At 72.3% G+C, this 56,328-nt stretch carries 51 protein-coding genes and 1 riboswitch (1 of these 52 only partly in view); of the genes, 15 read left to right on the top strand and 36 right to left on the bottom strand.

The features are described 5' to 3' along the window. Window positions 1–736: the 5' portion of a baeRF3 domain-containing protein gene (locus AC4IJH_RS09375; protein WP_490851107.1), read on the bottom strand. Its footprint begins 374 nt before the window's first position; only the first 736 of its 1,110 coding nucleotides appear in the window; its start codon is at window positions 734–736; its stop codon lies off the left edge, out of view. 411 nt (window positions 737–1,147) lie between these two features. Here AC4IJH_RS09375 and AC4IJH_RS09370 point away from each other — a divergent pair, with 411 nt between their 5' ends. Both AC4IJH_RS09370 and AC4IJH_RS09365 read left to right on the top strand, forming a co-directional pair. Then, window positions 1,148–1,816: a potassium channel family protein gene (locus tag AC4IJH_RS09370; RefSeq protein WP_490851106.1), complete on the top strand. Its 669-nt coding sequence runs from the start codon at window positions 1,148–1,150 to the stop codon at window positions 1,814–1,816. Then, window positions 1,813–2,487, top strand: coding sequence for a potassium channel family protein (locus AC4IJH_RS09365; RefSeq protein ID WP_490851105.1), 675 nt, complete (start codon window positions 1,813–1,815; stop codon window positions 2,485–2,487). Before AC4IJH_RS09370 ends, AC4IJH_RS09365 begins: the two co-directional genes overlap by 4 nt. 69 nt (window positions 2,488–2,556) lie before the next feature. Here AC4IJH_RS09365 and AC4IJH_RS09360 read toward each other — a convergent pair whose 3' ends face one another. The 5 genes from AC4IJH_RS09360 to AC4IJH_RS09340 all read right to left on the bottom strand — a co-directional run bounded on the left by AC4IJH_RS09360 (window position 2,557) and on the right by AC4IJH_RS09340 (window position 8,277). Continuing rightward, window positions 2,557–3,387 (bottom strand): DUF3159 domain-containing protein, encoded by an 831-nt coding sequence (locus tag AC4IJH_RS09360; protein ID WP_490851104.1) that lies wholly within the window; start codon window positions 3,385–3,387, stop codon window positions 2,557–2,559. A gap of 3 nt (window positions 3,388–3,390) precedes the next feature. Next, a complete protein-coding gene (locus AC4IJH_RS09355) occupies window positions 3,391–3,789 on the bottom strand; it encodes an OB-fold nucleic acid binding domain-containing protein (RefSeq protein WP_490851103.1) in 399 nt (132 codons plus the stop codon). A 136-nt stretch (window positions 3,790–3,925) separates the two neighbouring features. Further along, window positions 3,926–4,609 (bottom strand): response regulator, encoded by a 684-nt coding sequence (locus tag AC4IJH_RS09350; RefSeq protein ID WP_490851102.1) that lies wholly within the window; start codon window positions 4,607–4,609, stop codon window positions 3,926–3,928. 67 nt (window positions 4,610–4,676) lie between these two features. Beyond that, window positions 4,677–7,244, bottom strand: a complete 2,568-nt coding sequence (locus AC4IJH_RS09345) for a DUF4118 domain-containing protein (RefSeq protein WP_490851101.1) — start codon at window positions 7,242–7,244, stop codon at window positions 4,677–4,679. Between the two features lie 220 nt (window positions 7,245–7,464). Continuing rightward, window positions 7,465–8,277, bottom strand: a complete 813-nt coding sequence (locus tag AC4IJH_RS09340; protein WP_490851100.1) for an SDR family NAD(P)-dependent oxidoreductase — start codon at window positions 8,275–8,277, stop codon at window positions 7,465–7,467. Window positions 8,278–8,674: 397 nt separating this feature from the next. Here AC4IJH_RS09340 and AC4IJH_RS09335 point away from each other — a divergent pair, with 397 nt between their 5' ends. Further along, window positions 8,675–9,208: a GNAT family N-acetyltransferase gene (locus AC4IJH_RS09335; RefSeq protein ID WP_490851099.1), complete on the top strand. Its 534-nt coding sequence runs from the start codon at window positions 8,675–8,677 to the stop codon at window positions 9,206–9,208. Between the two features lie 69 nt (window positions 9,209–9,277). Here AC4IJH_RS09335 and kdpC read toward each other — a convergent pair whose 3' ends face one another. From kdpC to AC4IJH_RS09300, 7 genes are all read right to left on the bottom strand, one after another. Then, window positions 9,278–9,949 carry a potassium-transporting ATPase subunit KdpC gene (gene kdpC, locus AC4IJH_RS09330; protein WP_490851098.1) on the bottom strand — a complete coding sequence of 224 codons (672 nt, stop codon included), beginning with the start codon at window positions 9,947–9,949 and terminating at the stop codon, window positions 9,278–9,280. Between the two features lie 6 nt (window positions 9,950–9,955). Beyond that, window positions 9,956–12,058 (bottom strand): potassium-transporting ATPase subunit KdpB, encoded by a 2,103-nt coding sequence (gene kdpB, locus AC4IJH_RS09325; protein ID WP_490851097.1) that lies wholly within the window; start codon window positions 12,056–12,058, stop codon window positions 9,956–9,958. 32 nt (window positions 12,059–12,090) lie between these two features. Beyond that, on the bottom strand, window positions 12,091–13,767 hold the full coding sequence (gene kdpA / locus AC4IJH_RS09320; protein WP_490851096.1) for a potassium-transporting ATPase subunit KdpA: 1,677 nt from the start codon (window positions 13,765–13,767) through the stop codon (window positions 12,091–12,093). A gap of 8 nt (window positions 13,768–13,775) precedes the next feature. Continuing rightward, entirely contained in the window at window positions 13,776–13,865 is a 90-nt protein-coding gene (gene kdpF / locus AC4IJH_RS09315; protein WP_221911170.1) for a K(+)-transporting ATPase subunit F, read from the bottom strand. Window positions 13,866–14,210: 345 nt separating this feature from the next. Further along, entirely contained in the window at window positions 14,211–14,978 is a 768-nt protein-coding gene (locus tag AC4IJH_RS09310; protein ID WP_490851095.1) for a DUF3710 domain-containing protein, read from the bottom strand. Window position 14,979: 1 nt separating this feature from the next. Then, window positions 14,980–15,501 (bottom strand): dUTP diphosphatase, encoded by a 522-nt coding sequence (gene dut / locus AC4IJH_RS09305; protein WP_490851094.1) that lies wholly within the window; start codon window positions 15,499–15,501, stop codon window positions 14,980–14,982. Further along, complete coding sequence (locus tag AC4IJH_RS09300) at window positions 15,498–16,091, bottom strand: PaaI family thioesterase (RefSeq protein ID WP_490851093.1); 594 nt, start codon at window positions 16,089–16,091, stop codon at window positions 15,498–15,500. The genes dut and AC4IJH_RS09300 overlap by 4 nt, the downstream gene beginning before the upstream one ends. Window positions 16,092–16,149: 58 nt before the next feature. On the opposite strand from AC4IJH_RS09300, the gene AC4IJH_RS09295 reads away from it, so the two are divergent. Further along, window positions 16,150–16,593, top strand: coding sequence for a DUF3093 domain-containing protein (locus tag AC4IJH_RS09295; protein ID WP_490851092.1), 444 nt, complete (start codon window positions 16,150–16,152; stop codon window positions 16,591–16,593). Window positions 16,594–16,689: 96 nt separating this feature from the next. Here AC4IJH_RS09295 and AC4IJH_RS09290 read toward each other — a convergent pair whose 3' ends face one another. From AC4IJH_RS09290 to AC4IJH_RS09275, 4 genes are all read right to left on the bottom strand, one after another. Next, window positions 16,690–17,544, bottom strand: coding sequence for a hypothetical protein (locus AC4IJH_RS09290; protein WP_490851091.1), 855 nt, complete (start codon window positions 17,542–17,544; stop codon window positions 16,690–16,692). 19 nt (window positions 17,545–17,563) lie between these two features. After that, window positions 17,564–17,866, bottom strand: a complete 303-nt coding sequence (locus AC4IJH_RS09285; RefSeq protein WP_003982531.1) for a DUF4193 domain-containing protein — start codon at window positions 17,864–17,866, stop codon at window positions 17,564–17,566. Between the two features lie 483 nt (window positions 17,867–18,349). Then, entirely contained in the window at window positions 18,350–19,612 is a 1,263-nt protein-coding gene (locus AC4IJH_RS09280) for a sensor histidine kinase (RefSeq protein ID WP_490851090.1), read from the bottom strand. A 6-nt stretch (window positions 19,613–19,618) separates the two neighbouring features. Next, window positions 19,619–20,272 carry a response regulator transcription factor gene (locus AC4IJH_RS09275; protein ID WP_490851089.1) on the bottom strand — a complete coding sequence of 218 codons (654 nt, stop codon included), beginning with the start codon at window positions 20,270–20,272 and terminating at the stop codon, window positions 19,619–19,621. 353 nt (window positions 20,273–20,625) lie between these two features. Here AC4IJH_RS09275 and AC4IJH_RS09270 point away from each other — a divergent pair, with 353 nt between their 5' ends. After that, a complete protein-coding gene (locus tag AC4IJH_RS09270; protein WP_490851088.1) occupies window positions 20,626–20,802 on the top strand; it encodes a hypothetical protein in 177 nt (58 codons plus the stop codon). 114 nt (window positions 20,803–20,916) lie between these two features. On the opposite strand, the gene AC4IJH_RS09265 is transcribed toward AC4IJH_RS09270, so the two are convergent. Next, window positions 20,917–21,735 (bottom strand): inositol monophosphatase family protein, encoded by an 819-nt coding sequence (locus AC4IJH_RS09265; RefSeq protein WP_490851087.1) that lies wholly within the window; start codon window positions 21,733–21,735, stop codon window positions 20,917–20,919. 57 nt (window positions 21,736–21,792) lie between these two features. Further along, window positions 21,793–22,941: a ferrochelatase gene (locus AC4IJH_RS09260; protein ID WP_490851086.1), complete on the bottom strand. Its 1,149-nt coding sequence runs from the start codon at window positions 22,939–22,941 to the stop codon at window positions 21,793–21,795. A gap of 148 nt (window positions 22,942–23,089) precedes the next feature. On the opposite strand from AC4IJH_RS09260, the gene AC4IJH_RS09255 reads away from it, so the two are divergent. After that, a complete protein-coding gene (locus AC4IJH_RS09255) occupies window positions 23,090–24,349 on the top strand; it encodes an MFS transporter (protein ID WP_490851085.1) in 1,260 nt (419 codons plus the stop codon). Then, window positions 24,294–25,628 carry a D-arabinono-1,4-lactone oxidase gene (locus AC4IJH_RS09250; RefSeq protein WP_490851084.1) on the top strand — a complete coding sequence of 445 codons (1,335 nt, stop codon included), beginning with the start codon at window positions 24,294–24,296 and terminating at the stop codon, window positions 25,626–25,628. Before AC4IJH_RS09255 ends, AC4IJH_RS09250 begins: the two co-directional genes overlap by 56 nt. 56 nt (window positions 25,629–25,684) lie before the next feature. Here the strand turns inward: AC4IJH_RS09250 and AC4IJH_RS09245 are convergent, their stop codons facing one another. Beyond that, the gene (locus AC4IJH_RS09245) at window positions 25,685–26,875 is read right to left on the bottom strand and encodes a hypothetical protein (protein WP_490851083.1); all 1,191 of its coding nucleotides are present in this window, start codon (window positions 26,873–26,875) and stop codon (window positions 25,685–25,687) included. A 497-nt stretch (window positions 26,876–27,372) separates the two neighbouring features. On the opposite strand from AC4IJH_RS09245, the gene sepH reads away from it, so the two are divergent. Beyond that, window positions 27,373–28,434 carry a septation protein SepH gene (gene sepH / locus AC4IJH_RS09240; protein ID WP_490851082.1) on the top strand — a complete coding sequence of 354 codons (1,062 nt, stop codon included), beginning with the start codon at window positions 27,373–27,375 and terminating at the stop codon, window positions 28,432–28,434. 59 nt (window positions 28,435–28,493) lie between these two features. Here sepH and AC4IJH_RS09235 read toward each other — a convergent pair whose 3' ends face one another. Beyond that, on the bottom strand, window positions 28,494–29,330 hold the full coding sequence (locus tag AC4IJH_RS09235; protein WP_490851081.1) for a sulfurtransferase: 837 nt from the start codon (window positions 29,328–29,330) through the stop codon (window positions 28,494–28,496). Window positions 29,331–29,590: 260 nt separating this feature from the next. On the opposite strand from AC4IJH_RS09235, the gene AC4IJH_RS09230 reads away from it, so the two are divergent. After that, a complete protein-coding gene (locus tag AC4IJH_RS09230; RefSeq protein ID WP_490851080.1) occupies window positions 29,591–30,364 on the top strand; it encodes a VOC family protein in 774 nt (257 codons plus the stop codon). 53 nt (window positions 30,365–30,417) lie between these two features. Here the strand turns inward: AC4IJH_RS09230 and AC4IJH_RS09225 are convergent, their stop codons facing one another. From AC4IJH_RS09225 to AC4IJH_RS09210, 4 genes are all read right to left on the bottom strand, one after another. Further along, complete coding sequence (locus AC4IJH_RS09225; RefSeq protein ID WP_490851079.1) at window positions 30,418–31,071, bottom strand: thymidine kinase; 654 nt, start codon at window positions 31,069–31,071, stop codon at window positions 30,418–30,420. Window positions 31,072–31,127: 56 nt separating this feature from the next. Beyond that, a complete protein-coding gene (locus tag AC4IJH_RS09220; RefSeq protein ID WP_490851078.1) occupies window positions 31,128–32,318 on the bottom strand; it encodes an alkaline phosphatase family protein in 1,191 nt (396 codons plus the stop codon). Then, window positions 32,318–32,920, bottom strand: coding sequence for a DUF5998 family protein (locus AC4IJH_RS09215; RefSeq protein ID WP_490851077.1), 603 nt, complete (start codon window positions 32,918–32,920; stop codon window positions 32,318–32,320). Before AC4IJH_RS09215 ends, AC4IJH_RS09220 begins: the two co-directional genes overlap by 1 nt. A gap of 99 nt (window positions 32,921–33,019) precedes the next feature. Continuing rightward, a complete protein-coding gene (locus tag AC4IJH_RS09210; protein ID WP_490851076.1) occupies window positions 33,020–35,818 on the bottom strand; it encodes a bifunctional acetate--CoA ligase family protein/GNAT family N-acetyltransferase in 2,799 nt (932 codons plus the stop codon). 237 nt (window positions 35,819–36,055) lie between these two features. Here AC4IJH_RS09210 and AC4IJH_RS09205 point away from each other — a divergent pair, with 237 nt between their 5' ends. Then, window positions 36,056–36,337 carry an HPr family phosphocarrier protein gene (locus AC4IJH_RS09205; protein ID WP_003981826.1) on the top strand — a complete coding sequence of 94 codons (282 nt, stop codon included), beginning with the start codon at window positions 36,056–36,058 and terminating at the stop codon, window positions 36,335–36,337. 255 nt (window positions 36,338–36,592) lie between these two features. On the opposite strand, the gene AC4IJH_RS09200 is transcribed toward AC4IJH_RS09205, so the two are convergent. The 4 genes from AC4IJH_RS09200 to AC4IJH_RS09185 form a co-directional block, all read right to left on the bottom strand. Further along, the gene (locus tag AC4IJH_RS09200) at window positions 36,593–37,315 is read right to left on the bottom strand and encodes a GntR family transcriptional regulator (RefSeq protein WP_490851172.1); all 723 of its coding nucleotides are present in this window, start codon (window positions 37,313–37,315) and stop codon (window positions 36,593–36,595) included. 304 nt (window positions 37,316–37,619) lie between these two features. Continuing rightward, window positions 37,620–38,411 carry a M23 family metallopeptidase gene (locus AC4IJH_RS09195; RefSeq protein WP_490851075.1) on the bottom strand — a complete coding sequence of 264 codons (792 nt, stop codon included), beginning with the start codon at window positions 38,409–38,411 and terminating at the stop codon, window positions 37,620–37,622. 13 nt (window positions 38,412–38,424) lie between these two features. Next, a riboswitch (cyclic di-AMP (ydaO/yuaA leader) is annotated at window positions 38,425–38,580 on the bottom strand. 195 nt (window positions 38,581–38,775) lie between these two features. Further along, window positions 38,776–40,143, bottom strand: coding sequence for a M16 family metallopeptidase (locus AC4IJH_RS09190; protein WP_490851171.1), 1,368 nt, complete (start codon window positions 40,141–40,143; stop codon window positions 38,776–38,778). A gap of 20 nt (window positions 40,144–40,163) precedes the next feature. Continuing rightward, window positions 40,164–41,510: a M16 family metallopeptidase gene (locus tag AC4IJH_RS09185; protein WP_490851170.1), complete on the bottom strand. Its 1,347-nt coding sequence runs from the start codon at window positions 41,508–41,510 to the stop codon at window positions 40,164–40,166. A 236-nt stretch (window positions 41,511–41,746) separates the two neighbouring features. On the opposite strand from AC4IJH_RS09185, the gene AC4IJH_RS09180 reads away from it, so the two are divergent. Then, window positions 41,747–44,194 carry a DNA gyrase/topoisomerase IV subunit A gene (locus AC4IJH_RS09180; RefSeq protein ID WP_490851074.1) on the top strand — a complete coding sequence of 816 codons (2,448 nt, stop codon included), beginning with the start codon at window positions 41,747–41,749 and terminating at the stop codon, window positions 44,192–44,194. Between the two features lie 3 nt (window positions 44,195–44,197). Here AC4IJH_RS09180 and AC4IJH_RS09175 read toward each other — a convergent pair whose 3' ends face one another. Both AC4IJH_RS09175 and AC4IJH_RS09170 read right to left on the bottom strand, forming a co-directional pair. Then, window positions 44,198–45,277 carry a CobW family GTP-binding protein gene (locus tag AC4IJH_RS09175; RefSeq protein ID WP_490851073.1) on the bottom strand — a complete coding sequence of 360 codons (1,080 nt, stop codon included), beginning with the start codon at window positions 45,275–45,277 and terminating at the stop codon, window positions 44,198–44,200. A gap of 28 nt (window positions 45,278–45,305) precedes the next feature. Continuing rightward, on the bottom strand, window positions 45,306–46,472 hold the full coding sequence (locus tag AC4IJH_RS09170; protein ID WP_490851072.1) for a citrate synthase/methylcitrate synthase: 1,167 nt from the start codon (window positions 46,470–46,472) through the stop codon (window positions 45,306–45,308). A gap of 98 nt (window positions 46,473–46,570) precedes the next feature. On the opposite strand from AC4IJH_RS09170, the gene AC4IJH_RS09165 reads away from it, so the two are divergent. From AC4IJH_RS09165 to AC4IJH_RS09150, 4 genes are all read left to right on the top strand, one after another. Continuing rightward, window positions 46,571–47,848: a citrate/2-methylcitrate synthase gene (locus AC4IJH_RS09165; protein ID WP_490851071.1), complete on the top strand. Its 1,278-nt coding sequence runs from the start codon at window positions 46,571–46,573 to the stop codon at window positions 47,846–47,848. A gap of 52 nt (window positions 47,849–47,900) precedes the next feature. After that, the gene (locus AC4IJH_RS09160) at window positions 47,901–48,815 is read left to right on the top strand and encodes a ferredoxin family protein (protein ID WP_490851070.1); all 915 of its coding nucleotides are present in this window, start codon (window positions 47,901–47,903) and stop codon (window positions 48,813–48,815) included. 79 nt (window positions 48,816–48,894) lie between these two features. Beyond that, the gene (locus tag AC4IJH_RS09155) at window positions 48,895–50,631 is read left to right on the top strand and encodes a sensor histidine kinase (RefSeq protein ID WP_490851069.1); all 1,737 of its coding nucleotides are present in this window, start codon (window positions 48,895–48,897) and stop codon (window positions 50,629–50,631) included. Then, complete coding sequence (locus AC4IJH_RS09150) at window positions 50,628–51,302, top strand: DUF7342 family protein (protein ID WP_490851068.1); 675 nt, start codon at window positions 50,628–50,630, stop codon at window positions 51,300–51,302. The genes AC4IJH_RS09155 and AC4IJH_RS09150 overlap by 4 nt, the downstream gene beginning before the upstream one ends. Before the next feature lie 35 nt (window positions 51,303–51,337). Here AC4IJH_RS09150 and AC4IJH_RS09145 read toward each other — a convergent pair whose 3' ends face one another. From AC4IJH_RS09145 to AC4IJH_RS09125, 5 genes are all read right to left on the bottom strand, one after another. Next, complete coding sequence (locus AC4IJH_RS09145) at window positions 51,338–52,948, bottom strand: solute symporter family protein (protein WP_490851067.1); 1,611 nt, start codon at window positions 52,946–52,948, stop codon at window positions 51,338–51,340. After that, entirely contained in the window at window positions 52,945–53,637 is a 693-nt protein-coding gene (locus AC4IJH_RS09140; RefSeq protein ID WP_490851066.1) for a DUF485 domain-containing protein, read from the bottom strand. Before AC4IJH_RS09140 ends, AC4IJH_RS09145 begins: the two co-directional genes overlap by 4 nt. Before the next feature lie 113 nt (window positions 53,638–53,750). Further along, the gene (locus AC4IJH_RS09135; protein ID WP_490851065.1) at window positions 53,751–54,425 is read right to left on the bottom strand and encodes a response regulator transcription factor; all 675 of its coding nucleotides are present in this window, start codon (window positions 54,423–54,425) and stop codon (window positions 53,751–53,753) included. Further along, complete coding sequence (locus AC4IJH_RS09130) at window positions 54,422–55,588, bottom strand: sensor histidine kinase (protein ID WP_490851064.1); 1,167 nt, start codon at window positions 55,586–55,588, stop codon at window positions 54,422–54,424. Before AC4IJH_RS09130 ends, AC4IJH_RS09135 begins: the two co-directional genes overlap by 4 nt. A gap of 31 nt (window positions 55,589–55,619) precedes the next feature. Continuing rightward, window positions 55,620–56,120 (bottom strand): DUF1453 domain-containing protein, encoded by a 501-nt coding sequence (locus AC4IJH_RS09125; RefSeq protein WP_490851063.1) that lies wholly within the window; start codon window positions 56,118–56,120, stop codon window positions 55,620–55,622. Window positions 56,121–56,328: the final 208 nt, after the last annotated feature.

Genomic DNA, 56,328 nt, shown 5'->3' with positions numbered 1-56,328 from the left:
CCTTGCCGCAGCCGCCGCGCGCGACATGGGTGGCCAGGTGCCGCGTGTTGCGCGAGAGCCCCTCGAAGGCGTGCAGCGTGCTCTCCAGGCCGACCAGGTGGACGGGGGCCGGGGCGCCCTTGAGCGCCGCGGAGAGTTTGTCGTCCAGGGAGCGCAGGTACTGGCGCAGCCGCTCCTCGCGGTACGGGCTGGGGTGGTTGCCGAAGTTGGCCCCCGGCTCGGCGTCCTGCGGGTCGGGGATCTCCGGTGCGGCGGGGAAGCCGTGGGCCTCGCTCTCGTGGAGGCTCTCGCCCGCGCCCTGCCACAGCCTCGACCGCTCCTCGGAGATGACCAGCGCCCAGTACGGCCGGTCCTGGAGCCAGGAGGCGACCAGGTTGCGGGTGAGGAAGGTCTCGGCGATCACCAGGCGCTCGGGAACGGCGGTGGGCAGCTGCCAGACCTGGTGCTCGCCGGGCGCGGCCAGCACCAGGGTGCCCTCGGTGGCGTGCGACAGATCCAAGTCGGCCACCGCGGCGTCCAGTTGGCGCTCCACGTCCGCCCGTACCTCACGCGTCACCCGCTCGTCCTGCGCGAGCCGCTTCTTGGCCTCGGCCAGCAGGTTGCGCAGCCGGATCGCGTCCTGAGCGTTGTCCGGCGCCCGACGGTGGGTGGGCAGCAGCAGGGAGATGGCGGGGTAGGGGCGCGGGCGCCGGAGCTCTTCCAGGGCCTTGGCGGTCAGGTCGAAGGTGTACGGCATGCGCGGGACTCCTTGCCGAAAGCCGGGTGTCGAGGAGCGCGCCCACTGCGGCAACCCGCGGCACAGCCCGCCGCGGGCGGCACCGCAACAGCACAGCGGCCCTCCTTCAGGCTGTCACCGGCCCGGCCTCACCGCACCACGAGCCGGGCCCGGCCCCCGGTTACGGGCCCGGCACCGGGCCGGTACGCCAGGTGCCGACGACGGGGTCCGGAGCGTTGCAGATACGGTGGACTCCGGCGCGGACAGGGGAAACGTCCCCGTCGCCGCTTAGGCTCGTGGGCGGGACGCACCCGCGGCACGGTGTCCGGTGCGCCGAAAATACCCGCAACGTGTTCCCGGTGAGCCGAGAGAGAGTCATGAGTAAGGCGTTTACACAGGCCAGCAGGTCTTCGAGGAGTGCGGGGTAGGGACGTGCACATCGTCATCATGGGCTGCGGGCGCGTGGGCTCCCAGCTCGCGCAGACCCTGGAGGCCCAGGGTCACACGATCGCGGTGGTCGATCAGGACCCCACCGCCTTCCGGCGCCTGGGCTCCTCCTTCAGCGGCCGCCGGGTCACCGGCGTCGGCTTCGACCAGGACACGCTGCGCGAGGCCGGGATCGAGGAGGCGGGCGCCTTCGCCGCCGTCTCCAGCGGCGACAACTCCAACATCATCGCGGCCCGGGTGGCCCGCGAGATGTTCGGCGTGGAGAACGTGGCGGCCCGTATCTACGACCCGCGCCGCGCCGAGGTCTACCAGCGCCTGGGCATCCCGACCGTCGCCACCGTGCGCTGGACCGCGGACCAGATGCTGCGCCGGCTGCTGCCGTCGGGCTCCGAGCCGCTGTGGCGCGACCCCAGCGGCGGCGTACAGCTCGCCGAGGTGGCCACCTCCCAGGCCTGGGTGGGGCACAAGGTCAGCAAGCTGCAGGACGAGACGGGCGTACGCGTCGCCTTCCTCACCCGGCTGGGCGAGGCGATGCTGCCGACCTCCCAGACCGTGCTGCAGGAAGGCGATCTGGTGCACGTGATGATGCGCACCGACGACGTCGAAAAGGTAGAGGCGGCATTCGCCGAAGGGCCCGAGGAGGCGCACGCATGAGGGTCGCAATTGCGGGCGCGGGCGCGGTGGGCCGTTCCATCGCGGGCGAACTGCTCGAAAACGGTCACGAGATCCTGCTCATCGACAAGGCGCCCACCGCCATCTCGGTGGAGCGGGTGCCGCAGGCCGAGTGGCTGCTGGCGGACGCCTGCGAGATCACCTCGCTGGACGAGGCCGCGTTGCAGCGCTGCAACGTCGTCATCGCGGCGACCGGCGACGACAAGGTCAACCTCGTCGTCTCGCTGCTGGCCAAGACCGAGTACGGGGTCCCGCGGGTGGTCGCCCGCGTCAACAACCCCAAGAACGAGTGGCTGTTCAACGAGGCCTGGGGCGTGGACGTCGCCGTCTCCACCCCGCGCCTGATGTCGGCCCTGGTCGAGGAGGCGGTGAGCGTCGGCGATCTCGTACGGCTGCTGCGCTTCAGCCACGGCGACGCCAACCTCGTCGAGCTGACGCTGCCCCCGGAGGCGGCGCTGGCCGGCACCCGGGTCGGCGATGTGCAGTGGCCCGAGGACACCTCGCTGGTGACGATCATCCGCGGCACCCGCGTGCTCACCCCCAGCAAGGACGACGCGCTGGAGGCGGGCGACGAGCTGCTGTTCGTGGCCGCCCAGTCGCGCGAGGAGCAGCTGGAGGACCTGCTGTCGGTACGCCGCGAGGACGCCGGCTAGCGGGCAGGCGACGCGAAGGGGCGGGGCCCGGAACCGTGTGGTTCCGGGCCCCGCCCTTTGTGTGCGCGCTCAGCGGCGGTGCCGCGGGCCGTCCTGCGGCGCGGCCTCGGCGGCGGCCTGCGCCGTGATGTCCTGGCCCAGGTCTGCGGCGGTCTCCTCAAGCACCTCGCGCTCGCGCTTGAGCTCCTGCTCGCGCTCCTCGCGGGCCTTCTCCTCCGCCTCCATCTCCGCGAAGACGTCGATGGGCGGCGGGGCCTTGGCCAGGAAGACCCAGGTGAGCCAGACCGCCAGCAGGAACGGCGGGATCTTCAGCGCGATCAGCACCCAGCCCAGCTGGGTGGTGTCGGCCCACCAGTACAGCGGGAAGAGGATCGCGCACTTGCCCAGCAGGATCAGGCCCCAGGCCCAGCTGGCCTTGGCGTAGGCCTTCTTGCGGCCGGGGTTGCGGGTGCGCCAGGAGAGGTTCTCCTTGAACACCGGGCCCAGGATCAGGCCGATCAGCGGGGCCCCGGCGAGCGTGGTGACGATGTAGGCCACGCCCAGGCCGAGGGTGTAGAGCATGCCCGGCAGATAGAAGTCCTTGGCGTTGCCGGTCATCATCGCGAAGATCACGCCGAAGGCCACGCCGAAGACGCCGCTGAAGGCGTGCTTGACGGTGTCCTTGCGCACCAGGCGGATCACGCCCAGCACCAGCGAGACGGCCAGCGCCGCGATCGCCGAGACGTGCAGGTCCTTGTTGATGGTGAAGATCGTGACGAACAGCAGGCCGGGGAGAACGGTCTCCACCATGCCGCGTACGCCGCCGAACGCCTCGAACAGGGCCGCTTCGGTGACGGCTCTGCCCGTCGCCTCGTCCGGCTCCTGGCTTTCGTTGGTGGTCGGTTTGTCGTGGGACGTCACCGGCTACTCCTGTCCGAGCGGTCGGAGTTCGTACTTGGGATTGAAGAGCACCCGGCGTCCGTGACTCATGGAGATCCGGCCCGAGGCGATGAGCTTACGGCCCGGCTCTATGCCGACGATGGAGCGGCGGCCCAGCCATACGACGTCCAGTGCGGCGGAGCCGTCGAACAGCTCCGCCTCCAGCGCGGGTACACCGGCGCGCGGCCGCAGCGTGACATGCCGCAGGGTGCCGGTGACCTTGACTATCTGACGGTCGTCGCAGTCGCAGATGCGCGTGCAGCCCGTCGCTTGCGTGTCCTGCTGCAGCTCGGCGGACTGAAGCTCCTCCTCGGAGGAGGACAGCCTGTCGAGCATCCGCCGGAAACGGCCGGCCGGCTTCTCGGATCGGGTCCCAGCACTCATGAACCCAGCGTACCGGTGGGACCACCCCCGGCCCCCAGGCCCTCACTGCCCGAACCGGGACCCCATCCCCGGCTCCGTGATGCCGCATCCCCCGGGGGCAACCCCCGGACCCCCGGCCGACAGTCCCCGGCGCCGCTCACTGCTCGAACCGGTACCCCATCCCCGGCTCGGTAATGAAGTGCCGCGGATGCGAGGGGTCGGCCTCCAGCTTGCGGCGGAGCTGGGCCATGTAGACCCGCAGGTAGTTGGTCTCGGTGCCGTACGAGGGGCCCCAGACCTCCTGGAGGAGCTGCTTCTGGCTGACCAGGCGGCCGGTGTTGCGGACCAGGACCTCCAGCAGGTGCCACTCGGTGGGCGTCAGGCGCACGTCCCGGCCGCCGCGGTTGACCTTCTTGGCCGCCAGGTCGACGGTGAAGCCGTCGGTCTCCACGACGACCGCGTCGTCCTGGGGCCCGGTCGGCTCGGCCCGGCGGACCGCGGCGCGCAGCCGGGCCAGCAGCTCGTCCATGCCGAAGGGCTTGGTGACGTAGTCGTCGGCGCCCGCGTCCAGCGCCTCGACCTTCTCGTCGGAGGTCTGGCGCGCGGAGAGCACCAGGATCGGCACCCTCGTCCAGCCGCGCAGGCCCTTGATCACCTCGACGCCGTCCATGTCGGGCAGGCCCAGGTCCAGGACGATCACGTCGGGGTGGCGGGCGGCGGCCAGCTTGAGGGCGGTGGCGCCGTCGGGGGCGGCGTCCACTTCGTACTTGCGCGCCTTCAGATTGATCACGAGGGCGCGTACGATCTGCGGCTCGTCATCGACCACGAGCACCCGGTTCATCGGGCCTGCCTTTCCTGCGTCGCACGGTCTGGGCCGTGCCCACGGAACTGAAGTGGTGCGGCGACGGTCATGTCGTCGCCTGGGCGGGGAGGTCCGGGCGGGCCGGCGGACGGCCGGCCGCGGCCCGGAGCGTGAGGACCATCGTCATGCCGCCGCCGGGGGTGTCCTCGGCGGCCAGCGTGCCGCCCATGGACTCCGCGAAACCGCGGGCGACCGCCAGGCCCAGGCCCACACCGGCGCCGCGCGGGGCGTCGCCGTAGCGCTGGAAGGGCTCGAAGATGCGGTCCTTGGCGCTGTCGGGGACGCCGGGGCCGCGGTCCACGATGCGCAGCTCGACGCGGTCGCCCAGGGCGCTCGCGGCGACCAGCACCTTCGCGCCCTCGGGGCTGTATTTGACGGCGTTCTCGACGAGGTTGGCCACCGAGCGCTCCAGCAGCCCGGGGTCGACGGCGACGATGGGCAGTTCCTCGGGGATGTCGAGGGTGACGCTGCCTTCGGGGACGCCGCCCAGCGCCATCGGCACGACCTCGTCCAGGTCGATCTCGCGGATCAGCGGGGTGACCGTGCCGGTCTGCAGGCGGGACATGTCCAGGAGGTTGCCCACCAGGTGGTCCAGGCGGTCCGCGCCGGCCTCGATGCCGGCCAGCAGCTCCGCCTCGTCGTCCTCGGACCAGGCCACGTCGTCCGAGCGCAGGGAGGTCACCGAGGCCTTGATGCCGGCCAGCGGGGTGCGCAGATCGTGGCTGACGGCCGCCAGCAGGGCGGTGCGGATGCGGTTGCCCTCGGCCAGCTCGCGGGCCCGCTCCGCCTCGCCCACCAGGCGCTGGCGGTCCAGTACGACGGCGGCCTGGGCGGCGAAGGCGGCCAGCACCCGGCGGTCCTCGGCGGGCAGCACCCGCCCGGACAGCGCCAGCGCCATGTGGTCGCCCACCGGCATGTCCACGTCGGCGTCCTCGGGGCGCTGGATGGGCTGGGTGTGCTCGGTGTCGCCGACCCGGCCCGCGCACGTCCACGGGTCGACGTCGCTGGTGCGTTCCAGCAGCGCGACCGAGTCCATCGCGAAGGTCTCCCGTACCCGCTCCAGCAGGGCGTCCAGGGTCGTCTCGCCGCGCAGCACGCTGCCCGCGAGGAAGGAGAGGATCTCGGACTCGGCGCGCAGCCGGGCGGCCTGGTGGGTGCGCCGGGCGGCCAGGTCCACCACCGAGGTCACCGACACCGCGACCGCGAAGAAGATCACGATGGCGACGAGGTTCTTCGGGTCGGCGATGGTGATGGAGTGGGTGGGCGGGGTGAAGAAGAAGTTCAGCAGCAGTGAGCCGACGGCGGCGGAGGCCAGCGACGGCAGCAGCCCGCCCAGCAGGGCGGCGACCACGGTCATGAAGAGGAAGAGCAGGACGTCGTTGGCCAGGCCCGGCCCGTTCTCCACGCTGGCCAGCAGCAGGGTGAGCAGTACGGGGCCCAGGACGCCCACCAGCCAGCCGGCGATGATCCGGGACCGGCCGAGCCGGGCGGCCCCGCGCGGCACCGGCAGCCCGCGTCCCTTGGCGACCTCGTCGTGGGTGACGATGTGCACGTCCAGGTCGGGGCCGGAGTCACGGGCGACGGTGGCGCCGACGCCGGGGCCGAAGATGTACTGCCAGGCCTTGCGGCGGCTGGAGCCCAGCACGATCTGGGTGGCGTTCACCCCGCGTGCGAACTCCAGCAGGGCGTTGGGTATGTCCTCGCCGATCACATGGTGGAAGGTGCCGCCCAGGTCCTCCACCAGGGTGCGCTGGACGGCGAGTTCCTTGGGCGAGACCGGGGTCAGGCCGTCGCTGCGCCCTATGTAGACGGCCAGCACCTCGCTGCCCGAGCCCTTGGCCGCCATCCGGGCCGCGCGGCGGATCAGTGTGCGCCCCTCGGGGCCGCCGGTGAGGCCGACCACGATGCGCTCGCGGCCGGCCCAGATCTTGGAGACGCTGTGCTCGGAGCGGTACTGCTGGAGGTATTCGTCCACCCGGTCGGCGACCCACAGCAGCGCCAGCTCGCGCAGCGCGGTCAGGTTGCCGGGCCGGAAGTAGTTGGACAGCGCCGCGTCGACCCGGTCGGGCTTGTAGATGTTGCCGTGCGCCATGCGGCGGCGCAGCGCCTGGGGCGACATGTCGACCAGCTCGATCTGGTCGGCGCGCCGGACCACCTCGTCGGGGACGGTCTCGCGCTGGCGCACTCCCGTTATCGACTCCACGACGTCGCCGAGCGACTCCAGGTGCTGGATGTTGACCGTGGAGATCACATCGATCCCGGCCTCCAGCAGCTCCTCGATGTCCTGCCAGCGCTTGGCGTTGCGGGAGCCGGGGACGTTGGTGTGGGCGAGCTCGTCGACCAGGGCGACGGCGGGGCGGCGCTCCAGGACGGCGTCCACGTCCATTTCGGTGAAGACCGAGCCGCGGTGCTCCAGCTCCTTGCGCTGGATCTGCTCCAGGCCGTGCAGCATGACCTCGGTGCGGGGCCGGTCGTGGTGCTCGACGAACGCCACCACGGCGTCCGTGCCGCGCTCCACGCGCCGGTGTGCCTCGGACAGCATCGAGTACGTCTTGCCGACGCCCGGTGCCGCGCCCAGATAGATGCGGAGTCTTCCGCGCGTTCCGCGTCCCATGGCCCCATTGTCTTACGTGTCGGCCGTCCCCATCGGGATGGACCTGGTGAACATGCTGCGACCCTACAGACCGCACATCCGGACAAAAGGCGCAGGTAGCGGCTTCAGGTCAGGTCTTGACGCGACTCTGATGGACGACTCTGGTATACGACGCGCACACCGCACCGGCACGGCGGGAGCCCGGACGCCCCGGACCCCCGCCGCACGGCCGCCGCTCCCTTCAGGCCTGGCCCACCAGGGCGTCGGCGAGCTTGGTCAGCCGCTTGACGGTGCGCTCCTCGGTCGCGGCCGGGGCGGGGTCCATCCGCCGGTCGCGGTCGTAGTAGGCGCCGTTGACGATCTCGACGGCCGGGTCGCACAGCCGTACGACATGGGCCGCGCCCTCGGCGGCCGATGCACCCTGGTTGCCGTACAGGGGCAGCAGGGCGGTGTCGCAGATGCCGGGGTGCACGCTGACGGCGGTGACCCGCGGGTCGGCGGCGAAGACGGTGAGCGCCAGCTGCGACTGGGCGTAGGCCGCCAGCCGGGAGTAGCGCTTGGCGCGCTGGGGGTCGTTCCACTGGATGGAGGCGGTGCGGTGCAGCGAGGAGGAGACGTTCACGACGCGGCCGCCGGGGCCGCTGGTCAGCGGGCCCTCCAGCAGGTGGGTGAGCAGGTAGTGGGCGAGGAAGTTGACCTGAAAGGACAGCTCGTTGCCGTCGCCGGTGACGGTGTGCCGCTCGGGGGCCGCCACCGCGGCGTTGTTGACCAGCACGTCCAGCTGCGGGTGCGCCGCGGCGACGCGGGCGGCCAGCTGCTCGACCTCCTCCAGGCGGGCGAAGTCGGCGGCCAGCGGGTGCAGCCGGCCGCGCTCGGCCCCGGCCGCCGCCAGCCGCCCGACGGCATCCTCGGCCTCCGCTTGCGTACGGCCGTGCACGAGCACGGTGGCGCCGCGCCCGGCGAGGTGCCGGGCGGTTTCCCAGCCGATGCCGCAGGTGGCTCCGGTGACGAGGACGGTCGTTGCGGAAAAGGCGGCAAGGTCGGACTCAGACATGATCCATCCGGTTCACGGGCACGCCACGGCAGCCCCACGGCGGGGGCGGGCGTGCGAAGGGCGGGAGATTGACGGGCCTGCGCACGGGGCTCGGGCCCCGCAGGCGCGCATGCGGACGCGGGCGTCGCGCGAAGAGGTACGCGACGCCCGCGGCGGTGGCCGGGTCGAACGCGACTACCGGACCGCGCAGACAGCGACGGGCACCCACCGCGAGCCGCGATGAGGCGGCCGGTCCTGGTGGCGCAGATCGCTGTTCACGCCTCCTATGCAACCGACCCCGCCCCGCCCCCGCAACATCAACTCCCCTTCCCTGACACCGCCTTGACACCACCACCCCACTCCCCCGCACCGCGAAATCCCCTCGCCCCACCCGCCCCGGCCTGCGAGGATGACGGCCATGACCGAGGTACGCACCGCCCACACCTGCGACCTGGACGCGGCCACCCTCAAGGCGGCGCGGGCCCTCCTGGACGTCGTCTTCGAGGGCGAGATGACCGACGAGGACTGGGAGCACTCCCTGGGCGGCCTCCACACCCTGGCCTGGCACGAGGGCCGGCTGATCGGCCACGCCTCGGTGGTCCGGCGTCGCATGCTCCACGCCGGCCGCGCCCTGCGCTGCGGCTACATCGAAGGCGTCGGCGTCCACCCCGACCACCGGCGCACGGGCGTGGGCACGGCCCTGATGACCCCTCTGGAGAAGGCCGTACGCGCCGCCTACGACCTGGGAGCCCTCAGCGCCGCCGACGACGCCGCCGCCTTCTACGCCTCCCGCGGCTGGCACCTCTGGCACGGCCCCACCTTCACCCTCACCCCCCACGGCCGCCGCCGCACCGCGGACGAGGACGGCAGCATCCACGTCCTCTCCCACCTCGTCCCCCTGGACCTCACCGGCGCACTCACCTGCGACTGGCGCGACGGCGACGTCTGGTGACGCACACACGCACACGCACAGCGGCCCCCGGGAGAAGTCTCCCGGGGGCCGCTGCGTGCCGGAGGCGGATCAGGACTTGGTGGTCAAGTCCTTGAGGGCGATGTTGAGTTCGAGGACGTTGACGACGGGCTCGCCCATGAAGCCGAGGAGGCGGCCGTCGGTGTGGTCCTTGACGAGCCGGGCGACCTCGGCGCGGTCCAGGTGGTTCTCCTGGGCGACCTTGGCGACCTGGAGTTCGGCGTAGGCCGGGGAGATGTGCGGGTCCAGGCCGGAGCCGGAGGAGGTGACCGCGTCGGCGGGGACCTGGGACTCGGGCACGCCGTAGGTGCGCGAGACCCACTTCTTCTGGTCCTGGACCGACTTGATCAGGTTGGTGTTGGAGGCGCCCAGGTTGCTGGCGCCGGAGACCTGGAGGTCGTACTGGGTGTTGACCTCGTTGGCCTGATTGCTGCCCAGGCCCGCCGAGGGGCGCGGCTGGAAGAACTTCAGGTCCGGGACGGGCGTGGTGGTGCCGTCGGCGTTCTTCGTCTCGCCCTTGTCGTAGCGCTGGCCGATGAGCCGGGAGCCGACGACCTTGCCGTCGTGCTCGACCTCGGAGCCGTTGGCCTTGTTGTGGAAGGCCGCCTGGGCGATGCCGGTGACGACGAGCGGGTAGATCACACCGCAGACCACGGTCAGGACGAGGACGGCCCGCAGCCCTGCCCCGATGAGTCGGGCGCTGCTGCGTACGGAGTTGTTCATGGTGGGTCACCCGATCCCGGGGATCAGAGAGATGAGCAGGTCGATGATCTTGATGCCGATGAACGGGGCGATCAGCCCGCCCAGGCCGTAGATGCCCAGGTTGCGCCTCAGCAACTTGTCGGCGCTGACCGGCCGGTAGCGCACGCCCTTCAGGGCCAGCGGCACCAGCGCGACGATGATCAGCGCGTTGAAGATGATCGCCGAGAGGATCGCGGAGTTGGGGCTGGACAGCCGCATGATGTTGAGGGTGTCCAGGCCCGGGTAGGCCACCGCGAACATCGCCGGGATGATCGCGAAGTACTTGGCGACGTCGTTGGCGATGGAGAAGGTGGTCAGCGCGCCGCGGGTGATCAGCAGCTGCTTGCCGATCTCGACGATCTCGATGAGCTTGGTGGGGTTGGAGTCCAGGTCCACCATGTTCCCGGCCTCCTTGGCGGCCGAGGTGCCGGTGTTCATGGCCACACCCACGTCCGCCTGCGCGAGGGCCGGTGCGTCGTTCGTACCGTCACCGGTCATCGCGACGAGCTTGCCGCCCGCCTGCTCGCGCTTGATGAGCGCCATCTTGTCCTCGGGCGTGGCCTCCGCCAGGAAGTCGTCCACCCCCGCCTCATCGGCGATGGCCTTGGCCGTCAGCGGGTTGTCACCCGTGATCATGACGGTCTTGATGCCCATCTTGCGCAGCTCGACGAACCGCTCGCGCATGCCGTCCTTGACGACGTCCTTGAGGTGGATGACGCCCAGGACCCGGGCGCCGTCCGCGTCCTCCAGTGCGACCAGCAGCGGCGTACCGCCCGCCTGCGAGATGGCATCGGTCAGCTGCTGGGCGTCCTCGGCGACGGTGCCGCCGCGCTCCTTGACCCAGGCCATGACCGAACCGGTCGCGCCCTTGCGGACCTTGCGCCCGTCCACATCCACACCCGACATGCGGGTCTGCGCGGTGAAGGGCACCCACTCGGCGTCCACCAGCTCGCCCTGGTGCCGCTCGCGCAGCCCGTACTTCTCCTTGGCCAGGACGACGATGGAGCGGCCCTCGGGCGTCTCGTCGGCGAGCGAGGAGAGCTGGGCGGCGTCCGCGACCTCGGCGGCCGTGGTGCCCTTGACCGGCACGAACTCGGCGGCCTGGCGGTTGCCCAGGGTGATGGTGCCGGTCTTGTCCAGCAGCAGCGTGGAGACATCGCCCGCGGCTTCGACCGCCCTGCCGGACATGGCCAGGACGTTGCGCTGCACCAGGCGGTCCATGCCGGCGATGCCGATCGCCGAGAGCAGCGCGCCGATGGTGGTGGGGATCAGGCAGACCAGCAGGGCCAGCAGCACGATCATCGGCTGCTCGGCGCCCGCGTAGATCGCGAACGGCTGGAGGGTGACGACCGCCAGCAGGAAGACGATGGTCAGCGACGCGAGAAGGATGTTCAGCGCGATCTCGTTGGGCGTCTTCTGGCGGGCCGCGCCCTCGACGAGGTTGATCATCCGGTCGATGAAGGTCTCGCCCGGCTTCGTCGTGATCTTGATGACGATGCGGTCGGAGAGCACCTTCGTACCGCCGGTGACCGCGGACCGGTCGCCGCCGGACTCACGGATGACCGGCGCCGACTCGCCCGTGATGGCCGACTCGTCGACGGAGGCGACGCCCTCGACCACGTCACCGTCGCCGGGGATGATGTCGCCGGCCTCGCACACGACCAGGTCGCCGATGCGCAGTTCGGTGCCGGGCACGGACTCCTCGGTGCCGCCGTTCAGCCGGCGCGCCACGGTGTCGGTCTTGGCCTTGCGCAGGGTGTCGGCCTGCGCCTTGCCGCGGCCCTCGGCCACCGCCTCGGCGAGGTTGGCGAAGATCGTGGTCAGCCACAGCCAGAGGGTGATGGCCCAGCCGAACCAGTTCCCCGGGTCCTTGATCGCGAAGATCGTGGTCAGTACGGAGCCGATCTCGACCACGAACATCACGGGCGACTTGACCATCACCCGCGGGTCGAGCTTGCGGATCGCGTCGGGCAGCGACTTGACCAGTTGCTTGGGGTCGAACAGGCCCCCGCCGACGCGGCCGTCGCCCTCCGGCTTGTGCCCGCTGGGAACGTCCTGGTGCGGAGCGCGAGTTGGCGTAACGGTGGACATGGAGCCGGGCTCCTCTTGCTTTACATGAGTGGTCACGACAGTCCCTCCGCGATCGGGCCGAGGGCCAGCGCCGGGAAGTACGTCAGACCGGTGATGATCAGGATCGTGCCGACCAGCAGCCCCGAGAAGAGCGGCTTCTCGGTCCGCAGGGTGCCCGCGGTCTCCGGGATCGGCTTCTGTTCGGCCAGCGAGCCGGCCAGCGCCAGCACGAACACCATCGGCAGGAAACGGCCCAGGAGGATGGCCAGGCCGATCGTGGTGTTGTACCAGGGGGTGTTGGCGTTCAGGCCCGCGAAGGCCGAGCCGTTGTTGTTGGCGCCGGAGGTGAAGGCGTACAGCACCTCGGAGAAGCCGTGCGAACCGGCGCCCAGGTCCTTGGTGTTGAGCATGGAGGCGAGCGCGTCCGGCAGCACCATCGAGACGGCGCTGAAGCCGAGCACGAGGGTGGGCGTGATGAGGATGTAGCACGCGGCGAGCTTGATCTCGCGGGTGCCGATCTTCTTGCCGAGGTACTCGGGGGTGCGTCCCACCATCAGGCCGGCGATGAAGACCGCGATCACGGCCATCACGAGCATGCCGTACAGGCCGGAGCCGACGCCGCCGGGGGCGATCTCGCCGAGCATCATGCCCAGCAGCTGGATGCCGCCGCCGAAGGCCGTGAAAGAGGAGTGGAAGGAGTTGACCGCGCCCGTGGAGGTCAGGGTGGTGGCGACCGAGAAGATCGCCGAGCCGCCGACCCCGAAGCGGTTCTCCTTGCCCTCCATCGCCGCGCCCGCCGCCTGGAGCGCCGGGCCGCCGTGCGCGAACTCGGTCCACATCATCAGGGCGGAGAAGGCCAGCCAGATGAAGCCCATCGTCGCCAGGATCGCGTACCCCTGCTTGACGTTCCCCACGAGCTTGCCGAAGGTGCGGGTCAGCGAGAACGGGATCACCAGGATCAGGAAGATCTCGAAGAGGTTGGCGAAGGCGTTGGGGTTCTCGAAGGGGTGGGCGGAGTTGGCGTTGAAGTAGCCGCCGCCGTTGGTGCCCAGCTCCTTGATGACCTCCTGCGAGGCCACGGCGCCGCCGCCGGTCTGCTGCGAGCCGCCCATGAACTGGCCGACCTCGTGCACGCCGGAGAAGTTCTGGATGGCGCCGCAGGCGACCAGGATCACCGCGCCGACGACGGCGATCGGGACCAGGATGCGTACGGTGCCGCGCACCAGGTCGGCCCAGAAGTTGCCGAGGTTGCCGGTGCGCGAGCGGGCGAAGCCCCGTACGAGCGCGATGGCGACGGCCATGCCGGTGGCGGCCGAGACGAAGTTCTGTACGGCCAGGCCGGCGGTCTGCACGACGTGGCCCATGGCCTGCTCGCCGCTGTAGGACTGCCAGTTGGTGTTGCCCACGAAGGACGCGGCGGTGTTGAACGCCTGGTCCGGGCTGATCGAGGAGAAGCCGTAGGACAGCGGCAGCCCGCCCTGTACGCGCTGGAGCAGGTACAGGAAGAGCACGCCCACCACGGAGAAGGCCAGGACGCCGCGCAGATAGGCGGGCCAGCGCATCTCGGCGTCGGGGTTGGCGCCGACGCAGCGGTAGATGACCTTCTCCACCCGAAGGTGCTTGGGGGAGCTGTACATGGCGGCCATGTAGTCGCCAAGAGGGCGGTACGCCAACGCCAGCGCAGCGATCAGCGCTATGAGCTGGAGCACGCCTGCCAGGATGGGGCTCATGTGGCTGCTCAGAACCTCTCCGGGAAAACAAGGGCGAGGACGAGATAGCCGAGGAGGGCGACGGCCACGACGAGACCGACGATGTTCTCGATGGTCACAGCTTCGCCACCCCCTTCGCGACGAGAGCCACCAACGCGAAGACCGCGATCGTGGTGACGACGAAGGCCACGTCGGCCATCGTGTGCTCCTAGGTGGGTTTGGTGGAACGGACCTCTAGAGCAAACCCCCAACACGACCGCAATTGACCGCCGTTGACGCCTCCCTTACGGCCATTAGCGCACCGTTGACGAATTCCATACGCTTACCGCTCTGACCTGCAAAAACGCCGATGGGCCGCACTCCTCGAAAAGGAGTGCGGCCCATCGGACCGTACGTATTCGGCCGCACGGGCGGCGCAATTCGGTCGGCGCCCGCGCACTACAGGTATACGGGCCCGGCCACCGTCAGCGGATCTCGGTGATCTCCGGACCGCGCTCCAGGCGCTCCACACCGCCGCCGAAGCGGGACTCCCCGCCGACGTCCTGCTGGACGCCCTCGGGCACCATCTGCGCGTCCTCCGGCAGCTTCAGGACGATCGGGTCGCGGGGCGCCATCGGCGACTCGCCGCGTACGACCACCGCGTCCCGGAAGATCTGCTCCAGCACACCGGCCGCCTCAGGCTGGACCGCGCCCTGGCCGGAGATCACACCGCGCAGGAACCAGCGCGGCCCGTCGACCCCGACGAAGCGCACGACCTGCACGCCGTTGGTCCCGTCCGGCAGCTGTACGGGCACCTGCGCGCGCAGCTCCCAGCCCAGCGGCCCCTCGACCACGTCGACCACGCCGCCCTGCTGGGTGATGCCGGAGGCGATCTCCTCGCGGACCTCGCCCCAGATGCCCTCGTTCTTGGGCGCGGCGAAGGCCTGCAGCTGCACGGCGCTGTCCTGCAGGACCACGGTCGCCGCGACGATCGCGTCACCGGCGACCTCCACCCGCAGCTCCATGCCCTCCACGCCCGGCACGAACAGTCCGCCCAGGTCCACCCGGCCCTCACCGGGCTCCTTGACCTCCGAGACGTCCCAGGGGCCGTCCGGCCGCGGGGCCGGGGGCAGGTTCAGACGCTCCTGCTCGTCCTCACCGTCCGCGATCTCGTCCGAAGTCGCGTCATCGGCGAGCTCCGCTGCCTGAACCGACTCTTCAGGAGCCTCGTTCTTCTTGCGACGTCCGAACACGTCACTGTCCTTCCCGGTCGGCACCGACCGATGCGTATCCATTCCCGCCCGTGGAGCCGTCCACCGCCGCATGACCGCCGGTGGACCCGAATCCCCCCTCGGCCCGCGCCGAGCCGGGAAGTTCCGCCACCTCGTGGAAGCGCACCTTCTCGACCTGCTGGACGACCAGTTGGGCGATCCGGTCGAACCTCTCGAACCGCACGCTCTCGCGCGGATCCAGATTGACCACGATCACCTTGATTTCCCCACGGTACCCGGCATCCACCGTCCCGGGAGCATTCACCAGCGCCACTCCGCAGCGGGCCGCGAGCCCCGAGCGCGGATGCACGAAAGCCGCGTACCCGTCGGGGAGCGCGAGGGAGACTCCGGTGGGGAGCACCGCCCGCTCGCCCGGGGCGAGTTCGGCGGCCTCGGTGGTGACCAGGTCCGCCCCCGCGTCCCCCGGGTGCCCGTACGCGGGGATCGGTACCTCGGGGTCCAGACGCCGGATGAGCACATCCACCGGATTCCGTACCTGACTCACGGGTTCACCTCAAATGCACGAGCTCGCTTGAGCTGGTCGGGGTCGGCCATAGCGGCCCGGATCTCCTGGGGCCTGCCGTTGTCGATGAAGTGGTCGACCTTCACCTCGATGAAGACGGCGTCCGCGCGCACCGCGACGGGACCGTCCGGGCCGCCTATCCGGCCCACGGCACTGGAGTAGATCTTCCGCCCGTGCACCGCCTTCACCTCGGCGTCCAGGTGCAGCACCGTGCCCACGGGCACCGGACGGCGAAAGTCCGTCTCCAGCCGCCCGGTCACCGCGATGACCCGCAGCAGCCAGTTCAGCGAGCCCAGCGTCTCGTCCAGAGCCGCCGCCAGCACGCCGCCGTGCGCCAGGCCCGGAGCGCCCTGGTGGGCCTCCTTGACGGTGAACCCGGCCGTGACGCGCACGCCCTCGCCGGCCCGCGTCTCCAGGTGCAGCCCGTGCGCCTGTGCGCCGCCGCAGCCGAAGCACCGGTCGTAGTGCGCGCCGAGCAGTTCCCCGGGCGCGGGCGCCTCGGGGTGCCGCACCGGCGCGACGGCGTCGGGCGGGGGCGTCAGCCGCGTCGCGGGTTCCTCTGGTCCACTCACGAGTGCAGACCCTACCCGCGCGCGTAGCCGAGCCGCGCGCCCGTGCCAAGCTGGAGCCATGCAGTCGTACGAAGAACGCCTCACCGCGCCCCGCTCCTGGTGGCTGATCGCCGCACTCATCGGCATCGCCTGCGGCCTGATGCTGCTCCCCCTGGGCACGCTGCCCATGCTGGGCGGACTGATCGGCGGCGGGGCGCTGGCCGCGGTCGCGGTGAGCGCGTACGGCTCCGCCCGCATCCGCGTGGTGGCCGGCTCGCTGATCGCCGGGGACGCGAAGATCCCCCTCACGGCGCTGGGCGAGGCCCGTGCGCTGGACCAGGAGGAGGCGATGGCCTGGCGCACCCACAAGGCCGACACCCGCGCCTTCATGCTGCTGCGCAGCTATGTGCGCACGGCCGTGCGCGTGGAGATCACCGACCCCGCCGATCCCACGCCGTATCTGTATCTCTCCACCCGCGAGCCAAAGCGCCTGGTGGCCGCGCTGGAGTCCGTACGGGCCTGAGGGGCGGGACGGGTGCGGTCCTGGCGTGTCAGGGCCGCACAGGGGCGCCGAGCGGGCCTGAGGCCGGTGCGTACGGCGCCGCGTCGGGCTGCCGGGTCAGGCGTTGAGTCCGGGCTTGCCGGTGGTCTCCCACGGCATCGCGCCGGTGCCGGGTCCGGGGAGGGCGTCCCACGGCACCTGCCGGGCCCGCAGGTCGTGGCGGATCTTCTCCGCGAGTTTCTTGGTGTCGCGGCGGTTCATGAACGCGCCGACGGCAGCACCGATCATGAACGGCGCGAGATTGGGCAGATTGCGCAGCGTGCGCTTCATGATCTGCTGGCGCAGTTCGCGCTTCATCTGCCCGCCGAGCGCCCCGTTGAGCGTCGCCGGCTTGGTGACGTCGATGCCCCGCTCATCGGTCCAGGAGCCGAGGTAGGCCATGGAGCGCTGTTTGAGATTGCCGGGCGGCCGCAGCCCGTAGACCTCGTGGAGCTCGGCGATCAGCTTGATCTCCACCGCGGCCACCCCCACGACCTCGGCGGTGAGCTCGGCCGGCATGGCGGGTGGTACGGGCAGCATGGCCGCCGCACCCACGCCCGCACCGACGCTCGCGGTGCCCTTGACGGCCCCCGAGACGAGCTTGTCGGCCAGTTCCTCGGGGGTCAGTCCGGGGAACTGCCTGCGCAGCGTCGCGAGGTCGCGGACGGGGATCCGCGGGGCGCTGTCGATGATCCGGTCGGCGATGACCGCCAGGCCCGTACGGGCGCTGCGGCTGCCTTTGCGGGCACCACGGCCGACAGCGGCCGCGAGCGAGGCCGCGCGGCCTCGCTCCTTCGATGCATCGGTCGTCCGCTCCGCGGGGAGGGCGTGCGGGTCGGCGGGCACGGGCGCGTTGTCTTCGTATGAGCGTGCGCCTGCCGCCGGGCCCTTTGCGCCCTTGCGTCCTTTACGGAACGGGTTCACGCCTGCCACGGCGTAGACCGGTCCTGCCTCAGGCCGCGCAGTCGCGGCAGATCGGCTGGCCGTTCTTGTCCTCGGCGGCCAGCTGGCTGCGGTGGTGCACCAGGAAGCAGCTCATGCAGGTGAACTCGTCCTGCTGCTTGGGCAGCACTCGGACAGCGAGCTCCTCGTTGGAGAGGTCGGCGCCCGGGAGTTCCAGGCCCTCGGCCTGCTCGAACTCGTCGACGTCGACGGCCGAGGCGGACTTGTCGTTCCGCCGCGACTTCAGCTCTTCGATGCTGTCCTCGTTGAGGTCGTCATCGGTCTTGCGTGGGGTGTCGTAATCCGTAGCCATGTCGCTCTCCCCCTCTTGGGTCCATGCGGTGTTTTTCCGCGTCTTCCGCGCACGTAACGCGTGGGAGGCCGGACTTGTGCCCGACCTGAGGCGCAGATTTTGCCTCACATCAAGGTCTGTTACTCAATCGACACCCAACCGCACCCCTGAAGAGGTGATCGGTTTGGATGGCGATCAGGACCGTACACGGTCCGAATGTCGCACCTCGCGCACGCCATCTCGTGTACTTCCCGTGATCAAGGGACCAGGAAACCCGGATTTTCCCGGCTTTCCACCGGCCGTTCCGATCACGGAGAGTAGATGGCTGGAAATTCGCGCATGTGAGCGATCACACACACTCCGGGCGGCGAGCGGACCGTGAGAATTCCGCGCAAAGCGAACTTGGCGAAGGATCCACGGCCGCCCCCCGTTCCGTCAAGCCCGCAGGGATTGTCGTGTGTCGTCATGGTCTGTCAGGTCCCGCGGCGGCCCGTAGGGGGGGCCTCACAGGGGCAGGACGACGCGCATCACGAGGCCGCCGCCCTCGCGCGGCTCGGCGGTGATGGTGCCGTCGTGCGCCCGCACCACGGACCGCACGATGGACAGGCCCAGACCCACACCCTTGTCGCTGCCGGTGCGCTCGGTACGCAGCCGTCTGAAGGGCTCGAAGATGTTCTCCACCTCATAGGCCGGGACCACCGGGCCCGTGTTGGAGACCACCAGCACCGCGCAGCCGGTCTGCGGCTCGGTGGAGACCTCCACCCAGCCCTCCTCGGGCACGTTGTAGCGCACCGCGTTCTGCACCAGGTTCAGCGCGATCCGCTCCAGCAGGACGCCGTTGCCCTGGACGAACGCCTGCTGGCGTACGCCCCTGAACTCCACGCCCTTGGTCTGCGCCTCAGTGCGGGCCTGGTCCACGGCCTGGGAGGCCACCTCGGCCAGATCCACCGGCTTCTTGTCCACGATCTTGTTCTCGCTGCGGGCCAGCAGCAGCAGACCCTCCACCAGCTGCTCGCTGCGCTCGTTGGTCGCCAGCAGCGTCTTGCCCAGCTGGGTCAGCTCGGGGGATGCGTCCGGGTCGGCGAGCTGGACCTCCAGCAGCGTCCGGTTGATCGCCAGGGGGGTCCGCAGCTCGTGCGAGGCGTTGGCGACGAAGCGCCGCTGCGACTCGAAAGCGCGGTCCAGGCGGTCCAGCATCTCGTCGAAGGTGTCCGCCAGCTCCTTGAGCTCGTCGTCCGGGCCGCCCAGCTCGATGCGGCGGTGCAGGTCGGAACCGGCCACCCGCTGCGCGGTGCGGGTGATCCGCCCCAGCGGCGAGAGCACCCGGCCGGCCATCGCGTACCCGAAGGCGAAGGCGACGACCGTGAGGCCGACCAGAGCCATCAGGGAGCGGTTGAGGAGGGTGTTGAGGGCCACGGCGCGCTGGCTCTGGAGGCAGTGGTTCAGAGCGGTGTTGAAGGCGTCGGGAGTGCCGTTGGTGTTCGCCAGCTGCGGGCAGGTGTTCTCGGTGAACTTGAACTGCCCGTCGGTGATCTTGAACGGCAGCCCGCTGCCCTGCGTGATCGCGTTCGCGGCCAGGATGTAGATGATCGTCAGCAGCACGATCCCGGCCATCAGGAACATGCCGCCGTACAGCAGCGTGAGCCTTATCCGGATGGTGGGGCGCAGCCACGGGAAGGGCCGGACGATCTGGGCCGGCTTGGGGTCCCAGGTGGGCTTGGGCGGGACGGCAGGAGGCGGCGGTGCCGCCTTGGAGAAGACAGGCATCGTCGGTCAGATCCGGTAGCCCGATCCGGGGACGGTGACGATCACCGGAGGCTCGCCCAGCTTGCGGCGCAGGGTCATGACCGTGACCCGTACGACGTTGGTGAACGGGTCGGTGTTCTCGTCCCAGGCCTTCTCCAGCAGCTGCTCGGCCGAGACGACCGTGCCCTCGCTGCGCATGAGCACCTCCAGCACCGCGAACTCCTTCGGCGCCAGCTGGACCTCCTTGCCGTCGCGGAAGACCTCGCGGCGGTTGGGGTCGAGCTTGATGCCGGCCCGCTCCAGGACGGGCGGAAGCGCGACGGTGGTACGGCGCCCCAGGGCGCGCACGCGGGCGGTCAGTTCGGTGAAGGCGAACGGCTTGGGGAGGTAATCGTCCGCGCCGATCTCCAGGCCCTCCACGCGGTCGCTGACATCGCCGGAGGCGGTCAGCATCAGCACGCGGGTGGGGATGCCCATCTCGACGATCTTGCGGCAGACGTCGTCGCCGTGGACGAGCGGGAGGTCCCGGTCCAGGACGACGACGTCGTAGTCGTTGATCTCGATGCGCTCCAGGGCGGCGGAGCCGTCGTACACCACGTCGACGGCCATGGCCTCCCGGCGCAGTCCGGTGGCCACAGCATCGGCGAGCAGCTGCTCGTCCTCGACGACGAGTACACGCACGTCGCTAGTCCTTCCTCACGACCCCGCAGCACGGGGCACACCACATCTTTGAGCCGTCCGCAGAGCTGTGACAGCACATCCATCCTGCCCCGAAGAGCCATAAACCGGCAGTAAGAGGGGCTGGGGCCGGGGTGGCGGGCCCGTGCGCACCCTCCGTCGCAGGCCCGATTCCCGCGATTCGTAAGCCGGTTGAGGTTTCCTTGAGGCCAGGCGTGGGGAGGACGACTGCACACCCGAGATCACGCCCTGTGCAGCGGCATGCCGCGACTCGATCCATCCGCAGGGACCACGCCGTGATCGACCCACCCGTCGGCACACCCCCGTGCCACCGACCCACGACGAGGGGGCGCACCATGGACGCGTTCACCGCAGGCATTCTGCAGCGCATAAGGAACACCGAAGCCGACCTGGACCGGGCCCGCGAAGCGGGCGACGACTTCCTCGCCGAGGTCGAGCAGGCAGAACTGGAGGATCTGCTGCGCTTGGCTTCCGACCACGGAGTGCAGATCGGCGCGACCACCAGCGCCTGACGCGAGGTCGCACATCACGCCGGCGCCCCGGCACCGCTCTCGGAGGGACGGTGCCGGGGCGCTGTCGCGCGCGGGCGCGGTTTCTTGCCATGGTGCGGGCCGCGCGGCGCCGCGTCAGTCGTGCCAGGCGCCCAGGTCCTCCAGCAGCGGCTGGAGGGTGTCGAAGGTCTCCTGCGGGGCGGCCACGAGCAGTTCGTGGGAGGGCCGCTGCCCGGGGCGGCCTCCGGTGCGGGCGCCGGCCTCGCGGGCGATGAGGTCGCCCGCCGCCATGTCCCACGGGTTGAGCCCGCGCTCGTAGTAGCCGTCGAGCCGGCCGCAGGCCACGTCGCACAGGTCGATGGCGGCCGAGCCGCCGCGGCGGATGTCGCGGACCTGGGGCAGCAGGGTGCGCACGACCTCGGCCTGGGCGGCCCGGCGCTCGGCGAGATAGCCGAAGCCGGTGCTGATCAGGGCCTGGGACAGGGGCGGCGCGGGACGGCAGCGCACGGGCTCACCGTTGGCGTACGCACCGCCGCCCACGACGGCCTGGTAGGTCTCGCCGCGCATCGGTGCGGCGACCACGCCCACGAGGGCCTCGCCGTCCTGCTCGGCGGCGATGGAGACGGCCCAGGAGGGCAGCCCGTAAAGGTAGTTGACCGTGCCGTCCAGCGGGTCGATCACCCAGCGCACGCCGCTGCTGCCCTGGACGCTGGCGCCCTCCTCCCCCAGGAAGCCGTCCTCGGGCCGGTGTTCGCCGATGAAGCCGGTGATCAGCTTCTCGGAGGCGATGTCCATTTCGGTGACGACGTCGATGGGGCTGGACTTCGTGGCGGCCACGCCCAGGTCGGCGGGGCGACCGTCGCGCAGCAGCCCGCCCGCGCGGCGGGCGGCCTCCAGGGCCAGTTCGAGGAGTTCGGCCACCAGGGACGCGGACGGCTTCAGCGGGTCGGACACGGTGCTCCTTGGTCGTACGGACGGACCGCGTGGGTCCGGGTGGTCTCGGCGGCGCGCTCAGGTGCGGGCCGGCGCTCCCTGCCAGTCCTCGCCCGCGGCGGCCGGGCGCGGGGCGCGGGCCGGGCAGCAGCCGACCGGGCACAGGTCGTGGCTCGCGCCCAGGGCGCCCAGGGCGCAGCGCTCCGGGGAGCGCCCCCGCTCGCCGGCCGCGCGCTCCAGGATCAGGTCGCGCACGGCGGCGGCGAAGCGCGGGTCGGCGCCGACGGTGGCGGAACGGGCGACGGGCAGGCCCAGTTCGGCGGCCTTGGCGCTGGCCTCGGTGTCCAGGTCGTACTTGACCTCCATGTGGTCCGAGACGAAGCCGATGGGGGCCATGACGACGGCGGGCACGCCCTGGCCGTGCAGCAGCTCCAGGTGGTCGCAGATGTCGGGCTCCAGCCAGGGGATGTGCGGGGCGCCGCTGCGGGACTGGTACACCAGCTGCCAGGGGTGGTCGACGCCGGTCTCCTCGCGCACCGCCTGCGCGATCACCCGTGCCACATCGAGGTGTTGGGCCACATACGCGCCGCCCTCGCCGCCGGTGGTGTGGTCGGCGGGGGTGCCGGAGGTGTCGGCGGCGGCCGTGGGGATGGAGTGGGTGGTGAAGGCGATGTGCGCGCCGCTGCGGACGTCCTCGGGGAGCGAGGCGAGCGAGGCGAGGACGCCGTCGATCATGGGGCGTACGAAACCGGCGTGGTTGAAGTAGTGGCGCAGCTTGTCCACCTGCGGCAGGGGCAGGCCCTCCTGCTCCAGTACGGCCAGGGAATCGGCCAGATTCTCGCGGTACTGGCGACAGCCGCTGTAGGAGGCGTACGCGCTGGTGGCCAGGACCGCGATACGGCGGTGGCCGTCGCGCACCATCTCGCGCAGGGTGTCGGTCAGATACGGCGCCCAGTTGCGGTTGCCCCAGTAGACGGGAAGGTCCAGGCCGTGGTCGGCGAAGTCCTTGCGCAGGGCCGCGAGCAGTTCTTTGTTCTGGGCGTTGATGGGGCTGACGCCGCCGAACAGGAAGTAGTGCTGACCCACCTCCTTGAGCCGCTCACGGGGGATGCCCCGGCCGCGGGTGACGTTCTCCAGGAAGGGGACGACGTCGTCCGGGCCCTCGGGACCGCCGAAGGACAGCAGCAGCAGGGCGTCGTACGGGTGTGGATCGCACTGTTCGGGCATGCCATCGATCCTGCCACCCCCCACTGACAGCCCGAAAACCGGAGGCCCCGACGCGCCGGACGGCCGTAAGCTGTATCGGCCACCCACATCCCTTACCGGCCCGGCCGCCTTCCCCCGGCCCCGGCCGCCACCCCCGGCGGAGCCCTCCTTGCCCAGTCCCTACCGCGCCATATTCGGCCGCCCCGGCACCAAGTCGTTCTCCGCCGCCGGACTCTTCGGCCGTATGACGCTGTCCATGCTCGGCATCGGCATCGTCACGATGGTCTCCCAGCTGACCGGCCGGTACGGGCTGGCCGGCGCGCTCTCGGCGACGGTGGCACTGTCCGCCGCCGCCCTGGGGCCGCAGGTCTCCCGCCTGGTGGACCGGCACGGGCAGCGCCGGGTGCTGCGCCCGGCGACGCTGATCTCCCTCGCCGCCATCGCCGGTCTGCTGCTGAGCGCCCAGCAGGGCTGGCCGGACTGGACGCTGTTCGTCTTCGGCGCCTGCGCCGGGTGCGTACCGAGCGTGGGGTCGATGATCCGGGCCCGCTGGGCGGAGATCTACCGGGGCTCCCCGCGCGAGCTGCACACGGCGTACTCGTGGGAGTCGATCGTCGACGAGACCTGCTTCATCTTCGGCCCGATCCTGTCCATCGGGCTGTCCACGGCGTGGTTCCCCGAGGCCGGTCCGCTGCTGGCGGCCGTCTTCCTGGCCGTCGGGGTCTTCTGGCTGACCGCACAGCGCTCCACCGAACCGGTGCCGCACCCGCGCGAGCACCACAGCAAGGGCTCCGCGCTGCGCTCACCGGGCCTGCAGGTGCTGGTGGCCACGTTCGTCGCCACCGGCGCGATCTTCGGCGCGGTGGACGTGGTGACCGTGGCCTTCGCCGAGGAGGAGGGCCACAAGGCCGCCGCCAGCCTGGTGCTGGCGACCTACGCGCTGGGGTCCTGTCTGGCCGGAGTGGTCTTCGGACTGCTGCATTTCAAGGGCCTGGCCGCCCGCAGGTGGGTGGTGGGAGTCTGCGCGATGGCCGTGAGTATGATCCCGCTCCAACTGGTCGGGAACCTTCCGCTCCTGGCCGTGGCGCTCTTTGTCGCGGGCCTGTCCATCGCGCCGACGATGGTCACCACCATGGCCCTCGTCGAGCAGCACGTACCACGCACGAAGCTGACCGAGGGCATGACCTGGACGAGCACCGGGCTCGCGGTCGGCGTGGCACTGGGCTCGTCGGCCGCCGGCTGGGTGGTGGACGCGGCCGGCGCCGGGCGGGGGTACTTGGTGCCGATGGTGGCGGGGGTGCTCGCGGCGGCGGTGGCGTTCCTCGGATACCGCCGGCTGGGTCCGGCGGCGCAGCGTGAGGGGATGGGCGCAGATGACCGGGACGACCGGGACACGCAGAGCGATCAGAACGGATCACGGGTGGCGTAACTGGGCGGGGAATGTCACTTCCCGTCCTGTACGGACCGTATCGCCCACCTCCGCCGAGGAGTTGGCCGCCGCACTGCGGAGCGCGGCGCAGGAGGGCCTGACGGTCAAGGCGGCCGGCACGGGGCACTCCTTCACCGCGGCCGCCGCCACCGAGGGGCTGCTGGTACGGCCCGAGGGGATGACCGGCATCCTGGCGCTGGACCGGGCCGCCGGCACGGTCACCGTCGCGGCCGGCACCCCGCTCAAGCACCTCAACCGGGCACTGTCCTCCCAGGGGCTGTCGCTGGCCAACATGGGCGACATCATGGAGCAGACGGTCGCCGGCGCCGTCAGCACCGGCACCCACGGCACCGGCCGCGACTCGGCCTCACTCTCCGCCCAGATCACCGGGCTCGAACTGGTCACCGCCGACGGCTCGGTACTGGCCTGCTCCGCCACGCACAACGCGGACGTCTTCGCCGCCGCCCGGGTCGGGCTCGGCGCACTGGGTGTGATCACGGCCGTCACCTTCGCCGTGGAGCCGGAGTTCCTGCTCACGGCCCGCGAGGAACCGATGCCCTTCGACCGCGTGACGCAGGAATTCGATCAACTCGTCATCGAGAACGAGCACTTCGAGTTCTACTGGTTCCCGCACACGGGCAACTGCAACACCAAGCGCAACAACCGCAGCCAGGGCCCCGCGGCCCCGGTCGGCAGGGTCAGCGGCTGGATCGAGGACGAGCTGCTGTCCAACGGCGTCTTCCAGGTGGCCTGTTCGGTGGGCCGGGCGGCACCGGCCGCCATCCCCGGCATCGCCAAGGTCTCCAGCCGCGCCCTCTCCGCCCGTACCTACACCGACATCCCTTACAAGGTCTTCACGTCCCCGCGCCGGGTGCGCTTCGTGGAGATGGAGTACGCCGTGCCGCGCGAGGCCGCCGTCGGCGCGCTGCGCGAGCTGCGGTCCCTGATCGAGCGCTCGGGCCTGCGGGTCAGCTTCCCGGTGGAGGTGCGCACCGCACCCGCCGACGGCATGTGGCTGTCCACCGCCTCGGGGCGGGACACCGCCTACATCGCGGTGCACATGTACCGGGGCACCCCGTACCACGCCTACTTCACGGCGGCCGAGCGGATCATGACCGCCTGCGGCGGGCGCCCGCACTGGGGCAAACTGCACGGCCGCGACGCCGCGTACCTGCGCAGTGTGTACCCGCACTTCGAGGAGTTCGCCGCGGTGCGCGACCGGCTGGATCCGCAGCGGCTGTTCGCCAACGGCTATCTGCGGCGCGTCCTGGGCGAGTGACACGCTCCGGCCCCCGGCACGGGTGCCGGGGGCCGGAGGTCACAGCCTGCCGCGGGTCACGAGGACTTCGGGTCCGGCGCCTGCTGCTGCCCCTCGGGCTTCTGCTGACCGCCGCCCTTGTTGTCGCCGCTGCCGCCGCCGCTGTCGGTGCCGCCCTTGTTGCCGGTGCCACCGCTGTCACCGGCGCCGCCGTCGGCCCCCGTCCCGCCGTCGGCGCTGCCGGACTTGTCCGGCGACGGAGTCGGCGTGGGGGTCGGGGCCGGCTTGCCCGAGTCGCTCGGGTTCGGCGAGGGAGTGGGCGTCTTGCCGCCCGTACCGCCGTCCGTACCGGGGGACGGACTCGCGTCGGGGGACGGCTTGCCGGAGCCGCCGGTGGTCCCTTCGCCGGTGGAGTGGCCGGGCGAGGGGGTCTGCGGGGTGGAGGGGGTCTGGTCCTGCTTCTTGCCGCCACCCCCGGGGTTGCCGACGTTGGAGATCCAGGTGCCCTTCTCCTTGCCGTCCACGGTGTGTCCCGAGATCAGCTCGTAGCCCGTGATGATGCCCATCGCCAGCACGAAGACCACCACCGCCGGGATCAGCGCCCGCCTCCAGCCGCGCCACTTGGTGCCGTACGTCGCCGTGCTGATCTCTTCCGGCTCCTGGCCCGCGCCGTGCGGCAGCGCCGTGGCGCCGGCCGGGCGGGGCGAGGCCTGCCCCAGGGCCATGGTCGGGTCGTCCAGCCGGGGCACCATCTGGGTCTTGTCGGTGGGCCGGGGCGCGGGGGCCGTGCCGTCCGGGCGCAGCACCCGGGTCTCGTCGGCCTGCGGCAGCATCTGTGTTCGGTCCGCGTCGGGGCCCGGCCGGTGGCCGGTGGCCGGGCCCTGCCCGCCGCCGTCACTGTCCGTAGCCGCCGCCACGGAAGTGATCCCGTCCTCGGCACCGTCCTTGTCGAACGTGGGCAGCACCATCGTGGATCCGTGCGGTGGGGTGCCCGTGCGCCGGGAGGCGCTGCGCGGCTTGGGCCGCGTGGTGACCGTCGCTTCCTTGATCTGCTCGCCGGTACGACGGAAGAGGTGCTGGAAGAGCGTGCCACCGGTGGTGGCCACCACGCTCACCACACCGGCACCGATGATGGTTCCGTACACGCCGAGCTGGCCCGCGAGGAAGGCGGCGACGGCGGCCGCGAGGGCGCTGCCGGCGACCTGAGCCACGCTGAGGTCGATCCGCCGCTGCTTCTTCTTTGTCGCGCTTTCGCTCTTCTCGTCCATCTCCAGCCCTTGATCGCCCCTTCAATCCATCTTGCATGGACTAGGGACATTTGGGCGAAGTCCGTAGTTCCGATTCTGGGGATTGTGTGAACCTCGACACCCGAATCCAAGGTAGAGAGGTCGACAAGGCGACCCAACTCCGTTGCCCCCGCACAACTTCGGCGGCGCGGCGGGTCCACCTCAGTGGCCCGAATGGAGTACTGTGGCGAGCCCTGGCCCGGTATCCCGTCCGGCTGCCCGGACCCACGGGAGGGGCCTGAAGGCGGCACTCGCCCCGGGGCGCCGCCGCTCGGTACGGGTGACTGGAGCACAGGACTACCGACACGGTCACTGAGCGTTGCGAAGAGGTAACCGTGTCATAACGGCGTTTCGGGGCCAAGCCCCGACACGCCGGGCAACTCGGCAATGTTGTGGCAGGCTGCACCCGGGCAGGCCACACTCGACTAGCGGAAGCAGCGACGCACGTGACGTCGGCAGGCACCACCCGGGAGGTCCCCATGCCCGAACTGCGTGTCGTGGCCGTCTCCAACGACGGCACACGGCTGGTGCTCAAAGCTGCGGACAGCACCGAGTACACGCTTCCGATCGACGAGCGGCTGCGCGCCGCGGTCCGCAACGACCGCGCGCGGCTCGGCCAGATCGAGATCGAAGTCGAGAGTCACCTGCGCCCGCGTGACATCCAGGCGCGTATACGAGCCGGCGCCTCCGCGGAGGAGGTCGCCCAGCTCGCCGGCATCCCCGTGGACCGCGTGCGCCGCTTCGAGGGCCCTGTCCTGGCCGAGCGTGCGTTCATGGCCGAGCGGGCCCGCAAGACTCCCGTACGGCGGCCCGGTGAGAACACGGGGCCGCAGCTGGGCGAGGCGGTCTCCGAGCGGCTGCTGCTGCGCGGCGCCGACAAGGAGACCGTGCAGTGGGACTCCTGGCGCAGGGACGACGGCACCTGGGAGGTGCTGCTGGTCTACGGCGTCGCCGGTGAACCGCACTCCGCGAGCTGGACCTACGACCCGCCGCGGCGGCTCGTCCAGGCCGTGGACGACGAGGCGCGGGCGCTGATCGGCGAGACCGACGACACCCCCGAGCCCAGCTTCCCGTTCGTGCCCCGCATCGCGCGGCTGCCGCGCGACCGGCCGCTGGACCGCGCCCTGGACCGGCAGTCCACGCCGGGCCCGGAGCGCGCCGCCGCGGGCGGCGAGGAGAGCGAGGCGCGCGCCGAGGAGGGCATCAGCGAGCGCGAACGCGACTCGCTGACCAGCCTGCTGGAGGCGGTGCCCAGTTTCCGGGGCGACATGGTCGTACCGGATTCGGCCAAGTCCCCGCCGGACGAGGCACCCGCCGAGGAGGCGGAGGCCGAGGAGCCGCCCGCCCCCGCGGCGAGCGCGGGTGCCGGTTCGGCGTACGCGGACGTGCTCATGCCGCGGGCGGTCTCCGGGCACCGGGACCGGCTCACGGGCGTGACCGACCGCCAGGCCGAGGCGGACGGGGTCCGGCCCGGGCGGCGGGCTGCCGTGCCGAGCTGGGACGAGATCGTCTTCGGGACACGGCGCAAGAAACAGGACTGAGCGGTACGCACCGGGCCAGGCCGCGCAAGCGTGGCCTGGCCCCTCCCTCCCCAGTCCCCTCAGCCCGGCTCGCCTCCCGTGGCCACCGGGCGCGACGGGTCCGCGGACCACTCGCTCCAGGAGCCGACGTACAGGGCGGCCGGGACGCCCGCGACCGCCAGGGCGAGGACCTCGTGGGCGCCGGAGACGCCGGAGCCGCAGTACACCCCGACCTCGGCGCCCGGCTTCGCGCCCAGTGCGGCGAAGCGGCCCGCGAGATCGGCGGCCGGGCGGAAGGTGCCGTCGGCCGTCACGTTCTCCGAGGTGGGGGCCGACAGGGCGCCCGGGATGTGGCCGCCGACGCGGTCGATCGGCTCGACCTCGCCGCGGTAGCGCTCCGCCGCCCGCGCGTCCAGCAGCACGCCCCGCCGGGCCAGCGCCGCCGCGTCGTTCGCCGTCAGGAGCGGGAGCGCACCGGGGGCGGGTGTGAAGTCGCCGGGCTCGGGGGCGGGAAGGTCCGTGGTCAGGGAGTTGCCTGCCGCGGTCCAGGCGGCGAGGCCGCCGTCCAGGACGCGGACCGAGGGGTGGCCCGCCCAGCGCAGCAGCCACCAGGCGCGGGCCGCCGCCCAGCCCTGGCCGCCGTCGTACACGACCACCGGGCGCTGCGCGCGGACCCCGGCCCGGCGCATGGCGCGGGCGAAGACGTCCAGGTCCGGGAGCGGGTGGCGGCCCGCGGGGCCGGCCGGGCCCGCCAGTTCCCGGTCGAGGTCGACATAGACCGCGCCGGGGAGGTGGCCCTTGTCGTACTCGGGGCGGCCGGGCGGGCCGCCGAGCTGCCAGCGCACGTCCAGGAGGACCGGCGGGGCCTCCCCCGCCGACTCGCCCACAAGTTCGGTAGCGGTGATGATGGCATTCATGGGTGACATCCTTGCGTAGGCACTCCTACGTAAAGAAGCCCTCAGGCTGCCCTGCCTGCGGCGGAGCCGGACCTGACGACTACGGCGCTGAAACGGTAGCGAAACATCAAATCGGGCATTCTCCTGCGGAGACGTGCGGAAAGCGGCGCGGCCGGGGCGCGCGGCAGGTCGGGGGGTGCGAGCATCTGCTCGGGAGCTGGCGTTTTGTGCGCCCCAGTCCCGCACGGTCACCACCCCGATGGTCCGAGGAGAGAGTGACGATGACGACCGAGGCAGCGACTCGGCGGACGCCCGGTGCGCCCTGCTGGGTGAGTCTCATGGTGCACGGCCTGGCGGCGACGCAGGAGTTCTACGGTGCGTTGTTCGGCTGGGAGTTCAGGCCGGGCCCGCAGCATTTCGGCCCGTACGTCCGCGCGTATCTGGGCGGACGGGAGGTGGCCGGGATCGGTGAGCTGGCCTCCGACCGCCATCTTCCGGTCGCCTGGACCACGTACCTGGCCAGTGAGGACGCGGACGCGACCGCCGAGCAGATCCGCTGCTGCGGCGGCACGGTCGGCGTCGGGCCGCTGGACGCCGACGAGGAGGGGCGGATGGCGATCGCCTCCGACCCGCAGGGCGCCGTCTTCGGCATCTGGCAGGGCAAGGCGATGAGCGGTACGGCGGTGGTCGGCGAGCACGGGACGCCGGTGTGGAACGAGCTGGTGACGCGGGAGACCAGCGGCGTCGGGAAGTTCTACGAGTCGGTGTTCGGCTTCGAGGCGGAGGCTGTGGTCTCGGCGGACTTCGACTACCTCACGCTGCATCTGAAGGGGCAGCCGGTGGGCGGCATCCACGGGGTGGGCGGCGCGCTGCCGCGCGACCGCGGGCCGCACTGGATGACGTACTTCGCCGTCTCGGACACCGACGCGGCCGCGCGCCGGGTCACGGAGCTGGGCGGGCAGGTGCTGCGGCCGCCGCGGGACTCCTCGCACGGCCGCCTGGCCACGGTCTCCGACCCGGAGGGCGCCGTCTTCACGGTGATCCAGCAGCAGTAGGTGCGCGGCGCAGGCCGGGGCCGTGGCGCGCCTGCCCGGCCCCGCGCCCCGTATCAGCGCATCGAGTCCACGGGGAGGACGTCCGGGGAGAGCGCGGCGGCGTGTGCGCTGGCGGAGGTCTGGCGGCGCCGGTGGTGCCGGCGGCAGAGCACCTCGTAGCCGACCTCGGCCTCGTCGGGGGTGACATCGCCGACCACGACCTGTGCGCCCTCGACCACCATCAGGCCGCCGACGGTACGGGCGTTGTGGGTGGCCCGGGCACCGCACCAGCACAGCGCCTCCACCTGGAGCACCTCTATGCGGTCGGCCAGCTCCACCAGGCGCTGGGAGCCGGGGAAGAGCTTGCTGCGGAAGTCGGTGGTGATGCCGAACGCGAAGACGTCCAGCTCCAGGTCGTCCACGACGCGGGCGAGCTGGTCGATCTGGGCGGGCGCCAGGAACTGCGCCTCGTCGACGATGACGTAGTCGACCCGGCCGCCGGAGGTGAGGTGGCCGACGAGGTGGACGTAGAAGTCCAGGTCGTCGGCGGCCTCGACGGCTTCGGTGACCAGACCGAGGCGGGAGGAGAGCTTGCCGTGTCCCGCGCGGTCGTTGCGGGTGTAGATCATCCCTTGCAGTCCGCGGGCCGAGCGGTTGTGCTCGATCTGCAGAGCGAGGGTGCTCTTTCCGCAGTCCATCGTTCCGGAGAAGAACACCAGCTCGGGCATGGGGAGTTGCGGGCCTTTCGGGCTCGTACGAACAGTGGGGGGAAGAGACAGCGGGGTCAGGTGCGGACTTCGAGGAGGGGGACGAGCTGCTCGACGGGGGTCATCGAGCCGTGCATGCCCACCATGGCGGACTCCCGCGGCTCGGTCTCGCTCGCCACGATCACCATGTCGGCGTGCGCGGCCGCGACGACGTCGCCGATACGGGCCCTGACCCTCTCGTCGATGTGCGGACCGAACCACCCGGCGGCGATGGCCTCTTCGCGGCTCGCTACCCACATATGTTCCCCGACGACCTCGCGCCATACCGCGAGCACGTCGGCGGCGGCGCCGGGGTGGGCGTACAGGTGCCGGGCGCGGCCCTCGCCGCCCAACAGGCGCACCCCGGCCCGCAGTTCCCAGTCCTCGTCGAAGTCGATGCGCGACTCCGCGTCGAAGGGAATGTCGATCATGCCGTGGTCGGCGGTGATGTAGAGGGCCGAGCGCGGCGGGAGCTGTTCGGCCAGGCGCTGCGCGAGGCGGTCGACGTACATCAGCTGGCCGCGCCAGGCGTCGGAGTCCACGCCGAAGCGGTGGCCCTTGCCGTCGACCTCGGAGTAGTAGGTGTAGACCAGCGTGCGGTCGGCGGCGCCGAGCTGGGCAGCGGCCAGGTCCATGCGGTCCTCGCCGGAGAGCCGCCCGTGGAAGGTGCCTCCGCTCAGCGCGATCTTGGTGAGCGGGGTGTGCTGGAAGTTCGGCGAGGAGACCTGGCAGGTGCGGATGCCCGCGGCGTCCGCCAGCTGGAAGACGGTCGGGTACGGCTGCCAGGTGTGCGGGTCGGTCCAGGGCTGCCAGCGCAGCTGGTTCATCAGCTCGCCGGTGGCCGGGTCCTGGCAGGTGTAGCCGGGCAGGCCGTGGGCACCGGGCGGCAGCCCCGTGCCGACCGAGGCGAGCGAGGTCGCGGTGGTGGAGGGGAAGCCGGCGGTGAGCGGGCGGCCGGTGTTGTTGAACGAGCTGGCCAGCAGGGAGGTCAAGAACGGCGCCTCGTCCGGGTGGGCGCGCAGCAGCTCCCAGCCCAGGCCGTCGATCAGGAAGACGCAGACGCGGTCGGCGGGGGCCAGCTCCATGGCCGAGGACATGCCGGGCAGGCCCTGGCCCGCGGTGACGGCGGGCAGCAGGTCGGCCAGGGAGCCGGTGCCGTACCGGGGCACGGGGGCGGTGGCCAGGTCGAGCGGTTCGGGGTCGGGCCAGGCGGGGGCGGGGTGGACCATCAGCGGGCGGTGCCGGTGGCCGCCGTGGCCGCGGTGGCCTCGGAGAGCGCCTGGGCGAAGGCCAGGGTCTGGCGCACGGTGTCCGGCCCGTCGCCGGCCTCGCTGACGCGCAGCGAGAGGTCGTCGGCGGTGGAGGAGCCCGTATAGCCGTGGTCCGCCTCGCAGTTGGGGTCGCCGCAGCTGGCGGGCTCCAGGTCCAGGCGGGAGACGGCGCCCCAGCCGATGGTGAGGACGACCTCGCGGGGCAGCTGCCCGGGGGTGTAGGACTCGGGGTTGGCGACGACCCGGCTGAGCACCACCGAGGAGATCCGGCCGAGCTTGACGGACTCGGTGGAGGTGGTGGCGTACGGGGAGGGGGAGGTGGCGTCGGCGGCCTGCTCGTCGGTGTGGCTGACGATGAAGCGGGTGCCGGTCAGGACCAGAACCGTGACATGGCGGCGCACCTCGTTGGCGTCGAAGGTCGTCTCCTGGTGCACCAGGTACGACACCACCGGCTCGCCGCCGACCGCGGCCTGCACCGCTTCGGCCACGAGGGCCGGGTAGTAGCCGCTGCGCTCGATCGCCGCGCGCAGCCCCTGGGTGGTCGTACCGGTCTTAGCCATGGAATCCATCCTAAGGGGCCGACCGGCCTGTACGGGCCCCGCCTGCCTCGCCCGTATCGCCTTCGTACGGGCTTTCGCGCCCGCCCGGCCCCAGGGGCGTCAGTAGGCGGGCAGGCGGCGCGGGCCGAGGTCGGTGGTGGCCGGCGGGCGGGCCAGGCGGACGGTGGCGCCGAGGACGAAGGCGCCGTGCGGGGCGACGACGACGGGCTCCAGGTCGACGCCGACCACCTCGGGGTGGTCGTCCACCAGGCGGGAGACGCGCAGCAGCAGCTCCTGGAGGGCGGCGGTGTCCACCGGCTGGGAGCCGCGCCAGCCGAACAGCAGCGGGGCGCTGCGGATGGAGCGGATCTGGTCGGCGGCGTCGCGGTCGGTGGCGGGGATGAGGCGGTGTGTCACATCGCCCAGCAGCTGGGAGGGGGCGCCGGACAGGCCGAAGGAGAGCACGGCGCCCGCCGCGGGGTCGATGGCGGCGCGGATGACGGTGTCCACGCCGCGCGCCACCATGGCCTGGACGACCGGGCGCAGCTCCTCGGGCTTGCCCAGGGAGTCGGTCAACTCGGCATAGGCGCGGCGCAGTTCGCTCTCGCCGGGCAGGTCCAGGCGCACCCCGCCGAGGTCGGGTCGGTGGCGCAGGTGCGGGGCGGTGGTCTTCAGGGCGACGGGGTAGCCCAGGCGGGCCGCCGCGGCCACGGCGGCGTCCGGGTCGGGGGCGGGCAGCGCGGAGCGTACGGGGATGCCGTAGCGGGCGAGCAGGGCGCGGGCGTCGTCGGGCGGCAGCGGTACGGAGCGGGGCGGCGCTGCCGGGTCGGCGCCCGCGGTCAGCTCCTGGAGGAGCCGGTCGATGTCGGCGCCCGCCGCGGCCTCCTGGATGTCGTCGTACTCGGGCACCCGGCCGGGCTCGGCGGCCTGGCCACGCCAGGTGGCGTAGCGCACGGCCTCGGCCAGCGAGCGCACCGCCCGCTCGGCGGCGGGGTAGGCGGGGATGCGGGGGCTGTCGTCGTCGGCGGGGGCCGCGAGGGCGGCGGCGAGGGCGTCCATGGCCAGGTGGGCGGCCACCACGGGCTTGCCGGGGGCCTCGGCGGCGGCCCGGCGCAGGGCTGCGGCCAGGGCCGCGCCTTCGCCGGGAGCCGCGCTCTCGGCGGTCTGGGCCCTCTCCTCCCCCACCCAGGGCACGGCGGTGACGACGACGGCGTCGCAGTGGCTGCCCGCCAGGGCCTCGGTCAGGGCCGTACGGAAGTCCGCCTCGCTCGCCGAGGAGGGCAGGACGTGCGGTGTGAGCGGGCGCAGCCCGTCGGTCAGGCAGGCGTCGTAGGCGAGCAGGGCGAGGGCTTCGGAGTTGCCGAGGATGGCGATGCGCGGGCCGGCGGGCAGCGGCTGGGAGGCCAGCAGCAGCCCGGCGTCGATGAGTTCGGTGACGGTGTCCACGCGGATGACGCCGGCCTGGCGCATCAGGGCGGCGACCGTGCTGTCGGGGATGCGGGTGGTGGGGACGGCGTGGCCGGGCGGGGCGGTGCCGTTGTGCCGGGCGCCCTTGGCGACCACGACGGGCTTGACGGCGGCGGTGCGGCGGGCCAGGCGGGTGAACTTGCGGGGGTTGCCGATGGATTCGAGGTAGAGGATGGCGACGTCGGTGGCCGGGTCCTCGTACCAGTACTGCAGGAGGTCGTTGCCGGAGACGTCGGCGCGGTTGCCCGCCGAGACGAAGGTCGAGATCCCGGCGAGGCCGCCATCGCCGGGGCCGCGCTGGTCCAGGCCGCTGAGCAGGGCGATGCCGATGGCGCCGGACTGGGTGAACAGGCCGATGCGCCCGGCGCCCGGCATCCGGGGGGCCAGGGAGGCGTTGAGGCGGACGGCGGGCGCGGTGTTGATCAGGCCGAAGGCGCTGGGGCCGACCAGGCGCATGCCGTAGGAGCGGGCCTGCTGCAGCAGGGCGCGCTGGCGCTCGCGGCCTTCCGGGCCTGCCTCGGCGTATCCGGAGGAGAGGATGAGCAGGCCCTGGACGCCGTGTTCGCCGCAGTCGCGGACGACGTCGGGTACGTGGGCGGCGGGCACCGCGATCACCGCGAGGTCGACGGGGCCCGAGATCTCGCCGACGGAGCGGACGGCCTCGACGCCCTCGGGGTCCAGGCGGGCGGTGTCTTCGGGGAAGGCGTGGTTGACCGCGTACACCCGGCCGGTGAAGCCGGAGTCCAGCAGGCCGCGCAGGGCCGTGCGGCCGACGCCGCCGGGGGCGCGGCCGGTGCCGATGACGGCGACGGAGGAGGGGGCGAGCAGGCGCTGGACGGAGCGGGCCTCGGCGCGCTGTTCCCGGCCGCGCATCACGGCCATGGACTGCTCGGTGGGCTCCAGGCCGAACTCCAGGCGGACGACGCCGTCTTCGAAGGTGCGCTTCTGGGTGTAGCCGGCGTCCGTGAACACCTTGATCATCTTGGTGTTGGCGGGCAGCACCTCGGCGGCGAAGCGGCGGATGCCGCGCTCGCGGGCGACGGCCGCGATGTGCTCCAGCAGCGCGGAGGCCACCCCGCGGCCCTGGTGGGCGTCCTGGACGAGGAAGGCGACCTCGGCCTGGTCGTCGCCGGGGCTCTTGGCGGGCAGTCCGCGCTCGTCGATGCGGTCGTAGCGGACGGTGGCGATGAACTCGCCGCCCACCGTGGCCGCCAGGCCCACCCGGTCGACGTAGTCGTGGTGGGTGAAGCGGTGCACATCGCGGTCGGACAGGCGGGGGTAGGGCGCGAAGAAGCGGTAGTACTTCGACTCGTCGGAGACCTGCTCGTAGAAGGAGACCAGGCGCCCCGCGTCGTCGGGGGTGATGGGACGGATGCGCGCGGTGCCGCCGTCACGCAGCACCACGTCGGCTTCCCAGTGGGTCGGGTAGGCGTGGTCCGACGGGGTCTGCATGCGGCAAGCGTACGGGCCGGGGGCGGCGAGGGGCGGTGCGGCGGCGCATCGGGGCCGCAGTACGTCACGGCCGCCGCCCGCTGCGCCGGGTACCGCGGCTCGGCATGCGACCGAGGGGCGCGGCAGGCACTCTGGAGGGCGCAGGGTCGGCGGGATCACGGCGAGCGGGTTACCGGAGCACTCCCGTCCGCATGAGAGACTGGTCTAGACAACCGTAACGACTTGAAGGGCACCACCATGGCTGAGCGCCGCGTCAATGTCGGCTGGGCCGAGGGCCTGCACGCCCGCCCCGCCTCGATCTTCGTCCGTGCGGCCACCGCCTCCGGCGTCCCCGTGACGATCGCCAAGGCCGACGGCAACCCGGTCAACGCCGCCTCCATGCTGGCGGTCCTGGGCCTGGGCGCCCAGGGTGGCGAGGAGATCGTCCTGGCCTCGGACGCCGAGGGTGCCGACGCCGCGCTCGACCGTCTGGCCAAGCTCGTCGCCGAGGGCCTCGAGGAGCTCCCGGAGACCGTCTGAGCCCTTCTCGACCTCAGCGTGCGCGGCCCCGCCGCGGCAGCCGGACCACGGCAGCCGCGCCGGGGCCGCTTCGTTTTCCCACCGCACACACCGGAACACCGCATTGCACACCGCGCCGGATGAATTCACTTCCGGGCACGCCGAATGGTGCGGGAACGCGGCACGGCGAAAGCACTGTGCGGCAAAAGCTTCGTGCCGAAAATGCGCACGGCGCAGCAATTCCTCGATTCCTCCGTGTTGTATACGGCAGCATTGTTAAGTGCGGACGCGCGCCGTGTTGACGGGGTGTTTCGGCTCCCTCACAGCGCCGTGGGCCACCGGCCGCCGCAGCCGGTGGGCGGGCAGCGAGCGCTCGATGTGCGCGGCCATCAGGGCCCGCGCCCGCTCCGCGTCCCCGCGGGTCACCGCGTCCACCAGCGCCCCGTGCTCGCGCCAGGACTCCGCCTCGCGCGCTGCGAGAAATTCGCGGCGCGCGGCGCCTCCTTGGGCGGGTGGGGGCGGGAGGCGGGCGGGGTCCACCGTGTACATCCAGTCGATCTTGCGGCGGAGCTGGGTGAGCAGCGCCGTCAGGCTCGTACTGCCGCAGGCCTGGGCCAGCGTCTGGTGGAACCAGGCGTCCAGGCGCCGCAGGTCGGCCCCGTGGCCGCCGTGCCGGGCGCGCTCACGGCCCAGGCGTACGAGGCCGTGCAGCACCTTCAGGTGCGCCTCGGTGCGGCGGGCGGCGGCGCGGGCCGCGCCCATCGGCTCCAACAGGGCGCGCACGTCCAGCAGATCGGCCGCCTCCTGCTCGGTGGGCTCGGCCACCACGGCGCCCGCGTGCCGGCGGGTGGTGACGAAGCCCTCGGACTCCAGGGTGCGCAGGGCCTCGCGTACGGGCACGCGGGAGACGCCGTAGCGGCCGGCCAGCAGCTCCTCGATCAGGCGGCTGCCGGGCGCCAGGGCACCGCGGACGATGTCGTCGCGGATGGCCGCGCACACCGCGTGCCCGGGAATTCCCGGGGCGTTCGCCGCTCCCGGAACGCCAGCACCGTTGTCACCGGGAACCGAGCCTCGCATCGTCCGCGCCTCCGCCGTAATCCCGTGGAAACACCGCCGCTCGACGGCAATTTGAGACTCTATTCGAAAGGGCCCGGCTTTTTCATGGGGCCGGTGAATTCATGGATATTTTTTGGCCATGAAGAGGGCGGCCTGACGCGGCGGCGCCGAAATGCCCCGACCCCGGCGGGCAGGGCTGCCGGCCGGGGTCGGGGGAAGGACGCGAAATGCGCCGGGGCTGTTCGCCTCAGATGTTGACGCCGTGCGAGCGCAGGTACGCGACGGGGTCGATGTCCGAGCCGTAGTCGGCGCCGGTGCGGGCCTCGAAGTGCAGGTGCGGGCCGGTGACGTTGCCGGTGGCGCCCGACAGGCCTATCTGCTGCCCCGGGGTGACGGTCTGGCCGACCGAGACGCCGATGGAGGACAGGTGGCCGTACTGGGTGTAGGTGCCGTCGTTCATCTTGATGACGATGTTGTTGCCGTACGCACCGCCCGGGCCGGCCTCGACCACGGTGCCCGAGCCGACCGCGTGCACGGACGTGCCGGTGGCGGCGTGGAAGTCGATGCCGGTGTGGCTGCCGGAGGACCACAGGCCGCTGGAGGCCTTGTACTGGGTGGAGACGTAGGAGCCCTCGATCGGCGCGTTGTAGGAGAGCAGGCGCTTGCGCTCCGCTTCACGGGCGGCGCGCTCCTTCTCCTCGCGCTCCTGCTTGGCCTTCGCCTCGGCCTTGCGCTTGGCCTCCTCGGCGCGCTGGGCGGCCTCGGCCTCGATCTTCTCGCGGGCGGCGTCGGCCTCGGCGGCCTCGCGCTGGGCGTCGGCCTGCTCGGCGACCACGTCGGCCATCTCGTCGCTGATGACGATGGTCTTCAGGGTGCCGGTGTCCTGGGCGCTGTCGTCCGCGGTGGCGGCCATGGCCGGGGAGGCGACGGAGGCGACGACGCCGGAGGCGGCGAGCGTGGCTATGCCGGCGATGTTGCGGGTCGTACGAGCGGTACGGCTCGGACGGCGGTGCTTCCCGGTGGCACGGGTGAAGGCCATGTGCTGGCTTCGTCCTTTCCTTCCTTCTCGCCTACCGGGTTAGCTGACGGGTTCGGAGCAGGAAGGTCTCCTACGAACTCCTCCTGGAAGGAGTCCGATTCACCCCAGGGGACGGTGGGTCCCCGGCTCCCCTGGCTCGCGCCGTACGGGGACTCGGCGATGGCTGCCCGGCGCCGCGGGTGCGGCTCACATCTGACGGACAGCGGGATTGACGCTAAACGGCCCGTCTTTCAATCGGCAAACAGAACCCGTGCTTTGTGCCGTACGCCACATGGGCAACAAGCAACCAGCGCCAACAAATGGGACAAACGCGGGGCCCGGAGTGCGCTCGCACCCCGGGCCCCGCGTCCGCTCGGCGGTGGCGTCAGCTGCTGACGACCGTCACCTCGCCGATGCCCAGCGCCCGCACGGGCTCGGCGATCTCGGAGGCGTCGCCCACCAGGACCGTGACGAGCCGGTCCACGGGGAAGGCGTTGACGGCGGCGGCGGTCGCCTCGACCGTGCCGGTCTCCGCCAGCCGTGCGTACAGCTGCGCCTGGAAGTCGTCCGGGAGGTGCTGCTCGACCTGGTCGGCGAGCGTCCCGGCGACGGCGGCGGCGGTCTCGTACTTCAGCGGGGCGACCCCGACGAGGTTCTGCACGGCCACATCGCGCTCGGCGTCGGTCAGGCCCTCGGCCGCCAGGGTCCGCAGCACCTTCCACAGGTCCTCCAGCGCGGGGCCCGTGGAGGCGGTGTCGACCGAGCCGCTGATGGCCAGCATCGCGGCGCCCGTGCCGTCCCCAGAGGAGCGCAGCACCTGCCCGAAGGCGCGCACGCCGTAGGTGTAGCCCTTCTCCTCGCGCAGGACGCGGTCCAGGCGGGAGGTGAGCGTGCCGCCCAGGCAGTACGTGCCCAGCACCTGGGCCGGCCAGACGCGGTCGTGCCGGTCGGCGCCGATACGGCCGATCAGGAGCTGGGTCTGTACGGCGCCGGGGCGGTCCACGATCACCACGCGGCCGGTGTCGTCCGCGGTGATGGGCGTGGCCGCGACGGGCTCGGCGGTGGAGCCGGTCCAGGCGCCGAGGGAGTCCGCCAGGGCCTGGTCCACGTCCACGCCGGTGAAGTCGCCGACGATCACGGCGGTCGCGGTGGCGGGCCGTACATGGGCCTCGTAGAAGGCGCGTACGGCGGCCGCGTCGATGCGCTCGACCGTTTCCTGGGTGCCCTGGCGGGGCCGGGACATCCGGGAGGTGGCCGCGAAGAGCTCCTTGGACAGGGCCATCGCGGCGCGCCGGGCGGGGTTGGCCAGCTCGTGCGGGATCTCGTCCAGGCGGTTGCCCACCAGGCGCTCGATCTCGCTGTCCGCGAAGGCCGGGGCGCGCAGGGCGTCGGCCAGCAGGCCCAGCGCCTTGTCCAGGCGGGAGGCGGGCACCTCCAGGGAGACCCGCAGGCCGGGGTGGTCGGCGTGCGCGTCCAGGGTGGCGCCGCAGCGCTCCAGCTCGGCGGCGAACTCCTCGGCGTCGTGCTTGTCGGTGCCCTCGGACAGGGCGCGCGCCATGATCGTGGCGACGCCGTCCAGGCCCTCGGGCTCGGCGTCCAGCGGCGCGACGAGGTTGACCTCGACGGCGACGACCTGCTGGCCGGGGCGGTGGCTGCGCAGCACGGTCAGCCCGTTGGGCAGCTGCCCGCGCTCGGGGGCCGGGAAGGCCCACGGCTTGGGCGCGCCGGCCTGCGGCTGCGGGTGGAAGGTCATGGTGCTGGTCACGGCGTCGCTCACTTCGCCGCCTCCTCGTCGTCGTTCTCGTCGGCGTCCGCACCGGCGCCGGCGACCGGCTCGTACACGAGCACCGCGCGGTTGTCGGGGCGCAGCCGGGCCTTGGCGACCTCCTGCACCTCCTGCGGGGTGATGTCCAGTACGCGCTGGACCGCGGTCAGGGCGAGCTGCGGGTCGCCGAACAGCACGGCGAAGCGGCACAGTTCGTCGGCGCGGCCGCTGACGGTGGCCAGCCGGTCCAGCCACTCGCGCTCCAGCTGGGCCTGTGCGCGCTCCATCTCCTCGGGGCTGGGGCCCTCCTCGGCGAAGCGGGCCAGCTCCTCGTCCACGGCCCGCTCGATGTCGGGGACCTCCACGCCGCCGGAGGTCTTCACGTCCAGCCAGCCCAGCGAGGGCGCGCCGGCCAGCCGCAGCAGGCCGAAGCCGGCCGCGACCGCGCTGCGGTCCCTGCGCACCAGGCGGTTGTAGAGGCGGGAGGACTCCCCGCCGCCGAGCACGGTCAGCGCCAGGTCGGCGGCGTCCGCCTCACGGGTGCCGTCCTGGGGCAGGCGGTAGGCGGCCATCAGGGCGCGCGAGGGCACCTCTTCCTCGACGACCTCGCGCAGCTCCTGGCCGATGACGTCGGGCAGCGAGCCGTCGCGCGGCGGCTGCTTGCCGTCGTGGGAGGGGATGGAGCCGAAGTACTTCTCGATCCACGCCAGGGTCTGCTCGGGGTCGATGTCGCCGACGACCGAGAGGACGGCGTTGTTGGGCGCGTAGTACGTACGGAAGAAGGCGCGCGCGTCCTCCAGGGAGGCGGCGTCCAGGTCGGCCATCGAGCCGATGGGGGTGTGGTGGTAGGGGTGTCCGTCCGGGTAGGACATGGCCGTCAGCTTCTCGAAGGCCGTGCCGTAGGGGACGTTGTCGTAGCGCTGGCGGCGCTCGTTCTTGACGACGTCGCGCTGGTTCTCCAGCGACTCCTCGTCAAGAGCGGTCAGCAGGGAGCCCATGCGGTCGGCCTCCAGCCACAGCGCGAGCTCCAGCTGGTGGGCGGGCATGGTCTCGAAGTAGTTGGTGCGCTCGAAGCTGGTGGTGCCGTTCAGGGAGCCGCCCGCGCCCTGGACCAGTTCGAAGTGACCGTTGCCCTCGACCTGCGCGGAGCCCTGGAACATCAGGTGCTCGAAGAGGTGGGCCAGGCCGGTTCGGCCCTTGACCTCGTGGCGCGAACCGACGTCGTACCACAGGCAGACCGCGGCGACCGGGGTCAGGTGGTCTTCGGAGAGCACCACGCGCAGGCCATTGGCCAGCCGGTGCTCGGTTGCTGTCAGGCCGCCGGAGCCGGCTTTTTCCGTGGCCGTGTGACCCATGGGCATGTACGTCCCTTCGATCCGCTTGCGATGAGGTTCTGTCACTGTATGCAAGCGCGTCGGACCTTGGCGAAGTTCCCGGTCAAGCCCCTCCTTACGAGGGGAAGCCGCCCCGCGCCGCGCGGGGCGGGGAGGGTCGTGGTCGGCGTTGTCAGTGGGCCGGGCCACAATGGTGCGGACAGTGAAGCGTTGTTGAACCAGCATCGGCAGTTGAAGTAGAAGGAGCCGCAGCCGCGATGGCCCGCCGCAGCACGAAGACCCCGCCGCCGGACGACTTCGAGGAGAGGATCCTCGACATCGACGTCGTCGACGAGATGCAGGGTTCCTTCCTCGAGTACGCGTATTCGGTCATCTACTCCCGCGCCCTGCCGGACGCGCGCGACGGGCTCAAGCCCGTACAGCGCCGCATCCTGTTCCAGATGAACGAGATGGGGCTGCGGCCCGAGCGCGGCTACGTCAAGTGCGCCCGGGTCGTCGGCGAGGTGATGGGAAAGCTCCACCCGCACGGCGACGCGTCCATCTACGACGCCATGGTGCGCATGGCGCAGCCGTTCTCGATGCGGGTGCCGCTGGTCAACGGCCACGGCAACTTCGGCTCGCTGGGCAACGACGACCCGCCCGCCGCGATGCGTTACACCGAGGCCAAGATGGCCTCGGCGGCGTCCCTGATGACGGAGTCCATCGACGAGGACACCGTCGACTTCGCGCCCAACTACGACGGCCAGGAGCAGGAGCCGGTCACCCTGCCGGCGGCCTACCCCAACCTCCTGGTCAACGGCACCTCCGGCATCGCGGTCGGCATGGCCACGAACATGCCGCCGCACAACCTCGGCGAGGTCATCGCCGCGGCCCGCCATCTGATCAAGCACCCGGGCGCCGACCTCGACACCCTGATGCGGTTCGTGCCCGGCCCCGACCTGCCCACCGGCGGCCGGATCGTGGGCCTTTCGGGGGTGCGGGACGCCTACGAGACCGGGCGCGGCACCTTCAAGATCCGCGCGACGGTCGCGGTGGAGAGCGTCACGGCCCGCCGCAAGGGCCTGGTGGTGACCGAACTCCCCTTCGCGGTCGGCCCCGAGAAGGTCATCTCCAAGATCAAGGACCTGGTCGGTTCGAAGAAGCTCCAGGGCATCGCGGACGTCAAGGACCTGACCGACCGTGAGCACGGGCTGCGCCTGGTCATCGAGATCAAGAACGGCTTCAACCCGGAAGCCGTCCTGGAGCAGCTCTACAAGCTCACGCCCATGGAGGAGTCCTTCGGCATCAACAACGTCGCGCTGGTGGACGGCCAGCCGCTGACGCTGGGTCTGAAGGAGCTGCTGGAGGTCTATGTCGACCACCGCTTCGAGGTGGTGCGCCGGCGCAGCGAGTTCCGCCGCGGCAAGCGCCAGGACCGCCTCCACCTGGTCGAGGGCCTGCTGACCGCGCTGGTCGACATCGACGAGGTCATCCGCCTGATCCGCTCCAGCGAGAACAGCGCGCAGGCCAAGGAGCGGCTGATGGACCGCTTCTCCCTGAGCGAGACCCAGACCCAGTACATCCTCGACACCCCGCTGCGCCGGCTGACCAAGTTCGACCGGATCGAGCTGGAGTCGGAGCGCGACCGGCTCAAGGCGGAGATCGAGGAGCTGACCGCGATCCTCGAGTCGGACTCCGAGCTGCGCAAACTGGTCTCCGGCGAGCTGGCGGCGGTGGCCAAGAAGTACAGCACGGAGCGGCGTACGGTCCTGCTGGAGTCGGCGGGCGCGCCGGTGGCGGCGGTGCCGCTGGAGGTCGCCGACGACCCGTGCCGGGTGCTGCTGTCCTCCACGGGCCTGCTGGCGCGTACGGCCAACGGCGAGGTGTCCTTCGACGCCGAGGCCAAGCGGGCCAAGCACGACGTGATCGTCTCGGCGGTCCCGGCGACCATCCGCGGCGAGGTCGGCGCGGTGACCTCCGAGGGCCGGCTGCTGCGGATCTCGGTGGTGGATCTGCCGCAGCTGCCCGACACGGCCGCGGCGCCCAACCTCTCCGGCGGCGCCCAGATCTCGGAGTTCCTCTCCCTGCAGGACGGCGAGACGCTGGTGTGCCTGACCACGCTCGACGAGTCCTCGCCGGGCCTGGCGCTGGGCACCGAACAAGGTGTCGTCAAGCGCGTGGTGCCCGACTACCCCTCCAACAAGGACGAGTTGGAGGTGATCACGCTCAAGGACGGCGACCGCATCGTGGGCGCGGTCGAGCTGCGTACGGGCGAGGAGGACCTGGTCTTCATCACCAACGAGGCGCAGCTGCTGCGCTATCAGGCCTCGCAGGTGCGCCCGCAGGGCCGCCCGGCGGGCGGGATGGCGGGCATCAAGCTCGGCCCGGGCGCGAAGGTGATCTCCTTCACGGCCGTCGACCCGGCGTCCGACGCCGTGGTGTTCACGGTCGCCGGCTCGCACGGCACCCTCGACGACTCGGTCGCCACCGCCAAGCTGACGCCCTTCGACCAGTACCCGCGCAAGGGCCGGGCCACCGGCGGCGTGCGCTGCCAGCGGTTCCTCAAGGGCGAGGACTGCCTCACCCTGGCCTGGGCGGGGGCCACACCGGTGCGGGCCGCGGACGCCAAGGGCGCGCCGGTCTCGCTGCCGGAGCCGGACCCGCGCCGCGACGGCTCGGGCCTGCCGCTGGCCAAGCCGGTCGCGTCGCTGGCCGGGCCCGTATAACGCTCACTCCTGCTGTTCCTCGGGGGACGGCACGTACCGCAGGACGCCCCACATGCTGTGCTCGGGGGCGTCCTGCGGTGTGCTGTCCCGGCAGTTCTCCAGCTCCTTGCGCAGCGCGGCCGCGTCGATCCCGCTGCCGATCATGACGAGCTGGGTGCGGCGCTCCTCTCCCTGCGGCCAGGGCGAGGGGTAGAAGCGCAGGAAGCGGCCGACCGCGTGCAGGGTGTAGCGGTTGCGCGCGTCGTGCGCCCCGAAGTCGACGAACCCCTTGATGCGGTAGAGGCCCTCGGGCCTGGCGTCCAGGAAGTCCAGCAGCCGCCGCGGGTGCAGCGGCTCCTGCGCGGTGAAGTCGACGCTCTCGTAGGCGGCGTGCAGATGGCCGTCGTGACCGTTGTGGTCGTGCTCCTCGTGCCCGTGCTCGCCCTCCAGGTCGCGCAGGTCGTCGAAGGAGAGCTGGCCGATGCGCTCGGCGGTGGGCCGGCGGTCGAAGAGCAGCTCGGTGTCGATGCGCCCGTACGCCGAGGGCACCAGCGCCGCCCCGTCCGCCAGGGAGGCGACCGTGGCGCGGACGCGCTCGCGCTCGGCGTCGCCGACCCGGTCCGTCTTGTTGAGCACCACCAGGTCGGCGAGCGCCAGATGCCGGTCGGTCTCCGGGTGCCGCTCGCGGGTGGCGTCGAACTCCGCGGCGTCCACGACCTGGACCAGCCCCCCGTACACGATGGAGGGGTTGTCGCTGGCCAGCAGCATCCGTACGAGCTCCTGCGGCTCGGCGAGCCCGCTGGCCTCGATGACGATCACGTCCAGGCCGACGGAGGGCCGGGTGAGCTTGTCCAGGTAGGCGTCCAGCTCGCTGCCGTCCACCGCGCAGCACAGGCAGCCGTTGCCCAGCGACACCGTCGAGCCGACCTGGCCCGCGACCGACATCGCGTCGATCTCGATCGAGCCGAAGTCATTGACGATCACGCCGATACGGGTGCCCCCGCTGTGCCGCAGCAGGTGGTTGAGCAGGGTCGTCTTGCCCGATCCCAGGAAACCGGCGAGGACGACGACCGGGATCTGCTGGGCGGTCGGCTTGCTGGCCAAGGGGGCGCCTCCATCGTTGTGTGCTCGTTCAGCCCTCCGCGGCGGGGACCGGCTCCGGCGCGGGCGGGCCCACGTAGCGGGCCGCCGGCCGGATGATCTTCGAGTCCGCCGCCTGCTCCAGGATATTGGCGCTCCATCCGACCACGCGGGCCGCACAGAAGGTGGGCGTGAACATCTCGCGCGCCAGCCCGCACAGCTCCATGACCACACCCGCGTAGAACTCCACGTTGATGTGCAGCTCGCGGCCCGGCTTGAGCTCGGCGAGGATCGCCTCGGCCCGCTCCTCGACCTGGACGGCGAAGTCCACCAGCGGCCCGCCGAAGGACTCGGCGACGGCGCGCAGCATCTGCGAGCGCGGGTCCTTCGTGCGGTAGACGGGGTGCCCGAAGCCCATGATCCGCTCGCCCGCCAGCACCTGCTGACGCAGCCAGTGGTCGATACGGTCCGGGCTGCCGATCGCGTCCAGGGTGTCCAGGGCCCGGCTGGGGGCGCCGCCGTGCAGCGGCCCGGAGAGCGCGCCGATCGCGCCGACCAGGCAGGCCGCGAGGTCGGCGCCGGTGGAGGCGATCACCCGCGAGGTGAAGGTCGAGGCGTTGAAGCCGTGGTCGACGGTGGAGATCAGATAGCGCTCGACGGCGCGGACCTGCTCGGCCCCGGGCGTGGAACCGGTGAGCATGTAGAGGTAGTTGGCGGCGTGCGGCAGGTCCTCGCGCGGCTCGACGGGCTCCAGGCCGCGGCCGATGCGGTGCAGCGCGGCCAGCAGGGTGGGGACGGCGGCGCAGGCGGCGAGCGCGTCGGCGCGGCGGGTGGCGGGGTCGATGTCGTACAGGGGCCGGAATCCGGCGTGCGCGCCGAAGAGGGAGAGCACGGTGCGCAGGCCGGCGAGCGGTCCGGCCAGGGCGGTGGCGCGGGCGATGCCGGGCAGCGCGTCGCGTACGGCGTCCGGCAGCCGGCGCAGTCGCGCGGTCTCGGCGGCGAAGGCGGCCCGCTGCCCGGCGTCCGGCAGTTCGCCGTGGAACATCAGATGCCATACGTCCTCGAACGTACGGGTCCCGGCAAGCTCCACCGCGGAGTACTGGCGGTAGTGGTAGAAGCCCTCGCGGCCCCGTACGTCGCCCAGTTCGGTCTCGGTGACGATGACGCCCGCGAGCCCGCGGGGTGCCTCGATCGGTGCGTTCGCCGCTGCGATCGCCATGACGGTCCTCCTCTTGCTTCCTCAAAGTTGATTCGACTGTCTATGCTTGACTCAATCCTTGTCAATGTTGATTGAATCAATATGGATACGGTGGAGTCATGGCGGAACACCAGGACCGGGAAGCTGCCGCACGGCCCGGCTCTCCCAAAGCGGCCGAGCGGCTCACCACCCGGCAGGCGGCCGAACGCCTCGGCGTGAAACCCGAGACGGTCTACGCGTACGTCAGCCGCGGCCAGCTCACCAGCAGGCGCGAAGCGGGCAGCCGGGGCAGCACCTTCGACCCCGAGGAGATCGACGCGCTCGCCCGGCGCGGCGGCGGGCGCCGCGAACCCACCTTCGGCGGCAGCGAGTTGGCCGTCCGCACGGGCATCACCCTCATCGAGGGCGGCCGCTGCTACTTCCGCGGCGTGGACACCGTCGAACTCGCCGCCCGCTTCGGCTACGAGGAGGTCGCCGACTGGCTGTGGACGGGCACCCTGCGCCCGGGCATCACCTTCACCGCCCCCGAGGAAGCGCTGTCCGCCGCCCGCCGGGCCGTACAGGCACTGCCCGCGCACAGCGGACCGATGGACCGGCTGCGGGTGGCCGTCATCGCGGCGGCCGCCGCCGACCCGCTCCGCTTCGACCTGCGCGAAGAGGCCGTCCTGGACACGGCCCGCAGCCTGATCCCCACCCTCGTCGACGCCCTCCCCACCGCCGGGCACACCCCCGGCGGCCGCCTCCCGCTGGCCCGCCGCCTGTGGTCACGCCTGTCCGGCGAGCAGCCCGACGAGGCCTGTCAGCGCGTACTGGACGCGGCACTCGTCCTGCTCATCGACCACGACCTGGCCGCCTCCACCCTCGCGGTACGCGTCGCCGCCTCCGCCCGCGCCCACCCCTACGCGGTGGTCTCGGCCGGCTTCGGCGCACTGGACGGCCCGCTGCACGGCGCCGCGAGCGGACTGGTCCACCGGATGCTGCTGGAGGTCCTCCAGCGCGGCAGCGCGGCCGCGGTCGTGGCCGACCACCTGCGGGCCGGGCGCCGGGTGCCCGGCCTCGGCCACCCCCTCTACACCGGCGAAGACCCGCGCGCCCGCGCCCTGTTCGCGCTGCTGGAGGACCTGCCGCGGGCCCGCCCCGCGCTCGCCGCCGCCCGCGACGTGGTCACCACCACCGCCCGCCACGCCCCCCTGCACGCCAACGTCGATCTCGCCCTGGCCGTTTTGACCGTCTCCTGCGGCATGCCGGCCGAGGCGGGCGAGACGGTCTTCGCGGTGGCCCGCAGCGCCGGCTGGATCGCGCACGCCCTGGAGGAGTACGAGGAGCGCCCGATGCGGATGCGCCCCATCGGCCAGTACACCGGCCCGCGGCCGCCGCGGCCGCTGCCCGGGGAGTGAAGCGGGGCCATCGCCCCGCCCACCAGGCACGGAGCAGGTTAGGCTCGCCTGTGTGAGCACCTGCGCAACCGCCTCCCGTGAAGCGGCCGAACCCGTCGCCGGGACCGCGGCCACCGCCCGCACCTGGCTCCTGGTCGAGCAGACCGGGCCGTGGGGCGCGCGGGCGCTGACCGACAGCCATCTCGACCCGCGCACCGGCCGGGCGCTGGAAGCGGCCACGGAGGGCACGGGAGTGCGCGTCGCGCTGATCCGCAGGCCCGGACGGCACGCCGACTGCCACGGCACGGCCACCCGCCGCGTCTTCGTCGCGCACACCGCCCCGGGGCGCTCCTGGATCCGTACGACCCAGGTCACCGACCCCGAGGAGCTGCTCGGGCTGGACCACCGGGCGCTGGGGCGCGGCGAGCACGCGGACCTGTGGGAGCCCTACGAGGGCGACCCGCCGGTGCTGGTGTGCACCAACGGCAAGCGGGACCGCTGCTGCGCGCTCCTGGGCCGGCCGCTGGCCGCCGAGCTCGCCGCCGACGGGGCCGAGGTGTGGGAGGTCACCCACATCGGCGGGCACCGCTTCTCCCCCACGCTCTTCGTCCTGCCCTACGGCTACGCCTACGGGCGGGCCTCCGCACATCTGGTCAAGGACGCCGTGGAGGCGGCCCGCGCGGGCCGGGTCCGGCTCGGCCACTGCCGGGGGCGCTCCACCTGGGGACGCCCGGCCCAGGCCGCCGACCTCGCCGTCCGTGAACTGACCGGCGAGGAGCGGGCGGACGCGCTGGACGTCGTCGGCGAGGAGGTACGCACCCGGGGCGCCGTACCGTCGTGGGCCGTCACCGTCGCGCACCTGGACGGGCGGCGCTGGCAGGTCGTGGTCGAGCAGCGGGCCGACGGCGCCCCGGCGCCCGCCAGCTGCGGCACGGTGCCGCTGCCCCCGGCGCGGATGGCCGTGGCCTTGGTCCGCCCGCTCGTCTGACCGGGCGCCTTTCTCCCGCCGCACAGCCGGTCCGTACCGATTACCGGGCGCGGCACGGGCCCGCTTACTGTTCGTGGGTATGAGCGAGAGGGAAGGCACCGGCGGCGCCCGCTCCCAGGACCGCACGGCAGCGGCACGGCGCCGCGGCCCTCGGCGGCTGGGCTGGCCGCGGCGCGTCTTCTCCCAGGTGCTGATGGTGCAGCTGGCCATCGCCACCGGCGTCACCGCCCTGGCCACCGGCCTCTTCCTCGCCCCGCTCAGCGCCGAACTGGACGACCAGGCGATGCGCAGGGCCCTGGCCATCGCCCAGACCACCGCGGCCGAGTCGCACCTGGACGAGGCCCTGGCGCGCTCCCGGCCCAGCCGCCACGGCCCCGTACAGACCGAGGCCGAGCGGATCCGCCGCGCCACCGGCGCCGAGTACGTCGTGGTCATGGACGAGCGGGGGGTGCGCTTCTCGCACACCGACCCGGGCCAGATCGGGCTGCGCGTCTCCACCGACCCCAGCGCCGCCCTCTCCGGCCAGCAGGTCATGCAGATCGACGAGGGCACGCTCGGCCGCTCGGCGCGCGGCAAGGTCCCGCTGCGCGACGACACGGGCCGCATCGTGGGCGCGGTCTCGGTCGGCATCGCGTACGAGAGCGTGCAGCAGCGGCTGCTGTCCACGGTGCCCGAGTTGCTGGCGTACGCGGGCGGCGCGCTCGCCATCGGCGCCCTGGCCGCCTATCTGGTGGCCCGCCGCCTCCAGCGCCGCACCCACGACCTGGCCTTCTCCGACATCTCCGCCCTCCTGGCCGAGCGCGAGGCGATGCTGCACGGCATCCGTGAGGGCTTCATCGCGCTGGACGCGCACGGCAGGATCCGGCTGATGAACGACGAGGCGCAGCGGCTGCTGGAGCTGCGCGGCCAGGACACCGGGCGCCCCCTGGAGGAGGTGCTGCCCCCGGGCCGTACCACCGCCGTCCTCAGCGGCCGGGTCCCCGGCGCCGACCTGCTGACCGTCAGCGGGGCGCGCGTCCTGGTCGTCAACCGCATGCCCACCGATGACGGCGGGGCCGTGGTCACCCTGCGCGACCGCACCGAACTGGAGCGCCTGGGGCGCGAGTTGGACGGCACCCGCGGGCTGATCGACGCGCTGCGCGCCCAGGACCACGAGCACGCCAACCGGCTGCACACCCTGCTCGGGCTGCTCGAACTGGGCCTGTACGACGAGGCCGTGGACTTCGTGACGCAGGCCGTGGGCGTGCACCGGGCCACCGCCGAGCAGGTCACCGAGCGCATCCACGACCCGCTGCCCGCCGCCCTCCTGGTCGGCAAGGCCACGGTCGCCACCGAGCGCGGGGTGTCGCTGCGCATCTCGCCCGCCACCCATCTGCCCGACCGGCTGGTCGACCCGCACGGCCTGGTCACGGTGCTGGGCAACCTCGTCGACAACGCCCTGGACGCCACGGCGGGCGGGCGCGACGCGCTGGTGGAAGTGGAGGTGCGCACCGAGGGCCGTACCGCCGTCGTACGGGTCTGCGACAACGGCCCCGGGGTACCCGCGGCCCGGCGTGCGCAGATCTTCACCGAGGGCTGGACCACCAAGGACCCGCCCGCGCACGGCCGGCGAGGCATCGGTCTGGCGCTGGTACGGCGGCTGGCCGAGCGCTACGGAGGCAGCGCCGAGGTCGGCGAACGGCCCGGCGGCGGCGCGCAGTTCACCGTGACGCTGCCCGAGGCGCTGACCGATGCCCCGCCGGCCGCGGCCGCTTCCCCGGCCGGGCCTTCGCCCACCCCGCAGGACCCTGAGAACACCCCGGGAGCACCCCGATGATCGACGTACTGGTCGTGGACGACGACACCAGAGTCGCCGAGATCAACGCCGCTTATGTCGCCAAGGTCGCCGGCTTCCGCGTCACCTGTCTGGCCCACTCCGCCGCCGAGGCCCTGACCGCTCTGGAGAGCCATCCCGTCGACCTGATCCTCCTGGACCACTACCTTCCCGACGGGACCGGCCTGCAGCTCGTGGCCCGGCTGCGCCGGGACGGTCTGCACACCGACGTGATCATGGTGACGGCGGCCCGTGACATCGCGACCGTGCAGGCCGCCATGCGGCACGGCGCCCTGCAGTACCTGGTCAAACCGTTCACCTTCGCCGGGCTGCGCTCCAAGCTGGAGGGGTACGCGGCGCTGCGCCGCACCTTCGAGGGCGGCGGGCAGGCCGAACAGTCCGAAGTGGACCGGATCTTCGGCGCGTTGAGCGCCGCCACCGCCGGGCCCGCCGAGCTGCCCAAGGGCCACTCCACGGCCACCGCCGACCGGGTGCGCTCGGTACTGCGCTCCGCCGAGGCGCCGCTGTCGGCGCAGGAGGTCGCGGGCCAGGCGGGCCTGAGCCGGCAGACCGCCCAGCGCTATCTCAAGCTGCTGGAGCGCGCCGGACGCGTCCGCCTCACGCTCAAGTACGGCGAGACGGGCCGCCCCGAGCACCGCTACGAGTGGGTCTGACGGCCCTGCCCGCCCCGGCCCGGCCCGTACCGCCCTCAGGCCGCCCCGGCCCCCGTCAGCGCCCTGACCTCCGTCTCGGCGTGCTTGGCGGCGTCCGGTGGCTCCGGTGAGGTGACCGTGCCCAGCCAGCCCATCAGGAAGCCGAGCGGGATGGAGACCACGCCGGGGTTCTGCAGCGGGAAGAGGTGGAAGTCCAGGCCGGAGAAGAGCGCGTCCGGGGCGCCGGAGACGATGGGCGAGAAGACGACCAGGAGGACCGCGGGGACCAGGCCCCCGTAGACCGACCAGATCGCTCCCCGGGTCGTGAAGCGGCGCCAGAACAGGGAGTACAGCAGGACGGGGAGGTTGGCGGAGGCGGCGACCGCGAAGGCCAGGCCGACCAGGAAGGCGATGTTCAGCCCCTGGGCGAGCAGGGCGAGTCCGATGGAGACGACGCCGATGCCGACGGCCGCGCAGCGCGCGACGGTGACCTCATGGTGACGGGTGGGATGCTTGGTGCTGCCCGCCCGCCGGCGCGCCAGCGACGCGTACAGGTCGTGGGCCACCGAGGCCGAGGAGGCGAGCGTGATCCCGGCGACCACGGCCAGGATGGTGGCGAAGGCGACCGCCGCGACAATGGCGAAGAGAACCGTTCCGCCGGTCGAAGAAGCCCCGCCTCCCAGCTCCATCGCCAGCAGCGGCACCGCGGTGTTGCCCGTCGGGTTGGCGGCGCGTACGGCATCGCTGCCCAGCACCGCCGCGGCGCCGAATCCCAGCACGATCGTCATCAGGTAGAAGCCGCCGATCAGCCCGATGGACCAGACGACCGAGCGGCGGGCGGCGCGCGCGGTGGGCACGGTGTAGAAGCGCGAGAGGATGTGCGGCAGCCCGGCGGTCCCCAGGACCAGGGCCAGGCCGAGGCTGATGAAGTCCAGCCGGGACGTCCAGCTGCCGCCGTACTTCAGGCCGGGAGCGAGGAAGTCCGCGCCGTGGCCGCTGCGTTGGGCGGCGGTGCTCAGCAGCGCGTTCAGGTCACCGCCGAAGCGCACCAGGACCAGGACGGTCAGCGCGATCGCCCCGCCGAGCAGGAGGACGGCCTTGACGATCTGGATCCAGGTCGTGGCCCGCATCCCGCCGAAGGCGACATAGACGACCATCAGCGCGCCGACGCCGATCACCATCCAGGCGCGGGCCTGCTCGCTCGTACCGCCCAGCAGCAGGGCGACCAGGCTGCCCGCGCCGACCATCTGCGCGACGAGGTAGAGCACGGAGACGGTCACGGAGGCCGCGCCCGCCGCGATACGGACCGGGCGCTCGCGCATCCGGGCCGCCACGACGTCGGCGAGGGTGAACCGGCCGCAGTTGCGGACGAGTTCGGCGACCAGGAACAGGACCAGCAGCCAGGCGACGAGAAAGCCCTCCAGATAGAGCAGGCCGTCGTAGCCGACCAGGGCGATCAGGCCGGAGACGCCGAGGAAGGAGGCGGCGGACATGTAGTCGCCCGCGATGGCGAAACCGTTCTCCATGGGGGAAAAGAGCCGTCCGCCCGCGTAGAACTCCTCCGGGGAGCCGTGCCTGCGGCGGCTGACCCAAGTCGTGATGGCCAGGGTGAGCAGGACGAACGCGCTGAACAGCAGCAGCGCGAGGGTCTGGTGATGCCCCGTCACCGGAGGTTTCCTCCCGTCAGCTCCTGGGTCTCCCAGCGGATGTCGAGCGCGGCGCGGTCCCTGCGCAGCCGGGCGTTACGCGCATAGGCCCAGGTCAGCAGGAAGGTCGTGGCGAACTGCCCGAGCCCGGCCAGCAGGGCCACGTTCAGCGAACCGATCACGCGGTACGCCATCAGCGCGGGCGCCATCGTGGCCAGGAGTACGTAGCCGAGGTACCAGGTCAAGAACAGGGCGGTGGCGGGCACCACGAATCTGAGATAGCGGCGGCGCACCTCCTGGAAGGCGGCGCTGCGCTGGACCGCCAGATAGACCGCGGCGTGCACGGAGTCGTCCTGGCCGCCGTGCCCGGCGGAGCCAGGGGGGCGTTCCCGGGCGGCCACGGGCTCCGCTCCTTCCGTACGCGCCGACGGCAAGGAGGCTTGTCCGAGCGGCAGTTGATCTCCCCCGGCAGGGTCCGGCTCGTCCTGTACGTCAGCCCACCTCGGCGGGGTGAACGCGCGCTCCTGGCCTTCCTCGCGGGCCCGCTCCTGGTGCCGCCCCGGGTCCGGTGCCCCGCGCGCCGACGCGCCCGCCTCCTGTGGTGCCTCGTCGGCCACTTCTCCCCATCCCGAGGCGAGGGCGTCGTACCAAGGGTCGTCGAGCCGCGCGGCCCCGGCCCCGCCGGCCCCGCCGGCGTCCTGCTTGTCCACCGAACTCTCCTTGTTCCACGGCCCCGTTGGTCCTCTACGGACCCATTGGCCGTGCGCCCAAGGATGGACAGAAGGGAAAGATCCCGGACTCTTCCCCCGAAACCTTCACCCCATCAGGTGATGGCCGTTCCGGGCGGTTGTGCGAGTCCGTGCCGGTAGGCGTAGCGGATCGCCTGGGCGCGGTCGCGGACCCCGGCCTTGGCGAAGAGGTTGTTGATGTGGGTCTTCACCGTCGCGGTGGAGACGTGCAGCGCCCGGGCGATCTCCGGGTTGGTGAGCCCCTCGGCGACCAGCCGCAGCACCTCGGCCTCCCGCGCGGTCAGCCCGTCCGGCGGCCCGGCGGGCGGCTCCTGAACGGCCCGTACCGGTTCGGCGATCCGCTCCAGCAGCCGGCGCTGCACCGTGGGCGAGAGCCCGGCCTGGCCCGACATCACGTCCTCGACGGCCCGCAGGATCTCCTCCCCGCCCGCGTCCTTGGTCAGATAGCCGCGGGCACCGGCCTGGAGCGCGGAAAAGAGCGAGTCGTCGTCGGCGTAGGTCGTCAGCACCACGACCTGGGTACCTGGGTGCTCGGCCCGGATACGGCGGGTCGCCTCCACCCCGTCGCAGCGCGGCATCCGCAGGTCCATCAGCACGACGTCCGGGTCCAGTTCGGCGACCAGCCGGACCGCCTCCTCGCCGTCCCCCGCCGCCCCCACCACCTCGATGCCGGGCAGCAGCCCCAGCAGCATCACAATTCCCTCGCGCACCACGGTCTGGTCGTCGGCGACCACCACTCGCGCCGTCACGCGGGCACCCGCAACCGCACCACGAAACCCTCCTCGTCGGGCCCGGACTCCAGCGTTCCGCCGAGCAGTTCGGCGCGCTCCCGCATCCCCAGCAGACCGTACCCGGACCCGGCACCGGCCAGCTCCCCCGTCCCGGCCCGCCCGCCCGAGTCCCGCACCACGAGCCCCACTTCCCCGTGGGCGTACTCCAGCCGTACGCACACCCGCGCGCCCGGCGCGTGCTTGCGCACATTGGTCAGCGCCTCCTGCGCGGCCCTGCGCACCGCGAGACCGGCCTCGGCGGGCAGCTCGCGCCGCTCCCCCGCCACCTCCAGACGCGCCCCCTCGGCGGCCGTCAGCTCCCGCAGGAACTCCTCCACCGGGGTCATCTCGCCCCGCAGCGCCGAGAGCGCCTGCCGCGTCCCCTCCAGCCCCTCCCTGGCCATCGCGCGCGCCGCCACCACCCGCTCCAGGATCCGCTCGCGCTCGGCCTCCAGGTCCGTGCTGCGCCCGATCATCAGCCGGGCCGCCTCCAGGTGCACGAGCTGGGCGCTGAGGCTGTGGGCGAGCACGTCGTGGATCTCGCGGGCGATCCTGCCGCGCTCGGCGAGCGCCGCCGTCTCGGCCTCGGCCTTGCGGGCCGCCCGCTCCTGGGCGAGCAGCCGCTGGGCGTTGCCGCGCGCCTCGGCGTCCAGCCGCAGCACGTACCCGCCCAGGGCCAGCCCGGCGGCGGTCACGGACGTGGCCAGCCAGGCGTCGCTGTTGACGATCGCGTACGCGCCCAGGCCGAGCGCCGCGCACGGCACCCCGGCGGCCAGCGGCATCCGCTCCATGGCGGTGAGGGCGCAGGCGCACCACAGAACCAGGGCGGGGATGCGCGCACCGGCCGCGTGGAAGGCGAACGCCCCCGCCTGCAACAGCAGGATCAGACCGGCCGACGGCCACAGCCGGTGCCGCAGCGTCATGTGGAAGTACAGCCGAAGAACGACCGCGGCGGCGCCGATCCCGGCGATGCCGGCCGCGATGCCCCAGCCCCTGAGCTGCCCCTGGGCGATGGTGCTCCACAGCAGGGCGACGGCCACCACCGCCCGTACGCCACGGCCGATCCACAGCCTGGACGCGCTCAGCCCGTCGCGGGACAGAGCCTCCCGCAGGGGCCAGCTCGTCCAGGTGTCCATCTGCACACGGGGTCCTTCCAGCGCCTGGCCGGCGGGCTCACCCACCGACGGGAACACGGTACGTCGGGCTCTGCGCCCCGAGCATGCGGGACCTGAACACCACCCCTCCCGACCGGGCCAGCAAGGTGACCGCCACGCCCAGCAACGCGGCCCCGCTCCCCAGACGGACCCCGGCCGCCGCCGTGACGCCGTACAGGGCGACGCGCACGCCCATCCCCACGACCAGCACCACGGCCGTCACCGCACGGCCCCTGGTCCACACCGAGCCGTCCGGCTCGGCCCATATTCGGGTGGTCCACGCCCAGGCGGCGCCGGCGGCCAGCCCCACCGCCAGCTGGAGGGCCAGCAGCGCGGCGGACGCGGTGTGATGGGCGGGGTCCAGCAGCTGCCCCGACTGCCGCAGCGCCACGGCCGCCAGGACGGCGGGCAGCACCCACCAGCGCTTGGTGTCCGAGGTGAGCCGCTGCGGCCTGAACTGCCGTACGAGCACCAGCCCGACGACCGCGACGATCACGAGAACTTCCGGCACACCACCCATGACCCGGGCCTCCGTGGGACGAGCGACAGCGGGGAACGCTGTCGGCGACGAGAATTTCCGACACCCCTGACGCTACGGAGAGCAACGGGTGCGGCGGATCGGCGCCAGGGTGGGCCCGAGGTGGAAAAACAGCCGGGGGGGGGGGGGGGGGGGGGGGGGGGGGGGGGGGGGGGGGGGGGGGGGGGGGGGGGGGGGGGGGGGGGGGGGG

The sequence above is a fragment of the Streptomyces sp. UF-297 genome (genome assembly GCF_058245575.1).
This window is presented reverse-complemented; position numbering and strand designations above follow the sequence as displayed.

Excerpts from the sequence above, each read along its gene's own strand:
- AC4IJH_RS09190 (WP_490851171.1), bottom strand. The coding sequence starts at position 40,143 with ATGACCTTCCACCCGCAGCCGCAGGCCGGCGCGCCCAAGCCGTGGGCC.
- sepH (WP_490851082.1), top strand. The coding sequence starts at position 27,373 with ATGCCCGAACTGCGTGTCGTGGCCGTCTCCAACGACGGCACACGGCTG.
- AC4IJH_RS09180 (WP_490851074.1), top strand. The coding sequence starts at position 41,747 with ATGGCCCGCCGCAGCACGAAGACCCCGCCGCCGGACGACTTCGAGGAG.
- AC4IJH_RS09225 (WP_490851079.1), bottom strand. The coding sequence starts at position 31,071 with ATGCCCGAGCTGGTGTTCTTCTCCGGAACGATGGACTGCGGAAAGAGC.
- kdpA (WP_490851096.1), bottom strand. The coding sequence starts at position 13,767 with ATGAGCCCCATCCTGGCAGGCGTGCTCCAGCTCATAGCGCTGATCGCT.
- AC4IJH_RS09270 (WP_490851088.1), top strand. The coding sequence starts at position 20,626 with ATGGACGCGTTCACCGCAGGCATTCTGCAGCGCATAAGGAACACCGAA.
- AC4IJH_RS09210 (WP_490851076.1), bottom strand. The coding sequence starts at position 35,818 with ATGCAGACCCCGTCGGACCACGCCTACCCGACCCACTGGGAAGCCGAC.
- AC4IJH_RS09345 (WP_490851101.1), bottom strand. The coding sequence starts at position 7,244 with ATGGGACGCGGAACGCGCGGAAGACTCCGCATCTATCTGGGCGCGGCA.
- AC4IJH_RS09355 (WP_490851103.1), bottom strand. The coding sequence starts at position 3,789 with ATGAGTGCTGGGACCCGATCCGAGAAGCCGGCCGGCCGTTTCCGGCGG.
- kdpB (WP_490851097.1), bottom strand. The coding sequence starts at position 12,058 with ATGTCCACCGTTACGCCAACTCGCGCTCCGCACCAGGACGTTCCCAGC.
- AC4IJH_RS09285 (WP_003982531.1), bottom strand. The coding sequence starts at position 17,866 with ATGGCTACGGATTACGACACCCCACGCAAGACCGATGACGACCTCAAC.
- AC4IJH_RS09235 (WP_490851081.1), bottom strand. The coding sequence starts at position 29,330 with ATGAATGCCATCATCACCGCTACCGAACTTGTGGGCGAGTCGGCGGGG.
- AC4IJH_RS09215 (WP_490851077.1), bottom strand. The coding sequence starts at position 32,920 with ATGGCTAAGACCGGTACGACCACCCAGGGGCTGCGCGCGGCGATCGAG.
- AC4IJH_RS09125 (WP_490851063.1), bottom strand. The coding sequence starts at position 56,120 with ATGGGTGGTGTGCCGGAAGTTCTCGTGATCGTCGCGGTCGTCGGGCTG.
- AC4IJH_RS09245 (WP_490851083.1), bottom strand. The coding sequence starts at position 26,875 with ATGGACGAGAAGAGCGAAAGCGCGACAAAGAAGAAGCAGCGGCGGATC.
- AC4IJH_RS09295 (WP_490851092.1), top strand. The coding sequence starts at position 16,150 with ATGCAGTCGTACGAAGAACGCCTCACCGCGCCCCGCTCCTGGTGGCTG.
- AC4IJH_RS09340 (WP_490851100.1), bottom strand. The coding sequence starts at position 8,277 with ATGTCTGAGTCCGACCTTGCCGCCTTTTCCGCAACGACCGTCCTCGTC.
- AC4IJH_RS09155 (WP_490851069.1), top strand. The coding sequence starts at position 48,895 with ATGAGCGAGAGGGAAGGCACCGGCGGCGCCCGCTCCCAGGACCGCACG.
- AC4IJH_RS09220 (WP_490851078.1), bottom strand. The coding sequence starts at position 32,318 with ATGGTCCACCCCGCCCCCGCCTGGCCCGACCCCGAACCGCTCGACCTG.
- kdpC (WP_490851098.1), bottom strand. The coding sequence starts at position 9,949 with ATGAACAACTCCGTACGCAGCAGCGCCCGACTCATCGGGGCAGGGCTG.
- AC4IJH_RS09260 (WP_490851086.1), bottom strand. The coding sequence starts at position 22,941 with ATGCCCGAACAGTGCGATCCACACCCGTACGACGCCCTGCTGCTGCTG.
- AC4IJH_RS09205 (WP_003981826.1), top strand. The coding sequence starts at position 36,056 with ATGGCTGAGCGCCGCGTCAATGTCGGCTGGGCCGAGGGCCTGCACGCC.
- AC4IJH_RS09350 (WP_490851102.1), bottom strand. The coding sequence starts at position 4,609 with ATGAACCGGGTGCTCGTGGTCGATGACGAGCCGCAGATCGTACGCGCC.
- AC4IJH_RS09170 (WP_490851072.1), bottom strand. The coding sequence starts at position 46,472 with ATGGCGATCGCAGCGGCGAACGCACCGATCGAGGCACCCCGCGGGCTC.
- AC4IJH_RS09150 (WP_490851068.1), top strand. The coding sequence starts at position 50,628 with ATGATCGACGTACTGGTCGTGGACGACGACACCAGAGTCGCCGAGATC.
- AC4IJH_RS09230 (WP_490851080.1), top strand. The coding sequence starts at position 29,591 with ATGACGACCGAGGCAGCGACTCGGCGGACGCCCGGTGCGCCCTGCTGG.
- AC4IJH_RS09280 (WP_490851090.1), bottom strand. The coding sequence starts at position 19,612 with ATGCCTGTCTTCTCCAAGGCGGCACCGCCGCCTCCTGCCGTCCCGCCC.
- AC4IJH_RS09365 (WP_490851105.1), top strand. The coding sequence starts at position 1,813 with ATGAGGGTCGCAATTGCGGGCGCGGGCGCGGTGGGCCGTTCCATCGCG.
- AC4IJH_RS09250 (WP_490851084.1), top strand. The coding sequence starts at position 24,294 with ATGACCGGGACGACCGGGACACGCAGAGCGATCAGAACGGATCACGGG.
- AC4IJH_RS09185 (WP_490851170.1), bottom strand. The coding sequence starts at position 41,510 with ATGGGTCACACGGCCACGGAAAAAGCCGGCTCCGGCGGCCTGACAGCA.
- AC4IJH_RS09195 (WP_490851075.1), bottom strand. The coding sequence starts at position 38,411 with ATGGCCTTCACCCGTGCCACCGGGAAGCACCGCCGTCCGAGCCGTACC.
- AC4IJH_RS09165 (WP_490851071.1), top strand. The coding sequence starts at position 46,571 with ATGGCGGAACACCAGGACCGGGAAGCTGCCGCACGGCCCGGCTCTCCC.
- AC4IJH_RS09335 (WP_490851099.1), top strand. The coding sequence starts at position 8,675 with ATGACCGAGGTACGCACCGCCCACACCTGCGACCTGGACGCGGCCACC.